Below are 53,458 nucleotides of genomic sequence, written 5' to 3'. Positions count from 1 at the left end.
ACCTGCGCTGGCGGCTGCGCAGTTGGCAGGCCGACTGCGAGGAACAGCTCGGGCACCTCCAGGAGGCCGTACACCTGTACGCGGAGGCGGCGCACCACGCGGGGGGCCTCAACCGCGCGATCATGCTTCAGGAGGGCGCGGCGATCCTGCTGCAACTCGGGCAGGCGGCGGAGGCGCACTCGGCCCTCGAACAGGCCCGATCCCTCTACACCGGGCGCGACCCGGAGGAGGGCCTGAACCTAGCCACCTGGCATTACCTCAGCGCCCAGGCCCTCCTCGCCCTCGGGAAGCCGGAGGCCGCGCTGGAGGCCATCCGCGAGGCCGACCGCCTGGAGCGCGAGCACGGCGACCCGAGTTACGGGGTGGCGCTGGTGTGGGGCCAGGTCATGACCCACCTCGGCCAGCACGAAAAGGCACTCGCCCACTTCGAGGCCGCCCTGAGCGTCGCCACCGAGGCCGACCGTCCCTACGCGCTGCATGAACTGGGCGTGGCGCTGCTCGACCTCGACCGCCCCGTCGAGGCGCGCGAGAAGTTGGAGGCGGTGCTCGCCGACCCCGACTACCCCTACCAGCCGGAGGTGCTCGCCGACCTCGCCGAGTGCGACTACCGGCTGGGACGGTTGCAGGAGGCGCAGCAGACTGCCGAGCAGGCGCTGGCGCAGGGGGCAGTGGTGCCCGCGAGCCTGGTGCTGGGGAGCGTGGCGCTCGACTACTACCATCTCGACGACGCGCTGGAGCACTACGAGCGGGTGGTGCGCGAGGCGGCGCCCGACAGCCGCGACTGGATCACCGGGCACCAGATGGCCGCCGACGTGATGGCCCAGCAGGGCTTCAAGGACCCTGCCGCCGCCTACGCCCACGCCCAGCAGGCGCTGGAGCACACGCCCGAGAGCGACGACTGGCACGGCACCCTGCAAGACCACCTGAAAAAGGCCGCCGCCCTGATGGGACAGAACGGCGGGCGGATGCTGAACTAGGGAGGGGTGGGGGAGGAAAGGAGGGTTCATCCCCTTTAGGCCGAGCTTGCAATGAGGAGTCTTTTGATCCTGCCTCTGGCGGCGGCTCTGCTTTCCGGCTGTACAGGTGTCACGCCGATAGAAGTGAGGGTGCCCACCGACCCACTGGTCCTTCGGGGGACCTACCAGGGAGTTATGCGTGAGCTTCGGAGCGATGGCTCTGGTTCCGAGGTGACGGCTCAGCTCACCTCTACCGCTGCTTACGTCTCCAAAACTCAGTGCCGGGCAAACGGCACCCTGAACGTGGCAGGCAGGACCTATACGTTCACGGGCCTGAGAACAGGTGATCTGGTGACCTTTACTGCCCAGTGGAGTCCGCGCTACTCCGGCATCGATTTTGAAGCAGACATTCTCCTGAACGGAGAGAAGGTTGGCCTGCTGATGGGTGACTTCAGTGTGCCTTCTCCACCGCAAACCCGACTGTGCGTGGCGCTGAACAATCAGGCCTATGCACTGGTAGTGGACCGCGAGGAGCAACCTTTCCTCCTCCACTGCTCCTCCTCCACTACGGCCCCACCGCCCGCATGGTCTGTCCGGTGAAAAAGACGCAGACCCATCTCGCCGCTGGCATAGGGAAGGGGAGGCAGAGCCTCACACTCTGCCTCCCCCTCTTATCTAACGGCTCAGACGAACTGCCCGCCGTGCCGCGCCGCCACCTCCGACACGATGTCGGCGGGAACGGAGTCGTCCACCGCGATGGCCCGGCCGCCCGAGGACATCCCACTGCTCAGGCGGTCGTGCTGCTCGCCGCTGATGTCGTAGCTGCTCTGGTAACCGCCGCGCGTGGTGTCCATCGCGTCGTCCGACCCCGCCGCGCCGCCGACGGCCCCGACGCCCGCGCCCACGCCCGAGCCGAGCGCTGCCATGCCGAGAATCACCGGGACCGCCGCCAGCCCGCCCGTGGCCGCCGTGGCGACCGCGCCCGCGATGGTGCCCACTGCCGCGCCCACACCCGTGCCCTTGATCGCGCCGTCTCCGGCCTCCTCGGCCACGCCACCCTCCACGTAGGGCGGCGCGCTGCCGTCACTCACCGTGGTCGTGGTGGTCTCCGTCGCGGACATGCCGCCCGTGCTGCTCATGCCGCCGCTCATCCCACCGCTCCGGTTCAGAGAGGTCTGCCCCATCTCGGGCTGGATCACGCCACGGGACTGGAGTTCCTGAACGAATGCGTCGGCCTGGGCCACCGTCGGGAAAAGGAGGTGTTTCATGAGTCACAGTCTGTGGTTGGGCAGACAGGCCGGGATGAGAGGAGCGCCAAGCCGGGTTGCGGGTCCGGCGGGAGAGACAGCCGAGCCTACCCCGGCCTGATCTCTTTCCGGCAGGCTGACCCCATGCCCACGATCACGGGTCAGGTCGAAGGCCTCGGGCGGCGCTACGCCGTGAGGTTGAGCGCAGAACCCAGCTCCCTCACGGAACGGCTCGGGGGCGGGGCGGGAAACGACCTCACGCTGAGGATGGTGGGAAAGCGGGTGACCGGGCGCGTGGGCGGGGCAGTCATCGGGAACGACGTGGAGGCCACCCTGGACGACCACACCCTCAGGGCGCGGGTCGGCGGGAAGTTCACGGGTGCGGACGTGACCCTGACCTCCCGTGAAAGCCGCATCACCGGGCGCTGGGGCGAACTCCTGGGGTTCGACGTGGCCCTCACCGTGATCGCTGGCGAGGTGTGGGGAAGGCTGGGGGGCGGCACATCGGGGCCGACAACGTTCTCGGCGGCGACGCTCCGCCCCTGCTGCTGGCCCTCGTCGCCGTGCTGACCTGCGCCGCGCTGCGGCAGGACGACTGAGCGCCGTCCTCAACCCCCCAGGCGGGAGCCGAGAAGCTGCGCGACCACCCTCGGGTCCGCCTTGCCGCCCGTCGCGCGCATGACCTGACCCGTGAAAAAGCCCATCAGCCCCGTCTTACCCCCCCGGTACGCCTCCACCTTGTCGGGGTTGGCGCGCATCACCTCGTCGATGGCGGCCTCGATGGCGCCCGTATCGGTCACCACGCGCAGCCCCTCGTGCTCCACGATGGAGGCGGGCGCCTCGCCCGACCTGGAGGCGCGGGTGAGCACGTCCCTGGCGATGCGGGAGCTGATCTGTCCCCCGGCCAGGAGTGCGGCGAGCGCGGGGAGGTCGGCGGCCTGGAGGCGGGCCTCCCCCGAGCGCAGGGCGGGGGCGAGGTCGTTGACGGTCCAGGCGGCGACCTGAGCGGCGTGTTCGCTCGCGTCCGCCCCGGCGAAGAAGGCGCCCAGCACGGGATCGCGCGCCAGCGTCCGCGCGTCGGCCTCCGCGACACCCTGGGCGGTCAGGCGGGCGACCTCCGCCTCCTGCTCGGCGGTGAGGGGCTGGGGAGCGTGGGGGGTGGGCGGCGGAACCTCGGCCTTCGGCGCCTGCCTCTCGGCCTTCTGCCTTCCGCCTTCCGCCTTCTGCTCCCGGCCCCAGGTGTCCTTGAGGGTGATGATCCGCCCGAACACCAGTGCGTCCTCCCGGCTGTCCACGGGATCGCGCCAGAAGTAGCCCTGCCGCTCGAACTGGTAGCGGGTCTCCGGCGGGTCCTTCGCCACGCCGGGCTCGACGTAGCCGCGCGTGACCCTCAGGCTGTGGGGGTTCAGGAAGCGCAGGAACCCGGCGTCCAGGGGCACCGCCTCGTTCTCGTGGCTCATGCGTTCGGGGTCGAAGTCGGGGGCGATGTCGTCCGGATTCTCGCCCTCGGGGTGGGGCACCCGGAAGAGGCGGTCGTACAGCCGGAACTCGGCGGGGAGGCCGTGCTCGGCACTGACCCAGTGGATGACGCCCGCCGCCTTCGCCTCCTCGCCGAGGAGGGTCGCCTGAACGGCCATGACCTGCCCGGCGTCGTTCGTCTCGAACGAGTCGGCCCGGATGATCCCGGCCCCGCGCAACCGCACCGTGCCGCCCACCGTGAGGCGCTTGTAGCCCTTCGGGGGATCGGGGTTGAAGTCCTCGCGCTCGATATACAGCTCGCGGGTGAGGGGCACGTCGCGCACGGCCCGCTCGGGCGGGACCCGCGCGCCGCTCGGCAGGGCGACGAGGCCGTCCGGGGAATCACGGATCACGTCGTGCGGCCAGTACGGCAGGGAGAGGGTGCGCGCCTCCCCCGCCGGGAGGTTCTGAAGCACCACCCGCACCGGGTCGGTCACCGCCATCACGCGTGGAGCGCGGTGGTTGAGGTCATCGCGCACCGCGTTCTCGTACACGGCGATGTCCACGGTGCGGTTCGTGCGGCTCACCCCAATGCTCGCGGCGAAGGCGCGGATCGCCCCAGGCGTCACGCCGAGCCGCCGCTGGGCGCGCAGGGTGGGCATCCGGGGGTCGTCCCAGCCCGTCACGTGCCCCTCCTGCACCAGCCGCCGCAGCTTGCGCTTGCTCACCACCGTGTACTCCAGGCTGCGGCGCCCGAACTCGTACTGGTGGGGGCGGGGCGAGAAGCCCAGCGTCTCCATCAGCCAGTCGTAGATCGCCCGGTTGTCCACGAACTCCAGCGAGCACATCGAGTGGGTCACGCCCTCCAGCGCGTCCTGGAGGGGATGCTGGAAGTCGTACATCGGGTAGATGCACCACTCGTCCCCGGTCCGGTAGTGGGTGGCGCGCAGGATGCGGTACAGCACCGGGTCACGCAGCTTCATGTTGGGAGAGGCGAGGTCGATCTTCGCGCGCAGCACGTGGGCCCCGTCGGGAAACTCCCCGGCGCGCATCCGGCGGAAGAGCCCCAGGTTTTCCTCCACCGTGCGGTCGCGGTAGGGGCTGGGCGTGCCCGGCTGGGTCGCGCTGCCGCGCAGGCGAGCCATCTCCTCACCGCTCACCGAGTCCACGTAGGCCTTGCCCAGCTCGATCAGCCGCTCGGCGAAGGCGTAGTACCGCTCGAAGCTGTCCGAGGCGTAGTAGAGGTGGTCGCCCCAGTCCCACCCCAGCCACGCGAGGTCGTCCTGGATGCCTTCGGCGAACTCCATGCTCTCGCCTTCCGGGTTGGTGTCGTCCATCCGCAGGTGGTAGCGGCCCCCGTACTGCACGGCGGTCTGGAAGTCGAGGAAGGACGCGAAGGTGTGCCCCAGGTGCAGGTAGCCGTTGGGCTCGGGCGGAAAGCGGGTGACGACCTGCGGGTACTTGCCCGCCTCCAGGTCGCGTTCGATGGTCTCGGTGATGAAGTTGGGGGCGACACGGGGAGCGGTGCTCGCCGCCGTGTCCTCGCCCGTGGTGGCGTCGTCGGAGCCGGTCATTGGCCCCAGGATACCGCCCGGCCCCTGTGCTCGATGATGGCGCTCCACGATGGGCCGTCACGGTTCCGCCCGCGCCCCGGAGCTACGTTGCCCGGCATGACCCCGATCACGAACCCGGCCTCGGTGACCGTCCGCCGCGTCACCACCCCCCACGATCCGGCTCTCGAAGCCTTCGGGCACATCCAGGAGGAGAGCTACTACGCGCCCGACATGCTCATTCCACCCGGGGCGTTTCCCCACCTCGTCGGGGGGAGAGGACGGGGGCCACGCCGCGACCGCATCCTGGTCGCCGAGGACGCGTCGGGCCGGGTCCTGGGCGGCACCGTCTACCACCTGCTGCCGGAGGCGGGCTTCAGCTCCTTCGTGGCCGTGGCGAGGGAGGCGCGGGGCCGGGGTATCAGCCGCGCCCTCCACGAGGCGAGGCTGGAGGACGTGCGGGCCCACGGCCTGGCGGGCCTCTTCGCCGACAGCGTGTACGCCGGGCGCCAGGACCCGGGGGACCGCGAGGCCGAGGCACGGGTCGGCACCGACCCCCTCACCCGCCGCCGGGCCCTGAACGCCCTGGGCTACCGCACCGTGGACGCGCCCTACTGGCAGCCCGTGGGCGGCCCAGATGGCGGACCGCTCACCGATCTCGACCTGATCTACAACCCGCTCGACGGCGGCAACACCGTGCCGACCGAACTGGTCACGGGGACCCTCCGCGCCTACTGGGACGGCTGGCTGGGCAAGGCCAGAGCCGAACGCGAGGCCGCCGCCCTCGCCGAACGGGCGGGCAACCCCGCCACCCTCGCCCTCCTGCCCGCCACGGAGACGCCGCACTACTGGCGAGGGCGGGGTGCGGGGGGAAGCTGAGGTCGCAGGGGCGAGGAGGCTGGATGGGGCGGGAAGGGGTGGGGGGGGCGTTTGCGGCACTCCCCCCTCCCCGCCTCTGCAAGCAGCTCTACAAGTCCCCACCAGGAGAAGAGACGAAAAGATGGGTGGTAGGCAGTGAAAGGTGTCGGCGTTGGTCACACGCCCCCCCTCCCAGCCTCCCCCACAAGGGGGGAGGAGCAAAAAGAGCGGGAGCCTTTGCGCTGTTTAAACGTCTATCCGGACCCCCTCTGAGTGGAAGGGAGCGAACAGTCCTGGCCCACGACCACGTCGGCTCGCGCAGCGAGACGGTGGGCCCGCCGACGGGAGGCGACAAGATCAGACATTGCGTTCAGAAGGACCCGACCACCCGCGCCGCCCGTGTGCCCTTGCCGAGCGCAGCGGAAAGCTCCCCCTGCCCCCTGAGGGGGTAGGGGGTTGGGGGGTGGGGGCAAACGGAGCAAGACACCCTGCCCCCAGGAAAACACGCACCCCGCCAGCTAAGGCGAGATGCGCGCAAAAACCGACCTCCTTACGCCGCAGGCTGCTCCGGCGCCCCCTCCGCCTCGGCGGCCCGGCGACCACGCGTGGGCCGCTCCGGCGCCGTGTCCACCCCCGCCCCACTCGGCACCCCGATCCGCGCCAGCGTCTCCCCGAAGGCCCGCATGGCGTCGCTCGCCTCCAGGTCCGCGACCGCCCGCGCGTTCAGCGCCTTGAGTTCCTCACGCGTGACGGCGTACTCCGGCGCGTCGTGCCCCTTGAGGGTCCGCAGCACGCTGTAGGCTGTGCCCGCCTCGACCGTCGCCCCCTTGCTCGTGGTGACGCTGGGGTCCGTCGTCATGTCGGCCCCGACGAGCGTGATCGCCTCGGGCGAGATCAGGGTCACCCGGTCGCCGCGCTCCTCCATGTGCGCCGCGAGCTGAAGCAGCCCCCGCAGGTGCAGCATGTGGTTGAACATCTCCAGGTGCGCCAGCATCGCGCCAGCCTTCTTCAACAGATTCTCCATAATTGCATTGTTCTGTTTCTGGCAGAATTGTCAAGCCCAATTCGTCTTAATGTGACCTTCCGGGGCAGGGTTTAGACTCGGTGCAAGTTGACATACCATAGCCCGTCCCGCCGGGAGGTTCCATGACCACTGCCACCCCGCCCTCCGCCGACCTCCAGACCCTGTTCGAGTTGCAGCGCGTCCACCGCTGGCAGGCCGCCCAAACGAACGCCGCCGAGCGCCAGGCGACGCTGCGGCGGCTGAGGAAGGCCATCCAGACACGCCGGGCCGACCTCGCCGCCGCGCTGAGGGCAGACCTGGGCAAGAGCCGGGCGGAGGCGGAGATCACCGAGCTTCACCCGGTCGTGGAGGAGCTGAGCCACATCCTCCACCACCTGCCGGGCTGGATGCGGCCCAGGCGGGTGCCCACCCCGTCCAGCCTGCTCGGCTCCCGCAGCGAGGTGCGGCCGGAGGCGCGCGGGGTGACCCTGATCCTGAGCCCCTGGAACTACCCGGTGAACCTCGCGCTCGTGCCACTGGCGGCGAGCCTCGCGGCGGGGAACACGGTCATCCTCAAGCCCAGCGAGAAGGCCCCCGCGACCGCCCGCGCCCTGCGCCTCCTGCTGGAGGAGGTCTTCGGGCCGCACCTCGTCGCGGTGGTCGAGGGGGACGCGGGGGTGGCCGAATCTCTCACCGCTCTCCCCTTCGACCACATCTTCTTCACGGGGAGCGGGGAGGTCGGGCGGAAGGTCCTCGCCGCCGCCGCGCCCAACCTGACGGGCGTGACGCTGGAACTGGGGGGCAAGAGCCCGGCGGTCATCGACGCGAGCGCGGACCTGGGGCTCGCCGCCGAGCGCATCGCATGGGGCAAGTTCCTGAACGCCGGGCAGACCTGCGTGGCGCCCGACTACGTGCTCGTGCCGGAGGGGTTGCGCGACGCCTTCGTGCTCCGGGTGGACGCGGTGGTCGCCCACCGCTTCGGAGACCGGGCGTGGCTGCGGGCCGGGCCGGACTACGGGCGGCTGGTGGACGGGGGGAGCGTGAAGCGGCTGGAGCGCCTGACCCGCGAGAGCGTGGCAGCGGGGGCGCACGTGGTGCTGGGCGGCGAGTTCGACCCGGCGGCGCGCTTCGTCTCCCCCACCGTGGTCGCGGACGTGACGCCGAGGATGCCCCTGATGCGGGAGGAACTCTTCGGCCCGGTGCTGCCCGTCCTGACGTACCGCACGCTGGAGGAGGCGCTGGCGCTCGTGCGCCGCCTCGACCCGCCCCTCACGCTGTACGCCTTCGCGCGGGACCGGGCCGCCGTGGAGCGCGTCACCCGCGAGACGACGAGCGGCGGGCTGGTCGTGAACGGGACGGTCATTCACCTCAGCAACCCCCACCTGCCCTTCGGGGGGGTCGGCGCGAGCGGGAGCGGGCGCTACCACAGCGAGTACGGCTTCCGCACCTTCAGCCACGAGCGGGCGGTGCTGCGCGAACCCGCCGCTAGCCCGGTGCAGTTCATGTACCCGCCCTACGGACGCCCCGCGCCCCGCCTCGTCGCCTGGGCGCTGCGCAAGCTCGAACGGTGACCGGCCCGCCCTTCGACTTCGCGGGGGCCGTCACGGCGGGCGGGCGGTCCAGCCGTTTCGGGAGTGACAAGGCCCTCGCCGCCCTGGAGGGCCGCCCCCTCCTCCACCACGTCGCCGCGAGTCTGGAGGGGTGCCCGCTGCGGCTCCTCGTCGCCCCGCCCGGGCGGTACGCGCTGCCCGGCTGGCGCCCGGTGCCCGACACCCGGCCCGGCGAGGGGCCGCTGGGGGCGCTGGAGGCGGCCCTGCAAGCCGCCGGGGCCGGTATGGGCCCGGGCTGGGTCGCCTTCGCGGGAGTGGACATGCCCCGCCTCACCCCTGCCTACTGGGCCGCGCTTGCCGCCGCGCGGACGCCAGACGCCCAGGCCGTCCTCGCGCTCGATGACGCGGGGCGGCCCCAGCCCCTCGCCGCGCTGTACCACACGTCCCTCCTGCCGCACGTCACGGCGCGGCTGGACGCGGGGGAACGCCGGTTGCGCGCCGCCTCGGACGGGGAGACGACCGTGCTCGTCCCCTTCGCGGTCGTGCGGGCCGCCGCGCCGGACGCTCTGCGGAACGTCAATACACCCGCCGATCTCGCCGCGTTGGGAGGGGGGCGGCAATAAAAAAGCCGCCTCCCGGGCGGTGATGTAAGGAATATAGCGCGGTATGCAGCCCAGGTCAAACTCATGCGGCCAGGCTCGCCGGATCGGCGCCCTGTGCGGTCCCTCACCCGTACCGCTCCCGGTGCTCCCCTTTTAGCCGCGCGTACTCAGGATTTGCCTCCGCCTCGTCCCATTTCGCCTTGAAGATGCGGGCGGACTCGGCCTTCACGGGGTCCTCCGGCGAGCGGGGCAACTCGGCGCGGCCGTGCGCCCCGCTGCGGCCCTTCTTGTCCTCGGGAACCGGGCCGTCGTACTTCTTGCCCCCCTTGTGGTTGGCGTAGCGCCGCGAGCGGGTAAAACCCATCTGGAGGAACTTGCGGGCCATATCCGCCCCCACGAAGTCTCCTTTGGCGAGGTAGTCGAGGAACATCGCGTAGATCTTCTCGCTGCTCTCCCGCGCGGCCTCGGGGGTGGCGAAGCGCCAGTGGGGCAAGATTTCCGACTTGTACGGCTGCACCAGCAAAACGCCCTGCTCGCCCACGCCCACCCGGTAGAGTTCGGGGTGGAGGCGCAGGTCGAGTTCGGCGTAGTTCAGGCTGTAGTCGAATTTCGGCATGGGAGGAGCAGAAGGCGGAAGGCGGATGGCAAAAGGCGTTTGACCTTCTGCCATCCGCCTTCTCGCGCCCTTCAGTTCATGCGGTCGTCGTCCATCATCGCCTGGAGCATCCAGCGAATCTTGTCGAGGGTGCCCGCGTAGCCGTTGTACAGGTCGGCGGTGACGGGATCATTGGCGTCGTCTACCGCCTTGGAGTCGTCGCGGTAGCCGCGCGAGACGCGCGTGAGGTCCTGCACGAGGTCGGCCACCTGCGTGCGGGCGTCGCGGACGGTCTCGGTGGGCACCTGGATCAGGCTGAAGCGTTCAATGTCGCTCGGCGCGGCGACCGGGCTGCCCCCCAGCGCGACGAGGCGCTCGGCCTGCTCGTCGATGCCGTCGAAAATCTCCTCGATGAACTCGTCATAGGCGAGGTGCAGGTCGCGGAAGAAGCGGCCCCGGATGTCCCAGTGGTACTTCTTGAACTTGAGGTAGAGGCTGATCGTCGTCGCCAGGTTGCGCTGCAACGTCTCGGCGACCGTGCCGAACTCCTCCTCCGTCAGGTAGCCGTGGTCCACCAGCCGGTTGTGCGGGGTGTTCAGATGCGCCGCGTCGGCCTTGGCCTCGCCCTGGGCCTCGGCCCCCGGTGCGCCCTCGCCCTCCGCCTGGAGGGTCCCGTCCTGCGCCGTCTGCGCCATCATCTCCGGGGTAGTCTCGTCCTGGGTCGGCATGTCCTGGACCTGCGGTTCCTGGACGGCGCTCTCCTGGTCCGCCGCCTTCTTCCGGGAGGTCCGGCCGACCCCCGTCTTGCCCGTGCCGCCCGTCTTCGTCCCCTTGCTCGCTCGCGTCATGTGTCCACGCTACCCTCCCTCCCCCACCCGGCCCCTAAGCCATTCCTTCACCCTCCGGCCACCGGGTGGAAAAGGAGCCGGTTGCCCTCCACCCCCATCTCCACCTCGCCGCGCTCCAGCAGCTCAGTCAGGTGGGCGCTCACCACAGCCCGGTTGAGCACGACGGCCCCCGCGTTCGTCATCGTCACCCCCAGTGCGCAGCACACGCGGGCCAGAAGCTCGTCCACGGGGGCGGCCCCTTCCCGCACGGCCTCCCGCACCGCCGCCGTGACCCGCCCGTACGCGGCGAGGTTGGCCGCCACCAGCCCCGCGAGGTCCTGGCTCGGCCCCCCGTGCCCCGGCAGGACGACGCGCACGCCCTCCAATTCGCCCAGCCGGGCGGCGGCCTCCTTCTGGAGGCGGGAGTCAGCGCAGAAGGTCAGCGGGTGCTTCTCCAGCGACTCCGGCCCGAAGAGCGCGTCGGCGGCGTAGAGCACCTCTCCCACCCGCACCGCGAACATCATGCTCGCGTGCCCGGCCACCTCGATGAGTTCGAGGTCCACCCCCCCGATCCGCGCCAGGCCGGGTTCGGGGGCAAGCCGGGCGGGGCTGGGGGGGGCGAGGAGGAATTTCGTCTGGAGATCGCGCGGGGGCCGCGCTCCGAAGAGGGTGAGGGGTTCGAGGATGGGCTGCCGGATGATTGCCTCCTCAAGCGGCGGGGCGAAGACCTTGAGGTCCGGGAAGCGTTTCAGGATGAAGGCGTTGCCCCCGTGGTGGTCGGCGTGGCTGTGGGTGTTCAGGATGCCGGTGGGGGTGAGGGCCAAGGCCTCCAGCGCCCGCAGCAGCCTGCGCGCGTGCGACTCGTCGAGGCCGGTGTCCACCAGCAGGGCGCCACCCCGGCGGTCTTCGAGGACGACGCTGTTCACCGCGCCGGGGAGAAAGTGAACGCCGGGGGCGAGGGTCTGGAGTTCGGGGGCCATGGGAGACAGGGTACGGTGGAAGGTCCGCTCGGCGGACGGCCTCGGCCGTGGCCGCCCGAACACCTGGAACCCGAAAACTTCTCCCGGCTCTCCCGCCGCCCTCCCCCGAATAGAGACCATAGAAGAGTCACCCCGCCGGACAGAGGAGTAAGCTGCCGCAATGTCGTCGGCAAGGTCCCGCAGCCCCTTCACCCGCTGGTTTCTGGAGACGGACCCCCCCGAGCGCGAGGGCTTCTACGAGGACGAGCGGAGCGCACGCGAGCAGAAGCACAAGCATCCCTGGTGGCAGGTCATGTGCCTCACGGGCGTGGATTACTTCTCCACCCTGGGGTACCAGCCGGGCATCGCGGCGCTCGCGGCGGGGGCGCTCTCCCCGGTGGCGACGCTCGTGCTCGTGCTCGTGACCCTCTTCGGGGCGCTGCCCATGTACCGCCGGGTCGCGCAGGAAAGCCCCCACGGGGACGGCTCGATCTCCATGCTCGAACGGCTGCTCGCGTACTGGCCGAGCAAGCTGCTCGTGCTCGCATTGATCGGCTTCGTGGCGACGGGCTTCGTGATCACCATCACCCTGTCGGCGGCGGACGCGGCGGCCCACGTCGTCGAGAACCCGATGGTCAAGCCCTACGTGGCGGGGGGGCAGATCCCCATCACGCTGGGGTTGATCGCGCTGCTGGGGGCGGTGTTCCTCAAGGGCTTCAAGGAGGCCATCGGGATCGCGGTCGGGCTGGTGGTGCTCTACATCGGCCTGAGCGCGGTCGTGATCGGGCGGGGGGCGCAGGGCGTGTTCGCCCATCCCGGCGTGGTGGGCGACTGGTGGGCGGGGCTCTCGCAGGCCTACCTCTCGCCGCTGGCCCTGATCGGGGCGGCGCTCCTGGTCTTTCCCCGGCTGGCGCTGGGCCTGAGCGGCTTCGAGACGGGCGTGGTCGTCATGCCGCTGATCCGGGGCGGGCAGGGCTCTCCCCAGGAGCGGCTCGCCGGGCGCATCCGCAACGCGCAGAAGCTCCTCACGACCGCCGCCCTCCTGATGAGCGTGATGCTGCTGGGCTCGGCGCTCGTGACGACGCTGCTGATCCCCCGCGCGCAGTTCTGGCCGGGGGTCACCTCCACGCGCAACGTGAACGCCGCCGACCTCAACGCGGGCCGCGCCGTGGTCAACGTGCCGCTCGACGACGCCGGTGACCCCCAGGAGCTGTACACCCTCCGCCTGCCCGCCGGGCGCACGGGCACCTTCACGGTGAATGCGCAGACGACCGGCGGAACGGTGCCCCTCACCGTGACGGTCACGCCCACCCCGGCCACCGGGTCGGACGCGGTGACGGTGGTCAAACCGGCGGGCGAGGCGAACGGGCGTGCCCTGGCCTACCTCGCGCACGAGCGGCTGGGCGAGGGCTTCGGGACCCTGTACGACCTCTCCACCGTCCTGATCCTGTGGTTCGCGGGGGCGAGCGCGATGGCGGGGCTGCTGAACATCGTGCCCCGTTACCTGCCGCGTTACGGCATGGCCCCCGACTGGGCCCGCGCCACCCGGCCCCTCGTCGTGATCTTCACCCTGGTCAGCTTCCTCGTGACCCTGCTGTTCCGCGCCAACGTGGACGCGCAGGCGGGCGCCTACGCGACGGGCGTGCTCGCCCTGATGACCTCGGCGGCGGTCGCGGTGTTCCTGACCGAGTGGCGCCGCCGACACCGGGGGTGGGCGCTCGCCTTCGCCGTGATCAGCGCGCTCTTCATCTACACGAGCGTGGTGACCGTGACGGGCCGTCCCGAGGGCCTGTACATCGCGGGGCTCTTTATCGCGGCCATCCTGGTCTTCAGCGTCGCCTCGCGCGTGAGCCGCTCCACCGAGTTGCGGGTGCAGCAGGTCAACCTCGACCCCGAGGCCGAGCGGCTGCTGCGCGAGACGGCGGGGCGGGGCCTCCCGGTGCGCTTCATCGCCAACCGCCTGAACGCCGGGGACACCACCGAGTACCGCCTCAAGGAGCTGGAGGTGCGGCTCGACACCCACCTGCCGCAGCGTGAGGCCGCCCTCTTCCTGGAGGTCGAGGTCACCGACCCCAGCAACTTCAGCGACGCCGTGACCATCTGCGGCGTGCGGGTGGGCCGCCACGCCATTCTGCGTGCCCGGGGCAACTCGGTGCCCAACACCATCGCCGCCGTGCTGCTGCATGTCCGCGACCTGACCGGCGTGCCCCCCCATGTCTACTTCGAGTGGAGCGAGAAGGGCCCTGCCGGAAACGCCCTGCGCTTCCTCCTGGCGGGCGAGGGCGACATCCCGCCCCTCACCCACGAGGTCCTGCGCCGCGCCGAGGAGGACGCCGCCCGTCGTCCCGTGGTTCACGTGGGCGGGTAAGGCTGGGAAGAAGAGGGGGCCAGCGCGACCGGCTGGCCCCCTTTGCTCCAGCTACCACAAAATAAGAACCCCCACCTCGCGGCGGGGCGCCCAGCGCGTCACTGTGTCCGACCGGACGCCCCCGCCGCGAGGTTCAGGTCAGGGCAGGAGCGTTCCCAACAAGTGGATCGGCTCTACAAGGGCAGGGACCAAGCCCGCCAATCCAGGCAGGAACGGCCTCCATGCTTCCCCGAGATTTGTCCGGCACCGGAGCCCTGATGCCACCCTTGCTCACCCCAACCACCCGCTCCCCGCGAGGCGTACACTCCCCCCCGTGACCGCCCTCCCCGCCCCCGCGCCGTTTCGTCCGGCGCCCGCGCAACTCGGATTGATCGCCGTCACCTTCCTGATGTGGGGCGGCTTCTTTCTCGTCATCCCCCTTATCACCGTGCATTTCGTGGGAGAACTGGGGTGGGCGGCGGCGAGCGTGGGGCTGGTGCTGGGGGTGCGCCAGCTCGTGCAGCAGGGCCTGACAGTGTTCGGGGGCGCGTGGGCGGACCGGGTGGGCCCCAAGCCCCTGATTTTGAGCGGGTGCCTGATCCGCACGCTGGGCTTCGCGGGGATGGCCTTCGCGGATTCGTTCGCCGGGCTCCTCGCCGCCTCGCTGCTCGCGGGAGTGGGCGGGGGGTTCTTCGACGCCCCCAAGAGCGCGGCGATCACGGCGGTCACCCGGCCCGAGCACCGGACGCGGATGTTCAGCCTGGTGAGCGTGGCGGGAAACCTGGGGATGGTGACGGGGCCGTTGATCGGCGCCGCGCTCGTGACCGTGGGCTTTCGCACGGCGGCCCTGGCGAGCGCGAGCACGTACGTGGTGGCCTTCGCCCTGCTCGCGGCGACCCTGCCCCACACCCGGCCCGGGGTGGCCTCCGGGCGCGGCCTCGCCGGGCTGTGGGCAGCGGCGCGTGACCGGCGCTTCCGGCGCTTCACCCTCGTGTTGATCGGTTACTTCCTGCTCAGCACCCAGATCAACGTGGCGGTGACCCTCAAGGCGATCTCGCTGGCGGGGCCGGGCGCGACGGGGCCGCTGTACGGGCTGTCGGCGGGGTTGGCCGTCTTGCTGCAATACCCGCTGCTGCGTTTCACCGAGCGGCGCGTGCGGACGCGGGTGGCGCTCGTCGCGGCGGTGCTCACGGTCGGGCTCAGCCTGGGGCTGATGGGCCTCGCCGTGACCTTCGGGCAACTGCTCGCCTGCGTGGCGCTCTACAGCCTGGGCACCATGATCGTCTACCCCACCCAACAGACCCTCACGGCGCGGCTGGCCCCGCCCGGGGTCACGGGCAGCTACTTCGGCTTCTCCGCGATCAGCCTGGGGGTGGGCGGTGCGCTCGGCAACGTGCTCGGCGGTTCTCTTACGGACATGGGCACGCGCCTGGGCCTGCCCCTGCTGCCCTGGCTCACCCTGATGGCAGTGGGCGGAGTCACGGCGCTCGGCCTGCGCTGGGCGCTGCAGGAGGTGCCGGGCCGGGAGGTGGCCGAGGGGGCGAGGACGTAGGGCACCGGTCATACGAATTCCGGTTGAACAGTTCTGTAAGAACTGTGAAATCCGACCGGAGGGAGAAGGAAAAGATACGGATTTCAGACTGGAGTTATCCTTCGGCGCTTTCCCGAAGGATAACGAAATGGCCGGAATCCGTATCACCCGTCAAAAGAGAGCCCCCACCCCCGTCTCCTCGGCGGTGGGGTGAGGGATTCGAGAAGGGGTTACTGCCCGGCAGGCGAGGTCGAGCCGCCCAGCGCCACGGCCTCCTGGAGGTGACGCTGGATCAGCGGCAGGTTCTGGTTGGCGAAGGCGACCACCTGGGCGTCCTTGCCGCCCGTCAGCTCGTTCTGGAAGATGGTGACCGTGAACAGGTGGCTCACCGCCTGCTCGCGCAGGTAAGCCGCGTCGAAGGCCGCACCGCTCAGCCCGCTGAGGGTGTTGACCTTGAGTTGCAGTTCCGGGGGCAGCGCCGGAGGCAGGGGCACGCGCCGGGCCGCCGCGAGCGCCGCGACCTGGTTCTGGGCGACCGTGTGCTCGTTGATCATCTGCTGGGCGTAGGCGCGCACGGCGGGCGTGTTCGACTTCTGCAGAGCCACCTGCGACGACTGGATCTCGAAGAGGTTGCTGCCCGTCACGGCCTGGAGGTACAGGCCGTCGACATTGCTGGCGTTCGGCGCCATCATGGACGGCGCGCACGCGGCGAGGGCGAAGGGCAGGAGCAGGGCGGCGGAACGTTTGAGCATGTGGAGCCTCCGGAAGGTCAGATAACGAACGTCACGCGTGGAGAGTGGTGCGGACCCCGTCTCACCCGTCAGTCTGAGCAGTCCGCGCCCCGGACTCATGGCAATGCTCTAAAGGCAGAGTCAGTGCTCGCTCACCGGGTCTCAAGAGTATGAAGCGCCCTACAATCCGCGTTCCCTCCCGGGGTGCCTTACACTCGCCGCATGGCCTGGGTCAACGTGTTCATGCTGCTGGTCGTGGCGCTGCTGGTGGGCTGGATTCCGGTGCTGGGGCCGCTCGCCCTGGGCTTCCTGGCGGGCCGCGCCGAGCCCGGCGTGCGCGCCCTGGCCGTGCTGCTCCCTGCGCTGATCCTGCAAACCCTGGGTCTCCTGGGGGCGCGCTGGTTGGAGAACGCGGTGGAGTCACGCGGCCTCGACGGCTGGCTGTGGACGGTCCTCGCCTGGATCGGCAGCCCGGTCAGCGCCGCGCTGGGCCGCCCCCTCGGCAACATGGTCGGGGACAGCAACCTGCTCGGCTTCCTGCTGCTGTTCACTCTGCCCGTGCTGGTCGGCCTGGGCCTGGGCTGGCTGACGGGACGGCGGCCTCGCCGGTTGTAGGCCCGCTCAGTGTCCGGTCGGACGCGGCCCCGCCCAGCACCCGGCCTCCTCCTGTCCCCGGATCAGGCCCAGGGCCGCGAGTTCGGCCAGGACCTCACGGGCGAAGTCCCGCAGCGTCTGGGGCTCGGCCTCCTCCACGTTCAGGGCGTCTAAATCGAGGGCCCGGGCCCGCCGGGCGAGGTGGGCGGCAAGGTCGTCGTTCACTGGCCCAGCATAGAAAAACCGCCCCGGCGGGTGGCCAGGGCGGTGAGGTGAGGGCGGGGGCTCAGTCGTCGGCAGCCTGGAAGGCGGTGCGGTCGCGCGCGTCGGACTCACGCAGGGTGCGGATGCCGCGCACGATGGCCTGCACCGCGAAGTACGACAGGGCGGGCACCAGGAAGCACGCGATCCACAAGACGGCGTTGGCGTTCGTGTTGCTCAGGATTCCGGCGCTGATCAACTCCGGCTTGTACCCGGCGACCGACAGCACGACGAGCAGCATCATAAAGGCCACGCCCGTTCCCAGCCGCACCGGGTAGTTGGTGGGGTTTTCCGCGTAGTAGAGGTTTTCCTTGCTGCGGTCGAGCATGGGCACCGCGAACATGGCGGCCAGCACGATGGTCGGCAGCACGATGGCCCCCACGAACTCCGAGCCGATCTCCCCGCCCAGGATCTCGATGCTGAAGCTGGGGATGATCGCCAGGGCACCGAAGACCCACAGCAGGTACCAGTCGGGCTTGATGTTGTTGATCGGCGTGGTGGTGGGCGGCCCGAAGAACTCGACCGGGTGCACTGGGATAAAGGCGCTGAACAGCACGATGATCCCCGCGAACACCAGCGTCAGCATCAGCATGATGGGCGTCTGCTGGGTCATCAGCGGCACGCCGACGATCTTCTTGTAGGCGATGCGCTTGGCGTACTGCGGCTGGGTGTGCTTCTGCTTGACCATGATCAGCATGTGCGCGGCGGTCAGCGCCAGCAGGATGCCCGGCAGCAGCATGATGTGGTAGCCGTAGATGCGCGGAATCACGCCGTCACCCGGGAACTTGCCCGCGAAGGCGGCCTGCGCCACCCACTCGCCCACCCAGGGGATCGAGGCGGCGATGCCGTAGATCACCTTGAGGGTGTTGTAGGCGTAGTTGTCGTAGGGGAGCACGTAGCCCGTCACGGCGGTCAGCGCCGCGAAGATCAGGAGCAGCATCCCGATCCACCAGTTGATCTCGCGCGGCTTCTTGAAGGCCCCCGTGAAGTAGATGCGCATCATGTGGATTACCGAGGCAGCGATCATGATGTTTGCCGTCCAGTGGTGGATGCGCCGCAGCATGTCGCCGAAGGGCATCGCGTTGATCTTGAGGGCCGAGTGGAAGGCCGCCGGGATCAGGTTGGGCTTGTCCGCCGTGCCCGGGTCGAAGGAGTTCACCACCAGACTGTTGCTCGGCTCGTAGGAGAGCGCGAGCAGGATGCCCGTCAGGATCAGGATGATCAGGCTGAACAGCGTGATCTCCCCCAGGAAGAAGGAGTGGTGAACGGGAAAGGCCTTGCGCAGGAACTTGTCGTTCAGGCGCGAGATATGCAGACGCTCATCAAGCCACTGGTTCATGCGAGTTGTTCCTCCACTTCCTGCTTGAAGCTGGCCCACTCGGACGCGTTGGTGTACGGATACGGGAACGTCAGGAAGAAGTCGGTCACCACGATGTTCTCACCCTGCAGGGCGATGGGAAGCTGCGCGAGCCCACGGGGAGGCGGCCCGCCGATCACCACGGCCCCGCGCTTGGGGTCGTACTGCCCCGAGTGGCAGGGGCACTTCATCTGCCCGGCGTTGATGTCGCTGTCGGCCACCGAGCAGCCCGCGTGCGTGCACACGTCGCTGTAGGCGACCGTCTCGCCGTCGATGGTCGCGTCCAGATTGGTCGGCCGGACGATCTGGCCCTTCGGGAAGCGGTACAACGCGAGGATGTTGTTGGGATCGCCCTTGCGAATCACGTTCTCGCCGTTCTCGTCCTTACCCATCGGCCACGCGCGCACGAGCTGCGTGCTCAGCTCGCTGATCCGGACGGGCTGCCCCTCCTTGTTGTTGGAGGCGTGCACGAGGATGTCCCCCTTCAGGGGCGGCATCTTGTCGCGCGTGAGGCGGAAGACCGGGTTGGCGGTGCCCAGCGCGCTGATCAGGCTCACGCCCCCCACGGCGGCGGTCGTGCCCATCGCCAGGTTGATGAAGCGGCGACGGCTCATTTCGGGGTCTTGTCTCTTGTACCGGGTCATCGTTCGGTCCTCCTCTGTGCCCTGAATGCCTGGGCCCTTACCACGGGAACTCGCCGCTGGCGTCCTCGACGAGCACCTCGCCGTCCATGAAGAACTTCTTGTACAGGCCGATGGCGAGGCCGAGGGTCAGCAGGATCATCGCCGCGTAGAAACCCTCCATCGCCGCGTTCACCTGTTCCTGGTTCGCCCAGGCCGCGTAGTCGGCGACCATCTGCCGCACGAACAGCACGCTGAACAGCAGGCTCAGGCCGAGCGTGACCACCATCCCCAGCATCGCCACCGGGGTCGAGCGCACCTTGTGGATGCCGGGGTGCAGCTCCTGGCCTTCGGTCCACACGCTGTACAGGCCGATGACGCCGTAGGTCAGCAGCACCATCACGAAGGTCGCCAGGAAGATCTCGGGCAGCTTGATGTCCTCGGGCACGAAGCGGCTGCGGTTTTTCAGCACCGCCGGGTCGACCTTGGTCTGGCCCTCGGCGACGAGCGCGGGAGTCAGCGGCTCCTCGATGTTGTTGCCGAAGGAGTGCAGCACGTAGTTGGCGACCGCGTACACCTCGCGCTCGGAGAGCTGCGGGAAGGCGGGCATCTGCCCCTTGCCCTGCGTGACGATGGTGTGGACGTACACCGGGTCCTTGACGATCTTCTCGTCGCCCGCGAGGCGGGGGCCCGCGCCGCCCTGCCCCTGGGCCCCGTGGCAGCCCACGCAGCCCGCCGAGGTGAACACCTGCTTGCCCAGTGTCGGCCAGTCCTTCTGGATGTTGGCGACCACCGCCGGGTCCACCACCACGGGTTCGGGTGCCGTCTCCTTGTTGAACAGGAACAGCAAAATGATCCACATGATCGCCGCGCACACGATGGCGACCCAGGGCATGACAGCGTCGTTTCTCTCCACGTTCCTTCTCCTCGCGCGTAAGTGCCTTTGCCTTGGGCCTCTTGCCCTGAGGCCTGCTCCCTCGGGGACTGCTCGGCGCCGCCTGGTGCCGTTCAGCATAGCACGCGCCTAAACCGCGTCCCGGCGTGCTGTACGGCAAAAAGCAGTAGACTCCTGCACCGTCATCATGCCCCTGACCGAGCGGTTAAATGTCCCCTGCCTGGGTCCCCCGTCAGGAGGTCAGAATACGCCGCCCAGCGCCCCCAGCAGCGGCCAGAGTGTGCCCGCGAGCACAGCCACGTCGCGGTTGTCGGGGTGCTCGCGCGGGTCCCGCCCCCCCTCCGAGAGCAGGGCGACCACCAACGGGCGCGGGGTGAAGAGCACTCCCACGTCGTGCCGGACTCCGGTGAGTTCGCCGCTCTTGCTCGCCACCCGGTAGAGGGGCTCGCCGTCCTCGCCGCGCGGGACGTGGCGGGCGAGCAGGTCCCGGAAGTGCTGGCGCGACAGGATGGAGAGGGCGAGGCTGGTGTGAGCCGGGTCGAGCAGTTCGCCCCGGACGAGCCGCCCCAGCACCGTGACCTGATCGCGGGCGGTCGTGCGGTTGCGCTCCCCCCGGCGCTGGGCCTCGTTCCGCCGCCCGGGGGGAAGCTGGAGCCCGCCGACAAGGTGGGTGCCTCCCATCCCCTGCCGCGCTATCCACCCGTTCACCCGGTCCACCCCCAGCCGGTCGATGACGAGGTTCGTCGCGGTGTTGTCGCTCATGACGATCATCAGCGTGAGCACGTCCTCCCAGGTGGGATTCAGGCCCGGGCCGAGTTCGTGCAGGATGCCCGAGCCGGGCACCCGGTCCTCCGCCTTCACCGTCACCCGCTCCCGCAGGTCGAGGCGGCCCGATTGCGCCTCCTGGAGCGCCTGCACGAGCAGGGGCACCTTGATCGTGCTCGCGGCGGGAAAGACGCAGCCCGAGTTCAACGCGTACAGCTCGCTCCCCGTGAGGTCAGTGACGAGCAGCCCCACCTCCCCCACGTACCCGCGCGACCGCAGCTCAGTTTGAAAGTCGAACGTCACTCGGGAAGGTCCAGGCCCGCCAGGGCGGCGAAGGGGTGGGCCGACCCCGCCGGGCGCAGGGTGCAAAACGGTGGCCCGCCCTCCGGCTCGACCCGGTGGGGGCACGCCGGGCACTCGGGAAAGGCCTGCTCGGTGTAGGCGAGGTCGGGCTCGGACGACGCGACGACCCACTCCCGCGCGCACCCCGCGCGGAAGGTGACGGGCGAGGCGGCGGGGCGGGCGATGGTCTGCGATTTCGGGGGTCTGGGTCTGGGCATGGAGGGGTGGGCGTTTGCTACTCCAGGTTGGCGATCCCCTCGCGGATGGCGTAGAGGGCGGCCTGGGTGCGGTTGTTGAGTTGCAGCTTGGTGAAGATCTCGGATAAGCGGTTGCGCACCGTCTTCTCGCTGATGTCGAGCCGCAGGGCGATGTCCTGGTTGGAAAAGCCCTGGGCGAGGAGCTTGAGGATCATCGTCTCGCGCTCGTTGAGGTCGGCGTGCTTCTCGCTGGGCAGCTCCTCGCGCTTGTCCCGGAAGTCGTCGAGGACGTTCTGCGCCATGTCGGCGTCGAGCAGGGCTTCGCCTGCGGCCACCCGGCGGATCGCGTCGATCAGGGTGGCCGCGTCGGCGTCCTTGAGGACGTAGCCGCGCGCCCCGGCCTTGACCGCCTCGAAGACGTAGCGGTCCTGGCGGTACATCGTGATCATGATGACCCTGGCCCCCGGGTCGATCTCCAGGATGCTCTGGGTGGCCTTGACTCCGTCGAGTTCGGGCATCTGGATGTCCATCAGGATTACGTCGGGGTGGGTGTCGGCGGCGTAGCGGATCGCCTCGCGCCCGTTGGCGGCCTCGCCGATGACGCGCATGCCCTCGGACTCCAGCAGGCTGCGCAGGCCCTGCCGGAACAGCGCGTGGTCGTCGACGAGCAGCACCCGGATCATGGGCGCAGTCTAGACCTGTGGGCGCCCAAGACGGCACCCTACCCCACCATCTGCCCCCGCCCGACTGCGAAAGGAAAAGTTTTGTAAGGGTCCAGTCGTTACACTGCCCCCTGTGATCACCTGGTTCGACGCGCTGCTCGTGACCCTCTGGGCGGCGATGACGGCGCTGGGGGCGCGACGCGGCCTGGCGGGCCTGGTCTGGGGCCTGGGCGGCGTCGCCGTGTGCTTCCTCGCCAACATGCTGGGAAGGGGCACCGTGGCCGCCACCCTGCTCGCGCTGGGGCTGGGGGTGGGGTTGGCGCTCGCCGCCCGGCGGCTGGTGCCCGAACCGGTCAGCCGCCCCTGGCACTCCCTCGCCGGGGCGCTGGGGGGCGGGGTGTTCGGCGCGGTGCTCGTGGCGACGCTGGCGCTGGGCTTTCCCCTGGAGGTGCGCGTGGGGCCGCAGGGGCGCGAGGGTGTGTACCCGGCCCCCCATCTCCCCCCCTCGCTGTACGCGGCGGTGCGGGGGTCCACCCTCAAGGAGGGCCTGATGGACGTGTGGCACTCGGGGGCCGCCCTGCGCACCCTGCTCATGCCCGATCAGGTCCACGGCCCGCGCTGAGCGCCTGTTCAGGAAGCCGGGCGGCACGACGGGGTGCAACACCTTCCGGGTAACCTACACGCCGGAAGGCGACACGCTCCGCTTCTCCCCCCTGGCGACGACCCGCCGCGCCTGCCCCTCGCCCGAGGTGCAACGGCAGGAGACGGAGTACCTGCGCCTGCTGGAGGGGGTGCGTCGTTACCGGGTCAGCGGCAGCCTGCTCACCCTGATCCTGGAGGACGGCACCGAGCGGACGTTCCAGCGGCCGGTGAACGGGGGCTGAGCCACCTCACCCCTCCGCCTGGGGTGCGGGCGTCTCGATGTGGGGTTCCCCGCCCGCCCGCTGGCTGAGCACGGTCGCCCCCACGACGAGCAGACCGCCCAGCGCACCCCGCAGGCCCACCCGCTCGCCGATGAGGAAGAAGCTGAAGAGGGCGGCGGTCACGGGCTCCAGCGCGTAGATCAGGCTGGCCTCGGCCGCACTCACCCGGCGCTGCCCGACCGTCTGGAGCAGGGTGGTGAGGGCGGTGGCGGCAACCCCCAGGTAGAGCAGCGGGAGCCACGCAGCGGGGGGCGGCCACAACCTCCCCGGGTCGGCGAGGAGGGCCCAGACCCAGGCCAGCCCGGTCACGGCCAGCAGTTGCGCCAGCGTGAAACGCAGCGCCTGATGGCGGGTGGCCGTCCGTTCCAGCACGACGATGAAGCCCGCGTAGGTGACGGCGCAGGCAAGCGCCCACACGTCCCCCACGACGAGCGCCCCGCCCTCCCACGAGAGCAGCGCGAGGCCCGCCACCGCGAGGGGCAGCGCCAGCCACAGGGCGAGCGGCAGGGAACGTCGCCCGGCGAAGGTGAGCCACACCGGCACGAGCACCACGCTGAGGGCGGTGAAGAAGGCCGCCCGGTTCGCGCTCGTCGTTTGCAGGGCCACCGTCTGCGTCCCGTACCCGGCGATCAGCCACACGCCCAGAAGCAACCCGTCGCGCCAGAGGGGGCGGGCGGAGGGGGCGGACCCTGGGGAAGCAACCCGTCGCGCCAGCGACAGGGCAGGCAGCAGCGCGACCGACGCGATCAGGAAGCGCCAGGCGATGAGGACACTCGCGGGCAGCAGTTCCCCAAGTTCTTTCACGACGGCGAAGGTGCTGCCCCACAGCGCCGTGACGAGGACCAGGAGGAGGAGGCCGCGTGCGTGAGGAGACACGGGGGGATTGTAGGGGGTGGGCGGCGAAGCGGAGGCTGGCTGAGCCGCGACTTGTGACGAGATGGAGTGGATGGCCGTCTGGCAATTCACCTTCAAGCCGATTCCACGTCCCGCCCCCGGCGCCTCTCCTGAAGACCTGTGGGCCAGATTCGGGTGGGAGGTGCAGCCCATTCCCGAATCATTGTTGTCGCGCTTGTGTGATTTACTGCCGTTGAAAGAGACATACGGCACAGGGGACGACGTGACTCTGGTTTACGGCGAACAAAGTCAGAACGACATTCATGTGTTCTACGAGGACGGGCGGGCCGTGAGCTTCCGCCTTGATCTCAGAAATCCGGACGTTCCCCTCCTACGGGCTATCGTCGAGGCAACGGCGGCGGTGGATGCCGTCTTCGTCTCCAGCGACGAACGGGTGTGTTCAAGGCCGAGTGGGATGTGGTAGTGGCCGAACTTCTGGCGTCACGGGCAGCCCAGTTCGTTCAGGACCCGGTGGGCTACTTGAAACGTGTCACCGACTCCGCAACCCGGCAGGACTCCTCCAACTGAGGCGAATGATCCGCTCTGAGCCGTGACCGTCACAAACGCGGTCTTCGGAAAGCGCCATGCTGGTCCCTACGGAGGTTCCCGACATGGCGCGCATCACCCGGTACAGCAAATTCGAGGGCGAACTCGACCAGCTCGAATCCAGCGAGCTGATGCAGATGATTCAGGAGGCGCTGCTCGGGCAGGGGATGAACGACCCCTACGACCCCGACCCCGACGCGCGCCCCAGCATGGACGACCTCTTCGACGCCATCCTCGAAGCCCTCGCCGAGCGCAACATGATCCCCGAGGACATGCTGATGGAGGCGATGCAGTCCCAGGACGTGCGCGAGACCCGGCTGGGCCAGCAGATCGAGCGCCTGATGGACAAGCTCCAGCAGGACGGCTTCATCCGCAAGGAGTTCGACGACCCTGAAGGGCAGGGCGGTCAGGGGCAGACGGGCGAGTCGAAGTTCCAGCTCACCGACAAGAGCATCGACTTCCTGGGGTACAAGAGCCTGCGCGACCTGATGGGCGGCCTGGGCAGAAGCAGCGCGGGCGCCCATGACACCCGCGAGTACGCCTCGGGCGTCGAGATGACGGGTGAACTCAAGAACTACGAGTTCGGTGACACCCTCAACCTCGACACGACCGCCACCCTGGGCAACGTGATGGGCAAGGGCTTCGAGAACCTCGAAGAATCCGACCTCGTGATCCGGCAGGCGGAGTACAACTCGTCGGCGGCGACCATCGTCTTGCTCGACTGCTCGCACTCGATGATCCTGTACGGCGAGGACCGCTTCACGCCCGCCAAGCAGGTCGCCCTCGCCCTCGCGCACCTGATCCGCACCCAGTACCCGGGGGACACGCTCAAGTTCGTGCTGTTTCACGACTCCGCCGAGGAGGTGCCCGTCGCCAAGCTCGCGCAGGCACAGATCGGGCCGTACCACACGAACACGGCGGGCGGCCTGCGGCTGGCGCAGCAGCTCCTGAAGCGCGAGAACAAGGACATGAAGCAGATCGTGATGATCACCGACGGCAAGCCCTCGGCCCTCACGCTGCCCGACGGCCGCATCTACAAGAACGCCTACGGCCTCGACCCCTACGTGCTGGGCGCCACCCTGCGCGAGGTCGCCAACTGCCGCCGCAGCGGCATCCAGGTCAACACCTTCATGCTCGCCCGCGACCCCGAACTCGTGGGCTTCGTCCGCCGCGTGACCGAGATGACGAAGGGCAAGGCGTACTTCACGACGCCGCACAATATCGGGCAGTACGTGCTGATGGACTTCATGACGAACAAGACGAAGATGGTGAATTAGCGATCAGCCGTCAGCTTTCAGCTAAAAAGGAGGGAGGCACCCCGCGCGGTGGGTCCTCCCTCCCTTCTTTTGCTGACCGCCTAAAGCTGATGGCTGCCAGCCCCCTACCCCATCTTCACGAACATCGGCGGCTTCACCCCCACCATCCGCGCCATCATCCACACCTGCCCCTTGTGGTGCGCCTCGTGGGCGATCAGGGCGTCGAGCAGGGCCGAGACGGGCATCTCCCGGCCGCCGAACGCGGGGACTCGGCGGGACAGGTCGGCCTCACTGAGGCTGTGCATAGCCTGCGCTGCCTGACCGGTCGTGGAGGCGAGCCGGTCGCGGGCCTCCTGCAATGTGGCGCTCGCCGGGCCGGGCTGGGGGGGCATGGCGGGCATCTGGCCCGTCATCATGCCGAGGAGACGTTCGCTGCTGCCCGCCAGGTGGTCGGCGAGGCCGAGGAAGCTCATGCCGCCCTCCCAGGCCGAGAAGTTCGCCTGCTCGTCGGGAAGTTGGGCGTAAAGGTCCAGCAGGGCGCCACGGTGTGACTCGAAGGTGCGGGCGTAAATCTCGGAGGCAGAGAGAGGCATGACGGCAGGATAGTGCCTGCGCCAGAACCGGGGGCCGTCCTCAGTCGGCGATGCCGGGCCGTTCGACGGGGCGGCGGCGCAGCTCGTCCCGAATCTCGGCGAGCAGCTTCTCCTCGTTGCTGGGCTCGGCGACGGCGGGCTTTTCCTCCCGCTTGAACCGCTCGGTGACGCGGTTGATGGGGTTCACCACCAGAAAGTACAGGATCGCCGCCACGATCAGGAAATTGAGGATCGCGGTGATAAAAGCGCCGTAGTCGAAGGCGGCCCCGTTGATGCTGAAAGTTCCCCCGACCCTCGGCCCGCCTCCCGTGATCGCCTTGATCAGCGGATTGATGAACCCGTTGGAAAAGGCATTCACGACGGTGGTGAAGGCCGCCCCAATCACCACACCCACAGCCAGGTCCACAACGTTGCCACGCAGGACGAAGTCCCGGAACCCTTTCAACATGGCTCAGCTTGACACTTCGTCTGCCGAATGACAATTGGGCTTCAGCAGGCCTGACGACACGTTGCGTGCCAGCGTCTCACGCCTGCCCGCGCGCCCCGCCGTCCTTGACCGCGTGGGCGCTCATGCCCCACTGGTGGCCGCTCGACGCCACGTTCTCGAAGATCACGCGGGCGAGTTCGCCGAGAGTCGCGCCGCCCGCCCGCACGTCCATCCGCAGCTCGGCTCGCAGGTCCGAGAGGCTGGTGTCGTCGAGCATCAGCTCGGTGCCGTAGCGCAGGGTGGTCGGCGGGACGATCAACAGGTCGGCCTCGCCGGGCCTCACCGCGTGGCGGAAGCAGCGGCCCGTCAGCAACCCGGCGACCGTCGTCACCTTGCCGAAGGTCTTGTTCTCGACGGCGCGCACCTCGATCTCCAGGCCCTCGATGGCCCTCAGGGGCTCGACGGCGCGGTCAAGAGACTCCGCGAAGAGGCTCCCCGTCCCGAGGATGATCTTGCGGGGAGCGGGCAGCGCGCTCGGCAGGTCGTCCGGCAGTCCCTCCGTCAGGAAGTCGCGGATCATGCCGACGCCGTTTTCGAGCATCGGGAAGCCCTCGTACTCCTCCTCGGTGGGCAGCGGTTCGCCCGCGAGGAGGTACAGCTCGTCGCTGGGGAAGACGAAGCGGGTGCCGCGCTCCCCCAGGAACTGCCTGCGCCAGCGGTTCAGCCGCGCGAGGGTGTCCTGCGCCTCCTCGCGGGTGAAGGTCCGCACGTCGGGGAGGTTGGTGCGGTGTGCAGTCAAACCGATGGGCACCACCGCCGCCGAGATGACGTTGGGGCGGCTCGACAGATATTCAACCGTGTCGTCCAGATGCTCGCGGTCGTTGCGGCCCGGCACGAGGACGATCTGGGTGTAGAGGTCGATGCTCTCCAGCCGCTCGATCATGGACCTGATCTGCACGGCCTGGGGGTCCTTGACCTTGAGCTTCCACCACTTCATCAGGTCCTGGCGCAACTCCTGATTCGCCGTGTGGACCGAGACATAGAGCGGCGAAAGGTTCTCGTCGAGGATGCGGTTGATGTCGCTCTCGGTGAGGTTCGTCAGCGTCACGAAGGAGCCGTACAGGAACGACAGGCGGTAGTCGTCGTCCATGATGTACAGGCTCTTGCGGAAACCGCGCGGCATCTGGTGGACGTAGCAGAAGTCGCACTTGTTCGCGCACTTCTTGATGCCGTCGAAGAGCACCTCCTCGAACTCCAGCCCCGGGTCCTCCCACTCGACCTCGAAGGTGAAGGTGGGGGCGGCGGGATCGTAGGCGAGGGTGTGGTGGTCCTGTGCGGTGCCCAGCACGCCGGAAAGCACCGTGGGCCGCGCGACGGGACGGCTCATCTCAAGCACCGCCCGCCCCTGCGAGAGGCGCCAGCGGTAGGCGAGCACGTCGGTGACCGCCTCGCCGTTCACGCGCAGGAGGAGGTCACCGGGGCGCACGCCCGCGCGGTCGGCGGGACTGCCCGGCTCGACCGTCTTCACGGGGGCGGGGTAGACCTGTTCCTGGTTGGGTTGGATCGCTTCGGTTGCCGTCAAGTCACTCACCCCAAGGGTTCAAACACAATCGGGACACGTGGGCGGCCCCGTTCAAACAAGAAAGCTTAGCAGAGGGGCGGGGAATCTGGCTGTGACGAGTGTCCCGCTGGGGGTGGCCTGTTTCGGCACTTGACTCTCACGCCGCGTCAGGGCTCATGGTGGGAGAGGTCCGCGCGGACCAGGACCCATGTTCAGGATTGGAGAATTTGCCCGCCTCGGTGGCGTCAGCGTCCGGGCGCTGCACCACTACGACGACCTCGGCCTGCTGCGGCCCGCTGCGCTCAGCGAGGGCGGATACCGGCTCTACGCCCCTGCCCAGCTCGCCACCCTGCGGCGCAGCACCGCCCTGGGGGGGCTGGGGTACAGCCTGGAAGAGATCGCGGCTCTGCTGAGGGGCACCCTGCCCGAGCCTTATCCGGACTTTCTGGCCCGCAAGCGTTCTGAACTGCTCGCGCAGCGGGAGGTGCTCGACACGCGCCTCGCCCGGCTGGAGGCCGAGATCGACAAGGAGGCACGCATGACCCGGTACACCGTGCAGCTCAAACTCACGCCCACCGTCCGCGCCCTGCTGGCGCGCGGTCCGGCCCCCGACTACCGCCACGTCACCGCCCCGATGGAAAGGCTGTACGAGCAGGTCTGCGCCGCGATGGGGGACCACGCCCTGCCCGACCCCGGCTGGAGCGTGGTGACCTGGCGCGGCGGCGGCTACCAGAGCGAGGAGGAGATCGAACTGGAGGTTGCCGTGCCCGTCTTCGAGGACGTTCCCGGTCCCCTGCGTCCCGGCGTCACGTTCGGCGAGTTGCCCGGGCAGACCGTGGCGGCCACGTTGCACCTCGGCTCCTACGAACGCTTCGGCGACGCCTACGCGGCCCTGCTCGGCTGGATGGACCGCGAGGGGTACGCGTGGACCGCGAGGGGTACGCGCCCGCCGGTCCCGTCCGCGAGGTCTACCTGCGCTTTTCTCAACGCGAGGAGGAACAGATCAGCGAGTTGCAGGTGCCGGTGCGGCGGGCCTGACAGGAGGGCCCCAGGGTGAGGCGCGTCGCCCCGGGGCCCCGCCGTGTTCTTCGGACTTCCCACGAATGTCGCGGAAGGCAGAGAGCAGAAGGCCAAAACAACGAGTGCCTTTGCCTTCTGCCTTCGACCTTCCGCGCCCCTCTCACAGAATCCGCTGCCCCAGCAGGCTCGCCGCCATGCCCACCATCAGCTCCGCCGTCTGATTGCGGGTGTCAAGCACCGGGTTGACCTCCACGATGTCGAGGCTGGTGACGCGGCCCGACTCGCTGAGGAGTTCCATCAGGAGGTGACCCTCGCGGTAGGTCAGGCCGCCAGGAACGGGGGTGCCGACGCCGGGGGCCACGCCGGGGTCGAGGGCGTCGGCGTCGAAGGAGACGTGGAGGCGGGAAACGCCGGAGAGGCGTTCGAGGGTTTCCTCGGTGACGCGGGTGATACCGAGCTGGTCCACGTCCTTCATCGTGTAGGCCTTGATGCCCGCCCCCCGCAATAACTCGCGCTCGCGGGCGTCCACACTGCGGATACCGATCATCACGATGTCCTGCGGGCAGACGTGCCAGCCGCCGCCCAGCCCGGCGAGTCGGGGATCACCCAGGCCCGTGAGGTGCGCGAGGGGCATCCCGTGGATGTTGCCGCTGGGGCTCGTCTGCGGCGTGTTGTAGTCGGTGTGGGCGTCCACCCAGATCACGCCGGTGCGCTGGCCCGTTCCCCCGCCGCGCAGCGCGTTGCCCGTCACCGTGCCCATGCTGATCGAGTGGTCGCCGCCCAGGGTAATCGGAAAGGCGTCCTCCGGCAGTTCTGCGATCCTTTCCACCGTGGCGCGGCAGGCGTCCAGGATCGGCTCCAGGAAGACGAGCCCGGCGTTCGTGTGTTTGTCGAGGGTTTCGGGCAGGGCCACGGGCACGTCCCCGAGGTCGGTGACGGTGTGCCCGAGCCCCCGCAGCCTCCCCGCCAGGTGCGCGTTGCGCAGCGCCGAGGCGCCCATGTCCACCCCGCGCCGCCCGGCGCCCAGGTCCATCGGAATTCCCAGAATCGAGACGTTCATGGGGTCAGGGTAAAGCCCGACCGTACGTATGCCTCAGCGCTGCAACATTATTTTTGCGCCCTCGGACGGGAAGCGGCCCGCCTCGTCCTCGGCTGCATATTCATGAGGCGGGGGCCACTCAGCCCACACAGGTCCAGACCGTGAGCGGCCCGTCCTCCACGCTCCACCCTTCTCCCGTGCGAGCGAAGCCGAGCCCTTCGAGGACCCGTTCGCTCGCACGGTTGCCCCGGGCGGTCTGGGCGGTGACCCCGCGCACGTCGGGCCGGGCGAGGAGCCACGGCAGGAAGGTCCGCCCCGCCTCGGTCATGAGGCCCCTGCCCCGCGCCTCCGGGGTCAGGCCGTAGCCGATCTCGACCAGACCTGCCGCGTCCGGGTCGCCCTTGGTGCCGACCGTGCCCACGGCGATGTGGGACGTGCGCTCCACGATGATCCACGAGCCGGGCAACTCGTCCGTTCCCCCGAAGTGGAAGTCGGCCAGGAACAGCGGGAAGACGGGCAGCAGGTCGCCGGGCCACGCGGGCGCGAAGTGGACCGGGACCGGGTGACCGCCCAGGTCGAAGGGAAGCTGGAAGGTTTCACGCCTCAGCCGCGTCTCCACCACCGCGCGGGTGAGGGGCAGGAGCCACAGGCGGGGGGTGGGGAGCGGCGCGGTCGGCATGGAGGCAGGGTAAGCTCCCCGGGCAGCACAGTCCTTCGTGACGAATTTCCCGGCACAGTTCGCGGCGGGAAAGGCGGTAGACTCGCCTCTCCCAGCCCCGCCTGGCCCTGGTCTGCGGTCCTCCGCCGGACGCGGACCACCTTCCTATGACCGACCCTGCCGCCTTCCCCCTCCCAGATCGGCCCACGCGGCTGCTGCTCGTCGCCGACCACACCCATCCCTTCATCTACCGGGAGGGCTTTCCGAGGGGGGCGCCCGAGGTCGATCTGGTCCTCGCGGCGGGGGACCTGCCGGGCTCCTACCTGGAGTTCCTGGCGAGCAAACTCCCGGTGCCCATCGTGTACGTGCACGGCAACCACGCCAACGAGTACGTGACCGAGGGGGAGGGGCGGGTGCCCCCGCGCGGGGTCATCTCGGCCCACGGGCGGGTCGTGCGGGCGGCGGGCCTCAGGATCGCGGGCTGGGGCGGCGTGCCGCGCTACCGCAGGGACGGCGAGGGGCAGTACACCCCCCTCCAGGCGCGCTGGGGGCTGGCGCGGGTGGGCTGGCAGGCCCGGGGGGGGGTAGACGTGCTGCTCACCCACGCCCCGCCCCTCGGGCCGCACGCGGGGAGCGACTACGCGCACCGGGGCTGCCCCGAGATCTCGGAGTTCATCGCCCGGCACCACCCCCGCCTCGTCGTCCACGGGCACATCCACGAGTACGAGGGCCGCCGCGAGGAGTACACCGACCCCGGGACCGGGGCGCGGGTCGTGAACGCCTACGGCTACCGGGTGCTGGAACTTCCGCCGCGTGCCCGGGGAACCACAGATGCCGCCGAAGCCAGGGCCGTGTCTAAAGGCTGACCTTAACGCGGGCGCATCAATCCCTGACACGTCCGGGGGATACTTCGCTCGGCCAAGAAAAACTCACCGCCCGGCGGGTGTGAGGGGCCGGAGGGAGACGCCCACCTCCATTCAAACGGGCGCGCGAGCGGGCAGACAGCAGGCCACGGGTGGGTTCGAGTCCCATCACCCGCACCGGACAGAAACGAGTGAGCCGTTTGACTGGCTCACTCGTTCTCGTTTCCCCGGGAGGCCGCTCGCGGATAGCATCCTTCCCATGACGCCCACGTCCAACGCCGCCCGCCTGCGCGAGTTCCACCGCGCCCTGGGCTTCGTCTCCCCCGAGCGGCCCAGCGTGCCGAATGCGGACCTGCTCGCCCTGCGCCGCACCCTGATCCGCGAGGAGGTGGCGGAGGTCGAGGAGGAGTTCCGCGTGCTGGAGGCTCGTCTGCGTGAGGGCGAGACCGTCCCGCCCGCCGACCTCGCGCCGCTCGCGCACGAACTCGCCGACCTGCTGTACGTCACCTACGGGGCGCTGGACGCCCTGGGCATCGACGCCGACCCCGTCTTCGCCGAGGTCCACCGCGCCAACCTGAGCAAGGCGGGCGGTCCCAGACGAGCCGACGGCAAGCAGCTCAAGCCTGAGGGCTGGCGGCCCGCCGACGTGCGGGGGGTACTTGAAGGGCAGGAAGTGGGAAGTGGTGAGTGGTCAGTAGGAAAGACCCCCGACCACTCACCACTTCCCACTGACCACTAACCCTTCAGAACGGCGTCTCCTCGTCCTCCACGCGCGGCACCGTCGCCGTACGGGTGGGCGCCGCCTGAGGACGGGCCGGGGCCGGGCGGGAGGCGTTCGCGGCAGGGGCACGACCTGCGCCCGCGCCGCCGGGGATGGCGTAGCGTTCCTGACGGCGGCCGCCCCGGAAGATCGCCAGGGTGACGTACTCGAACTCGCCGTCGGCCTTCTCGCGGACGTGGTCGGGGTCGGTGTTCTTGGCGCCCCGGCTGTACTTCACGGCGGCGGGGAGCTTCAGCTTGCGGCTGTCCACGGCCTCCAGCTCACGGCGGCGGTAGGCATGCCCCTTGTGCAGGATCATCTCCTCGCCCTCGGGGTTCGTCCACTTGCGGGCGCCGATCAGCGACCAGTCGAAGTCCGGCTCGTTCTCCAGCGGGAACTGGTAGCCCCCGGTCGGCACGTCGCCGCTCGTCCAACCCAGCCTCCCGTACTGGCGTTGCACGTCCAGCAGCTTTCCTTCGCTCTCCACGTCCACGGTCACCCGCGCGCCCAGGTCGGTGATGAATTCGATATGCAGCATCCTGCCTCCTTACGTAAATAACATAACATAAAAAGGAAGGGTGTGGTCGGGGTTATTCCGAAGGACGCGAAGGCTCTCGCCGAGCGACCGTGCCCAGGAAGAGCGCCAGCACCTCTCCTTCCCCGCCGCGCCGGACCTCGACCCGGTAGGTGGCGAGGGTGCGGCCCACCCGCTCGGGGGTGGCGACCGCAATGAGTTCGTCTCCCTCACGGGCCGGGCGGAAGAAGCTGAGGTGGGTCTCGACGGCGACGGCCCGCGCCTCCAGGTTGCTGATGACGGCGAAGGCCTCGTCGGCGAGGCTGAAGAGCAGGCCGCCGTGCGCGGTGCCGTGCATGTTCAGGCCGTCTGGCGTGATCCTCAAGGAGACGACCGTGCGCCCAGGGGTCGCCTCGCGCACGGTCATGCCCAGGAAGTCGGCGTAGCTCATGTCCCCAGGGTAGGGGTTTCACTCAGGCTGTCGGCCAGGGGCATCTCGATCACGCGCAGCGGGGCGATGAGGCGGGCCGTCTCCACCTGCTCGGGGGTGTAATGGCGGTAGCCGCTGGCCTCCTCGACCCTCTACCCGAGTTCGTCGTCCAGCCGCAGCGCCCCCCGGCTGAGGTGTGAGGCGCGCGAGAACGCGCCGGTGGTGAGAAAGTGCGTTTTCGTGTCCGTCATGCAGCCTCCGGAGGTACGGCCAGTCCAGGGGCTGCCCCAGGGGCAGGGTCAAGGGGTTCCTTCTCCCGCGCAGACGCGCCAGGCCACCGCACCCATGTCGGGGAGGTCACGCCGACCGACAATGGCCGCATGAACGACGAGCAAGTCTCCCGCCGCCTCTCCTACCTGTTGCGGCACGCACCCGGGGACCTGGGCGTCACGCTCGAACCCGGCGGCTGGGCTCCCGTTCAGGCCGTGCTGCGTCACCTGCGCGTCCCCCGCGAGCAACTGGAGCGGGTGGTGGCGACGAACAACAAGCGGCGCTTCACCCTGGAGGGGGGGCGCATCCGGGCGAACCAGGGTCACAGCGTCCCGGTGGACCTGGACCTCTCCCCCGCCGTTCCGCCCGCCCTCCTGTACCACGGCACCCACCCGGGGGCCCTGCCCGCCATCCGCCGCGAGGGATTGCGGCGGATGTCCCGCCACCACGTCCACCTCTCGCCCGACCCGGAGACGGCGCGGCGGGTGGGGGCGCGGCGCGGAAAGCCGGTCGTGCTCACCACGCGGGCCGGAGACATGCACGCGGCTGGACACGTCTTCTACCTCTCCGAGAACGGGGTGTGGCTGGTGGAGGTGGTGCCGCCGGAGTACCTGGAGTTCCCGGGCTGACGTGCAGCCCCGAACGACACGCCGGGGTGACACGCGGTTGGGGGCGAGCGGCAGGTGCTGCCCGGCGGTCTCCCCGATTTGCGCGTTTTTTGAGGGGCGGCGCGTACGGTGTGGGCAAGCCACTTTCACGCCACGCCACCTGCCAGGAGGTCCGCCCATGCCCAAAGCCCTGCTCGTTTCCGCCCTCACGCTGTGTGCCCTGAGTGCCTGTGGCACCGTCCCCACGCCCCAGGCCGCCGGTCCTGCCGTGTCCGCGCAGGCCGCCCTGACGCCCCGTCCCCAGGGGAGCCCCGACGTCGCCATCTTCGTGGTGTCCGGCCGTTGCGGGGCGACGTGCGACGACGCGCCGAACGACAATTGGAACTACCTGGAGCCGCAGGGCACCGTCGCCGCCCTCGGCAAGATGTTCGCGGGGCTGGGCAGGAGCGTCAAAACCTACGCCTACTCGGCGCACCTGCGCACCCACTTCTCCAACCTGTCGGGCAAGCAGGAGGCGGGCTTCCTCGACATGGAGGCGCAGCTACGCTCCGTCCTGGCGAACTGGGTGCAGGGCCGCAAGAATCCCACCCGCCTGGTGCTCGTGGGGCACTCGCACGGCACCAACTGGACCCACAACCTCGCGCGGGTGTACCAGGGCGTCACCTTCGACTACCTGATCGACCTCGACGGCATCTGCCTCGCCTGGGAGGACGACCACCGGCCCTTCATCCAGGCGTACTACGCCGAGCGCGGCGGCAACCCCTGGCCCGAGGACATCTCCAAATCCTGCGCCCAGGTGGACGCGGGCGGGCTGACCCGCTACGACCACAAGGACGTGGCCCTCAGGAACGTGCGCTACAACCTCGAAATCCAGAGCCAGCGCGCGGTGGACCAGCCCGCGAGCACCGACGGCAGCACCAACCTGTTGTTCGACACGGTGAACAACGTGCGCCCGGACGGGAGCCGGGCGGGTATCAGCACCTTCCTCTCCTACGACGAGGGGCACAACGAGATTCAACTGCCCGGCAGCGAAGCCATGAGCTGGCTGGGGGGCAAGGTGCAGGAACTCGGCCTGCCGTAGGGGTCCCGGCGCTTCCTGGAGGGCGTGTTTCCCAGGGTCGAAGCGACTGGACGACGGCCGAGCAGGCAAGCGTGAGGGAGGCAGCAAAACCTCTTGGGCCGGTGCCTCCCCTCGCCGAGGTACAGCTCCGGCTCCTTCAGGTCGGTGTCAGAACCCGCAGCCCCGGGAAGCGAGCGAAGCCCGCGTCCGCCGTGACCAGCGTCAGCCGGTGCTCCAGGGCCAGCGCGGCGAGGTAGGCGTCGTTCAGGTCGTTGCCACGCAGATTCAGGCTGAGTGTGAGTTCACGCCAGCGGTTCAGGCCCGCCTTGCCCAGTTCGAGGTGGCGGTAGTTGGGCTGGGCGTGCAGGGCGGCGAGGAACTCGAAGACACGCTCCGGTGAGGCCGCCAGGGGGCCCAGGGCGGGGAGGGTGGCGATCCGCAGGAGGGCAAGCTCGTTGACGCTGGTCGTCCATACGGGCTCGCCCTCCTGAAGGGTGCGCGTAAGCCACCCGTAACTCGCCACGTGGGCCGGGGTGTCCTGTCGAAAGGCGTTGAGCAGCAGGTTGGCGTCGAGCAAATAGCTCATTTCCTGGGGTTCGCCGCTTCGGGAGTCAAACCGAGCCTGGCGAGCTGTTCGCTGTCGTCGTTCATCATCGCCTTGATCTCCTCCGGCGTGAAGTTGAAGGAGAGACCCGAATCGAAAGTGGGCAGAACGACGGGTGGGCGGGACGCCGCCGCGCCCGCCTCAAGCTGTGCCCGCAGCCCCTCCTCTACAAGCTGCGTGAGGGTAATTCCCCGCCTGGCAGCCTCCATCTTGGCGCGGCGGTGCAGATCGTCATTCAGCCGGAGGGTCGTTTGCACAGGAATAGTGTAGAACAGAAAGACAGCAATCTTTCTCCAGCCTTACCTCCTGGGAGGACGCTGTTTTTCCGACGAGACCACACGTTACCCTTTCCCTTATGAATCTCGCCGAGGCCCGCGCCGCCCTCCGCTCCGCCCGCCGGGTGGCCGTGCTGACCGGCGCGGGCGTGAGCGCCGAGAGCGGAATCCCCACCTTCCGCGACGCGCAGACGGGTCACTGGGCGCGCTTCCGCCCGGAAGACCTCGCCAGCCCGGGGGCCTACCGCCGCGACCCGGAGACGGTGTGGCAGTGGTACGCGGGCCGCTACGCCGACGTGACGCGCGCCCGGCCCAACCCGGCGCACCTCCTGCTGGCCGACTTGGAGAGGCAGAAGGGCGGGGGCTTCTTCCTGGCGACGCAGAACGTGGACGGCCTGCACGCCCGGGCGGGAAGCGGGTCGGGCGGTGGGCGGCTCGTCGAACTCCACGGCAACCTCACCACCGCCCGCTGCGAGGTGTGCGGCACGGTGGCGCCCCTGCCCGCCCCCGAGGACTTCACCCCGCCGCCGAGCTGCCCCGTCTGCCGCTCGCGGATGCGGCCCAACATCGTGTGGTTCGGCGAGTACCTGCCCGAGGACGCGCTGGAGGCGGCCACCAACGCCTTCCGGGAGGCCGAGGTCGCCCTGATCGTGGGCACGAGCGGCGTGGTGTACCCGGCGGCGGGTCTGGCGTTGGAGGCGCGGGGCGCGGGCGCGGTGGTGATCGAGGTGAACCCCGAGGCGACCGAACTCACCTCCTCCCTGAGTTACAGCGTGCGGGACGTGGCCTCATGGGGGCTGGCGGCGCTGCTAGAAGCCGGTCAGTCCAGATAGGGCCGCGCCGCCTCGAAGCCGTCGAGGGTACCCGGGACGAGCGTCCAGTCGTCTCCCTGCTTCTGCGCCTGCCCTTCCCGCACCATGCGGTTGAGTTCGGCCTCGACACGCTGGCCGACCCGGCGCAGGGGCATCTCGGCGGTGCCCTCCACCCCGCGCCAGGCGAGGAAGGTGCGGTGGAAGGCCGGGAGGGCGTCGAGGCCGACGCGGGTTTCGATCTCGCGCCAGGAGGGGGGAGTGGCGGGGGTCATGTCCCCCGTTGTACCGCGTTTGTGGGACGCGGGGCCGCACGTACAATGCGCCCATGAGCGATCCGACCCGCCCCGACCCTCCCGCCCCGGAGGAGACCCGGCCCGAGTTGCCCGCCGAACTCGCCCGGCAACTGGAGACGCTGGGGGCCCAGCTCGTGTGGCGGGTCGGCAAGGACGAACTCAGCGACGACGTGGTCGTGCGGCTGGGCTTCGCCTCGGCCACCCCCCGCTTCGCGCACCTGCCCAGGCTGCGCAGCGTGGCGGACACCGAGTTGCAGGCCGCCGTTCAGGAAAACCGCGTGGTGATCGAGTGGGTGGATTGATCCGCCGGTGCTGATCGAGGCCGAGCAACGGTTCACCCTCCCCCACCCGGGGGGGCGGGAGGCGGCCCTCGCCTTCGTGCGCGACGCGGGGGTGGCCCTGTCAAAGGTGCGCTTCCTGCGCGGCCTGGTGGGAAGCGCGCAGTGGGTCACGGGCGAACTCGTCGTCCCCGTGCCCGTCCTCGGGGAGGTGGACCTGCCCTTTCGCAGCCTCCTGAGCGTTACCCCCGACGGCGCGGCCCTCGTGCCGCAGCCCCTCGGCGGGGAGCGGGCGTGGGTCGAGGTCGCCGGGCAGGCCAGCGTGGACGGCGCGGGCGTGGTCGCCTTCCAGTTTCACTTCCGCGCGCACCTCCACACCCCGCAGGCGGAGGGCTGGGGCGGCGCCGCCTTCGAGAAGATGGCCCGTGCCGCCGCCGCCCGGACGCTGGAAAGGGTGTCGGGGGAACTCCCGGCGGGAATCGGGGAGGCGATGGGCGCCCAGGAAGCGCGCGAACCGTGAGGGCGGAGGGGATGATCTCAGGAGCCGCACCCGAATAAGGAGCGGAACCGCGCTTCCAGACGCCAGGAAGAGGGGATGTCGAACCTCAAGCTGCGCGGGGAGCGCGCCTCCCTTCTGGCAGACCCGTTTCCCGCCGTCCCCGGCACGCTGTACCGACAGCGCAGCCTTGAAGCCGCTCTCGGCCTGTTCCTCGACCTCGGGACCAGGACGACTGGGGCAGCGACCGGTGCGGGCGGCTCCTCGAAGGTGCCCGGTGGGACACGCCGCTTCCGAAAGCGCGCCGCCACCACCCACGCCTGCGGCTCTGCCTCGACCTCTCCCAGCGTCCCGAAAACCGCAAGGAACCTGCCGTATGTGCGGGTGAACGACGAGGTGTAGGGCCTCTCCCTGGTCGTGCGGTCCTGAGGAGCAGAGGACCAGGAGTTCACATCTCCGGGCGCGCCAGGAAGACCCCTTCCCAGAGGGAAGTTCTCTTTGTTGACCTGCCTGTGGACAAGCGGTGCGTGCCCTGGTGGAGGGGGACGGGAAGCTGTTCGGAGACCCCCGAGCAACGTCTGGCCGGGCGTCCCCGGGGACGCCTCCCGGGGCACGGGCCGTGCGGGCCTTTGCGGGGCGCCGACCGGTCAGTTGAGGGGCCGGGTGCCCTCGGGCAGCGTTCCCCCCGCGAGGAGGGCGGCGGCGGCGTCCTGAAGGGCGGTGAGGGCCACACGCTGGGTGAAGGGACCCGTGGAGACGCGCGCGACCCCGAGGTCCTGCAATTCCCGGGCGGGCAGGCTCGCGCCGGGCACGCTGATCACCGTGAGCTTGCGCGGCCCCAGCGCCTCCACGACCGCCTGAATCTCGTCGCGGGCGACGAGCCGGGGCACGAAGACCACCGGCGCCCCGGCGTCGAGGAAGGCCCGCCCCCGGCGGATCGCCTCGTCGATCACCCGCGAGCGTGGCGCCTCCGGGTCCGCGCGCACGAGAGCGTCCGTGCGGGCGTTGAGGACGAACTCGATGCCCGCCTCGCGCCCGGCGGCCATGACCGCCTCCACCGCCGTGACCGCCTCGTCCAGCGGCCTCATCTGGTCTTCGAGGTTGCCGCCGACCACGCCGATCTCGATGGCGCGCCGTGTCGTCTCGCCGGGGTTGCCGTAACCCGCCTCAAAATCCATGGAGACGGGCAGGTCCACCGCCTGCACGATGCGGCGCACCATGTCGAGGTGCAATTCCAGCGGGATGTTCTCCCCGTCCGGGTAGCCGAAGGTGGAGGCGATGGAGTGGCTGGCCGTGGCGAGGGCCCGCGCGCCCGTCGCCGCGACGACCTGGGCGGACACCACGTCCCACACGTTGGCGAGCGTGAGGATGTCCGGGGCCGTGTGCAGGTCGAGCAGGGTGCGGGCCCTGCGGGCGAGGTCGGTGGGGGGGGTCTGCGTCATGTCGGGCTCCTTGGCGGGGGGTCAGGCGGCGCGCAGGGCGGCCACGCTGCGGCGGCAGATGTGCTCGAAGCGGCCGGGGTCACGCGACGAGCGGGCGAGCAGCATGGCGCCCTCCAGGGTGGCGAGGAAGGTGGAGCCGGTCTCGCGGGGGTCGCCGGGAAAGTGCAGCTCCCCTTGCCCGCGCCCCTCCTCAAGCACGCGGGAGAGCCAGTCCTCGTTGAGGTCGGAAAATATGCTCACCTCGCCGCGAATAGCCTCGGGAAGGCTGCGGTCCTCGGCGGCCAGGACGGTACACAGGCGGATACGTCCGTCCTCGTGGACGACCTCGCGGGAGGCCGCGACGTAGCGGTCGAGGCGCCGGGCGGAAGGGTGGGCGGCGAGGCTCTCCAGCAGGCGCTCCCGGCGCTCCCGGTACCGCCGGACGAGGGAGGCCCCGAGGCCGGTCTTGCCTGGAAAGTGGTGGTGGATGCTGGCATTGCACAGCCCCAGCCACTCGCCGATATCCTTGTACCTGACGGCGTGGTCCCCGCGCTCCTGAACGAGCCCCTGCGCCACATCCAGAATCCGGGTTCGCGTGTCTGGCTTCCCGGACATGCTGGAAGTGTCTTCCTCCACGTAGGGAGGCGTCAAGCAGGGTGCGTCCTCGGTCGGCTTGTCTCTCCACGGAGGACGGGGCGTTCCTTGACCCTGGGGGAGCGGCCGGGCTGGTCACACGCCCCCTCCCCCGTTGCTTCGCAACGCCCTCTCTGCTTCGCAGCTTTGCAAGTCCCACGGGGGGAGAGGGTCAACGGAGCGAGAACGCCGGATCACCAGCACATCTGCTCTGATTATCGCTGTCGTGGACATCCTGAACCCGGTTGAGAGAGAAGCCTCCAACTCCAGAAGCCGGACCACGAGGCGGGGCAGTCTTTCAAAATCCAGAACGTCCTGCTCCACCGCGAGGGGACCCCTCAGGTCGGCCCCGGGAGTGCCCCGACGTACTTCGCCCTGGGACGAATCAAGCGGCCCTGGGCCGCCGACTCGATGCCGTGCGCGAGCCAGCCCACCGTGCGGCCCAGCGCGAACAGGGCCACTCCCCGCTCCGCCGGGCCCCCCAGCACCTGAACCACCAACGCCAGGGCGAGGTCGACATTGGGGCGTTCTCCCAGTTCGCGCCGCACCTCCTCGCACAGGGTCTGCGCGACGTGGAGGGCGGGCAGATCGGGAGCGGTCAGGGCCAGGTGGTCGAGCAGGGCCCGGCCGCGAGGATCGCCCCCCGGGTAGAGCAGGTGCCCGAACCCCGGCGGACGGTGGAAGCGGCGCATCACGCCGGAGAGCGCACGCCGCGCCCCCTGCCGCCCGGCGAGGTCCAGCAGTTCGGAGCACACCTCGACACTCAGCCCGTGCCGGACCCCTTGCAGAGCGCACAGGGCCCCCAGCGCCGCGTGGTGGAGGCTCGCGCCGCTCGACGCCACACAGCGGGCCGTGAAGCTGGAGAGGTTGAGTTCGTGGTCGGCCGTCAGGATCAGGGCGCGCCGCAGCAGGTCGGCGTGGCCGTTCCCGACCCCCCAGGCACGGGCGAGGCGTTCGTGCAGGGCGAGGTCCGGCGCGGCCGGAATTCCGCAGGCGCGCTCCGTGACCGCGAAGAGCAGGGACAGCACCCGCGCCGCGTTGCCGGGCAGCGCTTCGGGCCGGGCGTCGCTGGCGTGGAGGTCGCGCGCCCCGGCGTGGGTCAGCGCGTGGGCGAACGACTCCAGCAGGCCCGCCTCCGGGACCAGGGGCAGGTGGGCGAACTGGGCGCGCAGGGGCAGGGTGACGGCCCGCAACTCTCCGGTCCAGAGCAGGCCCGCGACCTCCTCCAGCGTTCGGTCCTCTGCCAGGCGCACCGCGTCGTGCCCCCGGTAATACAGCCGCCCCCCGGAGATCAGGGTGAGTTCGGACTCCAGGACGGGGGCCCCCCAGTTCAGCGCCCCCTGTGCCGTCTTCCCGGGGTCGCGGCGCTCTTCTTTGCGCCGCACCAGCGCGTCCACGTCCTCCGCCCGGTAGCGGCGCTCACGGGTCTTGCCTCCGGCGGGCTCCGAACGGATCAGGCCACGGCTGACGTAGGCGTATAGGGTCGCGCGGCTCACGCCCAGGCGTTCGGTCGCCTCGGCGGCGGAGAGGGACGGGGACATGCCCCAATCTTAATCTTGATTCTTCAATCAAGATTGACGCCTCCTGTCAAGTCGAGCAGCATGACCCCAGGAGGCCAAGCCCATGACCCAGGTTCAGGATGTGCCGACGCCCGAGTTGTTCCCCGACGCCTTTCCCGCAGGGGGCTTTCCGCAGTTCGTGTGGACCCGGCGGCCCGACACGTTGCCCGCCCAGGCGTGGACGACGGAGACGACCCACCGCGACGGCCAGCAGGGGGGGCTGCCCCTCACCACCGAGCAGGGCGTGCGGCTCTACGACCTGATGTGCGCCTTTACCGGGGACAGCGGGGCCATCCGGCAGGCGGAGTTCTTCGTGTACCGGGCCCCCGACCGCGAGATGCTGGAGGCGGCGCTGGAACGCTTTCACGGGGGGGCGCCGGTCGAGCCCACGACCTGGATTCGCGCGAGCCGCAAGGACGCCGGTCTCGTGGGGGCGCTGGGGGTGCGCGAGACGGGGATGCTGGCGAGCGCCAGCGACTACCACACCTTCCACAAGTTCACCCCGGGCGGCCGGGCCCAGGCGGCGCAGACCTACCTCGACGCCGTGCGGGCCGTCCTCGACGCGGGGCTGAGGCCCCGGCTCCACCTGGAGGACGCGACCCGGGCGCCGCGCGAATTCCTGCTGCCCTTCGTGGAGGCCGTTCTGGAGGTGGCGGCGCCGTACGGGGAGGCGGGGCGGCCCAAGTTCCGCCTCTGCGACACGATGGGGCTGGGGCTGCCCTACGAGTTCGTCGCGTGGCCGCGCAGCGTGCCCGGCATGGTCCGTGAACTGCTCGCCCTGGGCGTGCGGGGGGAGGACCTGGAGTTCCACCCGCACAACGACACCCACCTCGTCGTGGCGAACTGCCTCGCCGCCGTCCTGGCGGGATGTGCGGCCATCAACGGTACCCTCCTCGGCAAGGGGGAGCGGACGGGCAACGCGCCGCTGGAGGGGGTGCTGCTCCACCTGCTGGGCATGGGGTATTTCGCCGACGCGGCGCCCGACTTCACCCGGCTGGGCGAGCTGGCCGAGGTGTACGAGGTGCTGGGACAGGGCGTGCCCGCCAAGTACCCGCTGTACGGCAAGGACGCCCACCGCACCCGGGCGGGCATCCACGCGGACGGGCTGAACAAGTTCTGGCCGATGTACGCGCCCTTCGACGTGCCCCGGCTGCTGGGGCGGCCCCTGGAACTCAGCCTGACCAAGGACAGCGGGCTGGCGGGATTGATCTTCCTGATCAAGGGGCACACGGGGGTCGAACTCCGCAAGGACGACCCCCGGTTGCAGGCGCTGCACGCGGGGCTGAACCGGGAGTTCGACGCGGGGCGGCAGACGGCGGTGGAGTGGGAGGAGATCGCCCCCCGCGTCGAGGCCCTGCTCCGCGAGGACCAGCCTGCCCCCCCGGCTTGAAGCCCCTGATGCACAGTAGGGAAACGCCGTCTCAGCCGTGGGCCTTCTTACTCCTCCCCCCCTGTGGGGAGGTTGGGAGGGGGGTGACGAGCGCAGCTCGTCCTTCTCCGACATGGCAAAAACACCGTGACCGCCCGTTGTGCATTTCGCAGCAAGAAAGCGCAGGCATTCAGCTCCCGTGCGTCACCCTCCCACCACCCTTACCGCGCCGTGGTTTTCCCGGCCTCCGCCGTGTAGCCGCGAGCCTGGAGGGCGTACAGGGCGGCGTACTGGCCGCCCCGGGCGATCAGTTCGGCGTGGCTGCCCGCCTCACTCACCACACCGCCCTCCAGCAGGACGATCTGGTCGGCGAGCCGGACGGTGGAGAAGCGGTGCGAGATCAGGACGGTGATCCGCTCCCCGGCCTGCGCCCGCAACGCCTCGATGGTCTCGAACTCGGCCCGGGCGTCGAGGGCGGCGGTGGGCTCGTCGAACACCAGGACCGAGGCGTCCCGGAAGTACAGCCGCGCCAGGGCCAGGCGCTGCCACTGCCCGCCCGAGAGCTGCCGCCCCCCCTGGAAGAGCCGCCCCAGCGGCGTGTCGATCCCCTGCGGCAGCGTGTCCACGAAGGCGGCCCCGGCCTGCCGCACCGCGCCCTCGACGCCGGGGTCGTCCTCCAGGCGGCCCACCTCTGCAATCGCCACGTTCTCGCGGGCACTCATCTGGTACTGGCCGAAGTCCTGGAAGATGATGCTCATCTGCCGCTGCACGCTGCGGGGCGAGAAGCGCGAGGCGTCCAAGCCGTTGAGCAGGATGCGCCCGCCCGTGGGCTCGAACAGCCGCGTGAGGAGCTTGACCACGGTGGTCTTCCCCGCCCCGTTCTCGCCGACGAGGGCCAGCGCCTCGCCCCGGCGCACGGTGAAGCTCACCCCCCGCAGCACGTCGCGCTCGGTGAGGGGGTAGCGGAAGGCGACGTCCTGAAACTCGACCGTCTCGATGCTTCCCCGCCACTCCTCGCCCGCGTCGAGGTCGCGCCCGGGCTTCTCCAGAAAGTCGAAGAGGTTGCGCATGTAGAGCAGGTTCTGGTAGATGCCGCTGACTCCGTTCAGGAGCCCCGCCACCGTCCCCTGCACCTGCGCGATCCCCAGGACGAAGATGCTGAAGTCGCCCACCGTGATCTGCCCGTTGGCGGCGCGGCGCAGGATCAGGGCGCTCGCCAGCCCGGTCAGGAGGGCCGAGGCCAGGGCCGCCCCGAAGCCCCAGCGGGAGCGGCGGCGGATGATGTCCTCCAGTTGCCGCCGGAAGCCCAGGTAATAGTCGCGCCAGCGCCGCAGCAGGTAGGGCTCGAAGCCGAAGAGCCGCACCTCCTTCACGAGCTGATCGGAGGTCAGCAGCCCGCCGAGGTAGTTCTGCACCCGCGCGTCGTGGGTCTGCCACCGGAGCATCCGGTAGTTCTCCACCCCGAACTTGTTGCTGACCCACACCCCCGGCAGGCTCGCCAGCAGCACGAGCGGCAGCACCCACACCCCCAGCCGCGCCATCAGGGCGCCGACCGACACCAGCGTGACGACGGCGCCCGCCAGCCCGACAAGCTGGGTCGCCACGCCCAGGGGCCGGGAGCCCACCTCGCGGTACGCCTGCTGCAACTGGTCGTAGGTCTCGGCGTGCTCGAAGGCCTCCACGCTCATCCCCGACGCCTTGTCGAGGATGCGGCGGCTGACCCCGTGCTGGAGGCTGTCGCCGAGGAGCTGCTGCGCGGCCCCCTGCACGGTGGAGAGCAGGCTCCCCAGCACCCCCAGCGCGACCTGCACCCCCAGCAGGACGAGGAGTGCGCGGTACGTCACACCCCCCTGCGCGGCGCGGGCCACCTCGTCGAGCAGCAGCTTGCCCACGTACAGGTTCGCGGCGGGCAGGGCGCTCCCGGCGAGGGTGGTGGCCGCGTAGGTCAGGCTGTGCCGGGGACTGGCGAGCCACACCAGCCGCAACGTCTGGAGCAGGTCGGCCGCCCGCTGCCGGGGGGTGAGGGGATCAGGGGGTGCTGGCGGGGCGGCGGGGGGAGACCGGCGGCTCATCTGCATGGCGAGGAGTCTGGCGTGCGAGGCCGGGCAGGAAGGTGGCTCAGCTTGGGGTGAGTCCGTCAGGACGAGGACGGACCCCCTGGAACTGTGCCTGGAAAGCGTCGCACCTCCTCCCCGGACCGACCTCCCCCGCCCGCGACCACGGGGCCGGGAGTTCGGAGGACGTGAGGGCCGACGTTCCTGCCTTTGTCGACCTGGATACCGTATGTGACGTGACCAGCCTCGCGTCCACCCGCGTGGGCGAGAACAGCGCCGGGACGTTGACCCTCTCGGCGGAGTGGAGCCGCCCGGCCCGGCGTGGACGCTCAGCCTCGGGTTCCGACGTTTCTCCCTGTGAACGGGAGGGGCTGTCCGTGGTGGGCGGTCGGTCCACGCGGTCACTGACGCAGCAGAACGGCCACGACGCTGCGGTCGGCGTTGCCCCCGCCTCACGTCAGCGGACGGCGCCCAGGACCCCCTCGGCGATGACGTGGCGGTGATTCGGGTGGTCCTCCACCCGCCCCGTCATCACGGCCACCAGCTCCAGCGCCGGGAACACCGCCACGTACTGCCCGCCGTAGCCCGTCGCGTACCAGCCCTCGGTTCCCCCTTCGCGCGTCACCCACCACAGCAGCCCGTACCCGGGCAGGCCCTCCATCCACCCGTACCCCTGGACGTGAACCCGCGTCGCCTCCTCCACCCACCCCGGGGGCACGAGTTGCCGTCCCTCCCAGCGGCCCCGTCCCAGGACGAGCCCACCGAGGCGCAGCATCTCGCGCGGGGTGAGGTGGGCGCTCCCGCAGGCGAGGGGCCGCCCCAGCGGGTCGCGCGGCCAGGGGGGCGGGGCGATGCCCAGCGGCGTGAACAGCGCCTCCTGCGCGAAGTCGGCCAGGTTCTGCCCCGCCGCCTGCGCCAGCACCGCGCCGAGGAGATGGACGCCCGCGTTGGAGTAGTGGAAGGCTGTACCGGGATCAGCCACCAGGGGCCGCGCGAGGGCGAAGCGCACAGGGTCCTCGCTCGCCATCCAGGCCTCGTCGTACGCGGCGTCGGTGAGTTCGGAGGGCAGGCCGGAGGTCATGGTCAGGAGGTGGCGCACGGTCACGTCCCGCCAGCGCGCGTCCGTCAGGGCGTCCGCGTCACTCCCAAGCAGCGGGAGGACGGGCTGGTCGAGCCCGGCGAGCAGGCCCCGGTCGAGCGCGACCCCCACCAGGAGGGAGACCAGGCTCTTGGTAACGGACTGGGTGTCCTGCGGAGAGGTTGGATAGATGCCGAAGTACCGCTCGAAGGCGAGGTGGCCGTGGCGGGCGACGAGCAGGCTGGTGACGTGGGGCAGAGCCCGCTCGATCCGGGCGTGGAGGGCGTCCAGGCGGTTGGGATCGAGCCCGGCGTCCTCGGGCCGGGTGGTAGGGAGGTCGGAGGGCACGCACATCATCTTGCCGGAAAAGTGGCGCGTGGACGTGGTGTCCGCCGTAAGCCATGACCGGTGAGACGGTCCCGGAAGATGGTCCCGAACGAGAGTCCCGGCCTCGGACCCGAGCCTTCCGCCACACCTGGCAGCTCACCCGACGCACCTTCACCTTGCGGGATAACCAGGACCCCCGTGGCTTCCGGCCTGGGAGTGCGGCAGACTGTTCGGTGGCCGACTCCTTGCCGGAGGCTTCCCGGCTCGCGGCCGTCCCTACTTCGCGGGGCGGGCAACGTAGAGGAACGCCCGGCCGATGCCGTTCACCCGGCCGTACCCGGCACCGCAGTACGACGTGTTCGACTCGAACTCCAGGGCCATTCGGGGCGACGGCTTGTCCGCACCCATGAGCAGGGGAACGCGAGTCCCGTCCTTGCGGAGTTCCACCGCCGTCGCCATGTAGCGGCCCAGCGGGATGTCGTACAGGAAGGAGTCGCCGGGCCGGGTCGTCTTCACCAGCGTCTTGCCCTTCGAGCCGTCCACCAGGGGCCCGTCGGGCACGAGGGTCACCTCCACCCGCGACTCGTCCCAGTTCACCACGCCCTCGTCGTCCCAGCCCGGGTGCAGCAGCCGCACCTCTCCCCCGAAGAAGGCATTCTCGCCGCCGTCGGGGATGGGACCGCTGAGTTTGAACTTGAAGTTGCGGATGACGCCTGCGCGCGGCGAAAAGGGCTCGTAGCCTTCCTCGTTGACGGAATCGACGCGCATACAGAACTTCTGCCCCCCGTAGGGCATCAGGACCCAGGCGGAGGCGTAGTACGGCATGTCGATGAGGGACGGAACCGTGTACTGCCCCTGGGCACCCGTCTTGACAGTGACCATCCCCCCGGTCACCCCCGGCTCGATGCGGACGATGGCCCCCTTGATCGGTCTGCCCAGTGCGTCCAGCACGACGCCCTTCACGGTCCCCGGTTCGGGCTTCGGCGGGGGAGCGGCCAGAGCGGCGGTGAGGGCGAGGAGGGACATCAGGGCGGGCAGGCGTCGGTTCATCGTTCGGGGTCCTTTCCGGGAGGAGGAGCAGGGTGGGCGGATCGTCCGGTGCTCCCCCGGCTGGCGGCGGCTCACCTGACTGGGCGCACGGTAGGGCCGGGACGATGATTGCGACGTGATCGGGAAGAAACAGGCGGTGGGTGCGAGGATCGGCCTGCGAGCGTTCAGGAGGGCGAGGAGGCCAGGCGCCGGGTTCCCGGCCGGTGGCCCGCTTCCACTGGCAACCCGCACCAACGAAAGCGCCCCTCCGGGTCAGGAGGGGCGGTGATCGGTCGAGTCGGGGGTGATCATGTGAGGCGGGGCTGACGGGCCAGGACCAGAATCTTAATGAGCTGGAGCAGGGTGGGCCGCTTGCTCTGATTACGGGCAGCGCGGGCTTCGCGGGCGCGTCCCGCTTCGGCCCGGAGTTCCTGGGCGCGGTCCTGAGCGGCGTAAAGGTATGCGTTCATCTTCGTCTCCTTGCGCCGGTCGGCTTCCCTTCTCGGCTGCCCCTATAGTGCCCGGAGTGGCCCCGACCCACATCGGCCGAGTGCACACCCCCACCTACGCCAAACGGCCGGGAAGCAGAGCCGCTCTCTTCCGGTCCCGGTGTCGGGGGAGGCCCAGGGGTCCTGACCGCGTGTTCTCTCCACCGCGCTCGGCACGAGCGGCCTTCGCCGTTTGCGGCCCGGCGGCTATCCTGGTGACCCGCGCCGCGTGGGCGGCGCCCCTGTCCTGCCCGAGGTCCCCAGTATGTTCTCCCTGCTCCGCGACCGCCGCATCCTGATCCTGTGGATCGGCGAAAGCATCAACACGTTCGGCAACGGCCTCACCTTCATCGCGCTCGCCTGGTTCCTGTACCGTCTCTACCCGAACTCGCCGGGGCTCTCGGGCACCGTCATCGGCGCGTGGACCGCCGCGATGCTGCTCGGCACGCTGGGCCTGGCGAGCTTCACCGACGTGTGGGACCGCCGCACGACCTTGCGCGTCGCCAACGGCCTGAGCGCCGTGTGGATCAGCCTGATGCCGCTGCTGTACGCCCTGAACCTGCTCTCCTTCCCGGTCCTCGTCGCCGTCGCGGCCCTGACCGGGTTCACGGGCAGCGTGATCTTTCCGGCCCAGCAGGCCTCGTTGCCGACCTTCGTGCCCCCGGAGCGGGTGCAGGGCATTCAGGCGCTGTTCAACCTCACCTGGACCACGAGCGGCCTGCTCGCGCCCATCAGCGCGGGCTTCCTGGTCGCGAGCATCGGGGCCCCGGGGGTGATGTGGGTGAACGCGGCCAGCTTCGTCGTGGCGCTGATCGCCTACTCGCTCGTGCGCTTTCCGCCCGTGCCCCGCGCTTCCGGTGAGGGGCACGGCCTGGCGGGCTGGTGGGAGCGGACCCGCTTCGGCTTCTCCTTCGTCCTCGCGCGGCCCGCGCTCTGGGCCACGCTGCTGGGCCTCGCCAGCGTGAACTTCGCCATGGAGCCCTACACCGCCGTCTTCCTGCCGCGCATCGCCGACCGCCTGATGACGGGGGTGGACCTCCCGGCGGCCCTGTCGTGGGTGAGCGCCGAGAACCGGGGTGCCCTCGGAGTCGGCCTGCTGGGCTCGGTCCTGGCGGTCGCCGAACTGGGCATGGTGATCTGGATGGGGCGGCGCACCAGCCACCACCCCCTGAACTGGATCGCGCTGGGCTGCGTCGGGCCCGCGCTGTGCATCGTCGGCGTGGCCCTGGCGCCCTCGCTGGGGGTGGCGCTCGTCCTCGCCCTCCTGATGGGCCTGTGCTTCGGGCCGCTCAACGTGATGGTGGGAACCCTCTTCGCCCGGCTCACGCCCGAGGCGGTGCGCGGGCGGGTTTACAGCGCCCGCATCCTGGTGGGCCAGGGGCTCAGGCCGGTCGGCGTGGGCCTCGCGGGCGTGCTCCTGGGTGCCCTGGGCCTCGCCCCGGCGGTGGCCGTGTTGGGCGTGTTCGCCGCCCTGCTCACGCTGGCGGGCTACCTGCGGGCGCGCGGCGAGGGCGCCGGGGGCGAGGTGACGGCCCCCTCACCCAGCGACTGACCCGCCGAGGCGCCTCGCGCTCAGGCCCCGGTGAGGTCGAGCCGCCGGACGGAGGCGAGGTGGTCGGGCGGGATCAGGGCTCCTCGCAGCGCGCCCCGCAGGCCGAGCCGCGCGAGCAGGGGGTAGAGCGGCAGCAGCCCCCGCAGCCACGGGCGCCCCGGCAGGCCGAGCAGCGTGCGGACCCGCTCCGGGGCGAGCACGCCCTGCACCTGCCGGAGCAGGTGGTACCGCCACGGCCCGAGGTGGTGACGGTAGGCGGCGTACAGGGCGCGGGTGTGCTCCCCGGATGCCAGGTCCCGCCCCAGGTGACGCTCGCGGTCCTCCTGCCACTCGCCGTAGCCCACGGGGAGTTCGGGAATGCCCAGGCCCGTCCCCACCCGCCGGAACACCTCCCACAGGTCCTCCCGCTCAGGCCCGGTGAGCGGGCGGTGGAGGGCCGTGTACGCCCGCTCGGAATAGTCCACGAGCAGGTACAGCACGTCGCGGTGCGCCCAGTCGGGAATACACGCGTCGCGGGCCCGCTCGACCGCCCCGTGCGCGGCGCGGATGCGTGCGAAGGTGCGCTCGGCCCCGGCCTCGTCGGCAAGAACGATCCCTTGGGCGTAGGCGGCGGTGGAGAAGAGGCGCCCCAGGGGGTCGCGCGGGATGCGGCCCGTGAAGAACAGCCAGTCCACCGCCCGGTTGAGCGCGAACTCGGCGGCGGCCCCCGCGAAGACGAGCAGCACCAGGTCCCCGTCCCCCCAGATGCGCCGCACGATGGAGTCGGGGTGGACGAAGGGTGGGGACGGGTCACTCTGAGGTTTATTGCCTGGGACTTCGGTCACGTCCCGATCATCCTAGGGACTTCCCCGGAGCCCGACCGGGCGCGTCCGAACAAAGCGGGGGGGAGGGTGACCCGGCGGGGATGGCTCGGCCGTACAGGTAGCCCTGCAACAGGTCGCCGCCCGCCTGACCCAGTGCCCCACGCCATGCCGCACGAAGGTCGCGGTCGAGCTTGAGGGCGTCCACGGGAAGTTGGCGCAGGAACGCCAGGCTGGAATAGCCCGTGCCGAAGTCGTCGAGCGCGATCCGCACGCCCAGCTCACGGATGCGCGCGAGCTGCCGGGCGGAGTCCCCGAGGTTGACGAGCAGGCTGCTCCCGGTGACTTCGAGTTCGAGCGCACGTCTCCCGGCACGTCCGCCTCGCGCAGGGCCGCCTCACCCACGAAGGGCAGCGCCAGCCAGGGCTGCGTCGTCTGAACCGGCGGGCGGGGCGTGGAGTGACTCAGGGCGTGCGGCGCTGCCTGGCCCAGCATACGGGCCCCGCCTCACACGGCTCTTACCACCCCACGCGTGAAGGGCGGTCCCACCCCGGGCGCACTCCCCGCCCGGTTCCGGGGCACTTTCCTCCTGTTCGGCGCGGCCTTCGGTGTTCCCGCCTGCGGAGAATTCGGGCGTGGTGACCACCCGCACCCCCGTTACGGGCGCGAGGGGGCGTTCCTCGCGGCCTTCGGCGGGCCATGGGCTCCATGACCTTCATGTTCCTGCCCCACCCCGCCCGGTCGCCGGGCCTGACAGGAACGCGCAAGACGTGCCGCGCCATCATGGCCGCGTTTGCTCATGAAACCGTCCATGTCTGCCCCTGCCCCCCGGACCTCCTCCCGCCGCGCTGGAGGAGCCCGTCTGTCCCTGGGGGCGCTGCTGGCCGCCACGGCCTTGCACTTCTCCTGGCTGGCAACCAGGTGGGGCGGTGCGGCGGGGCGGGAGGTGCTCGCCGACCTGCTCCCCATGCCCGTCTTCGTGCTCGCCGCGCTGTACGCCTGGGGGGTGGCGGCGCGGCACCGGGGAGGCGAGCGGCGCGGGTGGTGGGGCCTGGGGGCGGCCCTGCTCGCCTTCGCCGCCGGGAACGGCCTGTGGGCCTACCTGGAACTTGTGGCGCACGTTCAGCCGTTCCCGTCGGTTGCCGACGCCGCCTTTCTCCTCGTCACGCCCCTGCTCGCCGCCGCCTTCGTGAGGCTCTGGCCCTGCCGCGCCTCGGGCACTGCCGCCGTGCAGCTCGGCCTGGACGTGCTGACCTTCACGCTCGCGGCGGGTGTCTGGCTCTGGAACTTCCTGATCGCTCCCGCCGCCCTGGCGAACGGGGCGCAGCCGCTGGCGTTCGCCCTGAGCGTGCTCTACCCGCTGTACGACCTGCTGCTGCTCAGCCTGGTGCTCGTCGCGGCGCTGCGGCGCGCGGCCTCGCCCGCCCTGCTCCTCTTCGCGCTCGGCCTCCTGTGTTTCGCCTCCGGGGACGTCGCCTTCGCGTACCTGGGGCTCGTCGGGCAGTACCGCAGCGGGCACCCCGTGGACGCCAGTTGGGTCGCGGGGTCCGTACTCTTCGCCCTCGCCGCGCGGGCGAGCCTGCGCCCGGGGAGCTTTCCGGCGGCTACGGTCGCTCGCACGGCGGCGCGGCTGCCCGACCTCGCCTTCATGCTGCCCCACGCGGCGGTGATTCTCACCTCCCTGCTGCTCGTCCTGACCCACCACCGGCAGGACCCGGGCGCCCGGGGCGTGCTGCTGGGGGCCGTGCTCGTCACCGGGCTCGTCACCCTGCGCCAGACGCTCGCCTGGCGCGAGGCCCGCGCCCTGCAGGGCGAGTTGCGCGCCCTCAACCTCGACCTGGAGGCCCGCGTGCGCGAGCGGACCCTCGACGTGCGCCGCACCTTCGAGGGCGGGCTCCTCGCGCTGGGCACCGCCCTGGAGGCGCGCGACTTCGAGACGGCCGGGCACACCGAGCGGGTGGTCAAGCTCGCGCGCGGGCTGGGGCAGGTGCTCGGCCTCCCGCCGGGCGAGCTGGAAGCACTCACGGAAGGCGCGTACCTGCACGACCTCGGCAAGCTGGCAGTGCCCGACCACATCCTGCTCAAGCCCGGCAGGCTCACCCCGGAAGAGTGGACGGTCATGCAGTCGCACGCCACGCGCGGGCACGCCCTGGCGCTGCGACTTCCACACCTCAGCCCCGGCGCGCTCGACGTGATCCACCACCACCACGAGCGGTGGGACGGGTCGGGCTACCCGCACGGGCTCGCGGGGCAGGCGATCCCCCTCGCCGCGCGGGTGTTCGCGGTGTGCGACGTGTACGACGCCCTCACCAGCGAGCGCCCCTACAAGGGCGCCTGGACCCCCGCGCGGGCCCGCGACGAGATCGGCGCGCAGTCGGGGCGGCACTTCGACCCCCGGGTGGCGGCGGCCTTCCTGGCGCTGGACCTGGAGGCGGTGCTCGCCACGGCCCCGGCGGCACCCGTCTTGCAGCAGGCCGAGCAGGCGTTCGGGGCGCGGGTCAGCGAGCACACCCCCGTCCCGCAGGGCGCCCTCGCCGAGACGGGAGCGCTGCTGGCCCTGGCCGACGAGCGGACGTACGCCCGCAAGGGCGGCCGGGAGCCGTGCCCCGTGGCGGCAGAGCGGGGCGCCGCCGAGCACCCCGGGGGGCGGCAGACCAGCTCCCGGTGACCGCCCGCCCGGGCTGCTGGACACCCGCTCACCGGACGGGCCAAGATGGGGAATGGCCGGACCGGACGGGATGCGCGTCGTGATCACGGGGGCGTCGAGCGGGATCGGGCGGGCCACGGCGCGGGCGTTCGCCGGGCGTGGCGCATCGGCGGCCTCGCGCCCGTCCCGTTCGCCTCGGGCTACACGGCGAGCAAGTTCGGCCTGCGGGGCTTTCACGCCAGTCTGCGGCAGGAACTCGCGGACCATCCCGGTATTCGCGTCTGCGCCGTCTTCCCCGCCTCCATCGACACGCCCGCGTACGGGCGCGGCGCGAACGTCTCGGGGCGGGCCCTGAAGCCGGGGCCGCCCGTCTACCCGCCGAAACGGGTGGTGCAGGCCCTGCTCTTCCTCGCG

Annotated in this window: 59 protein-coding genes, 1 tRNA gene and 1 pseudogene (2 of these 61 running past the window's edge); 27 read left to right on the top strand and 34 right to left on the bottom strand. The window is 70.4% G+C overall.

Going from position 1 to position 53,458, the window contains the following annotated elements:
- Together DAETH_RS02700 and DAETH_RS02695 are read left to right on the top strand one after the other, a co-directional pair.
- On the top strand, positions 1-977 hold the 3' portion of the coding sequence (locus tag DAETH_RS02700) for a tetratricopeptide repeat protein (RefSeq protein ID WP_264776401.1). The gene continues 424 nt to the left of window position 1, outside the view; only the last 977 of its 1,401 coding nucleotides appear in the window; its start codon lies off the left edge, out of view; the stop codon is at positions 975-977.
- A gap of 63 nt (positions 978-1,040) precedes the next feature.
- Positions 1,041-1,556, top strand: a complete 516-nt coding sequence (locus tag DAETH_RS02695; RefSeq protein WP_264776400.1) for a hypothetical protein — start codon at positions 1,041-1,043, stop codon at positions 1,554-1,556.
- Between the two features lie 83 nt (positions 1,557-1,639).
- On the opposite strand, the gene DAETH_RS02690 is transcribed toward DAETH_RS02695, so the two are convergent.
- Positions 1,640-2,224, bottom strand: coding sequence for a hypothetical protein (locus tag DAETH_RS02690; RefSeq protein WP_264776399.1), 585 nt, complete (start codon positions 2,222-2,224; stop codon positions 1,640-1,642).
- Between the two features lie 123 nt (positions 2,225-2,347).
- Between DAETH_RS02690 and DAETH_RS02685 the strand changes: the two genes are divergently transcribed.
- Complete coding sequence (locus DAETH_RS02685) at positions 2,348-2,773, top strand: hypothetical protein (protein WP_264776398.1); 426 nt, start codon at positions 2,348-2,350, stop codon at positions 2,771-2,773.
- A gap of 38 nt (positions 2,774-2,811) precedes the next feature.
- Here DAETH_RS02685 and DAETH_RS02680 read toward each other — a convergent pair whose 3' ends face one another.
- Positions 2,812-5,235: a glutamine--tRNA ligase/YqeY domain fusion protein gene (locus tag DAETH_RS02680; RefSeq protein WP_264776397.1), complete on the bottom strand. Its 2,424-nt coding sequence runs from the start codon at positions 5,233-5,235 to the stop codon at positions 2,812-2,814.
- A 96-nt stretch (positions 5,236-5,331) separates the two neighbouring features.
- Here DAETH_RS02680 and DAETH_RS02675 point away from each other — a divergent pair, with 96 nt between their 5' ends.
- On the top strand, positions 5,332-6,090 hold the full coding sequence (locus DAETH_RS02675; RefSeq protein ID WP_264776396.1) for a GNAT family N-acetyltransferase: 759 nt from the start codon (positions 5,332-5,334) through the stop codon (positions 6,088-6,090).
- A gap of 529 nt (positions 6,091-6,619) precedes the next feature.
- Here DAETH_RS02675 and DAETH_RS02670 read toward each other — a convergent pair.
- Positions 6,620-7,093 carry a multidrug DMT transporter gene (locus DAETH_RS02670; protein WP_264776395.1) on the bottom strand — a complete coding sequence of 158 codons (474 nt, stop codon included), beginning with the start codon at positions 7,091-7,093 and terminating at the stop codon, positions 6,620-6,622.
- Positions 7,094-7,215: 122 nt separating this feature from the next.
- On the opposite strand from DAETH_RS02670, the gene DAETH_RS02665 reads away from it, so the two are divergent.
- Positions 7,216-8,643: an aldehyde dehydrogenase family protein gene (locus DAETH_RS02665; RefSeq protein WP_264776394.1), complete on the top strand. Its 1,428-nt coding sequence runs from the start codon at positions 7,216-7,218 to the stop codon at positions 8,641-8,643.
- Positions 8,640-9,245, top strand: coding sequence for a molybdenum cofactor guanylyltransferase (locus tag DAETH_RS02660; protein WP_264776393.1), 606 nt, complete (start codon positions 8,640-8,642; stop codon positions 9,243-9,245). The genes DAETH_RS02665 and DAETH_RS02660 overlap by 4 nt, the downstream gene beginning before the upstream one ends.
- A 103-nt stretch (positions 9,246-9,348) precedes the next feature.
- Here the strand turns inward: DAETH_RS02660 and DAETH_RS02655 are convergent, their stop codons facing one another.
- The 3 genes from DAETH_RS02655 to DAETH_RS02645 form a co-directional block, all read right to left on the bottom strand.
- Complete coding sequence (locus tag DAETH_RS02655) at positions 9,349-9,840, bottom strand: DUF4385 domain-containing protein (RefSeq protein ID WP_264776392.1); 492 nt, start codon at positions 9,838-9,840, stop codon at positions 9,349-9,351.
- A gap of 71 nt (positions 9,841-9,911) precedes the next feature.
- Positions 9,912-10,514, bottom strand: a complete 603-nt coding sequence (locus DAETH_RS02650) for a Dps family protein (RefSeq protein WP_406585100.1) — start codon at positions 10,512-10,514, stop codon at positions 9,912-9,914.
- 200 nt (positions 10,515-10,714) lie between these two features.
- A complete protein-coding gene (locus tag DAETH_RS02645; RefSeq protein ID WP_264776391.1) occupies positions 10,715-11,626 on the bottom strand; it encodes an MBL fold metallo-hydrolase in 912 nt (303 codons plus the stop codon).
- A gap of 160 nt (positions 11,627-11,786) precedes the next feature.
- Here DAETH_RS02645 and DAETH_RS02640 point away from each other — a divergent pair, with 160 nt between their 5' ends.
- Both DAETH_RS02640 and DAETH_RS02635 read left to right on the top strand, forming a co-directional pair.
- Positions 11,787-13,973 (top strand): phosphoethanolamine transferase CptA, encoded by a 2,187-nt coding sequence (locus DAETH_RS02640; RefSeq protein ID WP_264776390.1) that lies wholly within the window; start codon positions 11,787-11,789, stop codon positions 13,971-13,973.
- A 313-nt stretch (positions 13,974-14,286) separates the two neighbouring features.
- On the top strand, positions 14,287-15,504 hold the full coding sequence (locus tag DAETH_RS02635) for an MFS transporter (RefSeq protein WP_264776389.1): 1,218 nt from the start codon (positions 14,287-14,289) through the stop codon (positions 15,502-15,504).
- Between the two features lie 209 nt (positions 15,505-15,713).
- On the opposite strand, the gene DAETH_RS02630 is transcribed toward DAETH_RS02635, so the two are convergent.
- The gene (locus DAETH_RS02630; protein WP_264776388.1) at positions 15,714-16,235 is read right to left on the bottom strand and encodes a DUF4142 domain-containing protein; all 522 of its coding nucleotides are present in this window, start codon (positions 16,233-16,235) and stop codon (positions 15,714-15,716) included.
- Positions 16,236-16,436: 201 nt separating this feature from the next.
- Here DAETH_RS02630 and DAETH_RS02625 point away from each other — a divergent pair, with 201 nt between their 5' ends.
- The gene (locus DAETH_RS02625; protein ID WP_264776387.1) at positions 16,437-16,829 is read left to right on the top strand and encodes a hypothetical protein; all 393 of its coding nucleotides are present in this window, start codon (positions 16,437-16,439) and stop codon (positions 16,827-16,829) included.
- A gap of 6 nt (positions 16,830-16,835) precedes the next feature.
- Here DAETH_RS02625 and DAETH_RS02620 read toward each other — a convergent pair whose 3' ends face one another.
- The 7 genes from DAETH_RS02620 to DAETH_RS02590 form a co-directional block, all read right to left on the bottom strand.
- Positions 16,836-17,033, bottom strand: a complete 198-nt coding sequence (locus DAETH_RS02620; RefSeq protein ID WP_264776386.1) for a hypothetical protein — start codon at positions 17,031-17,033, stop codon at positions 16,836-16,838.
- 61 nt (positions 17,034-17,094) lie between these two features.
- Complete coding sequence (locus tag DAETH_RS02615; protein WP_264776385.1) at positions 17,095-18,408, bottom strand: cytochrome b; 1,314 nt, start codon at positions 18,406-18,408, stop codon at positions 17,095-17,097.
- The gene (locus DAETH_RS02610) at positions 18,405-19,070 is read right to left on the bottom strand and encodes a ubiquinol-cytochrome c reductase iron-sulfur subunit (RefSeq protein ID WP_264776384.1); all 666 of its coding nucleotides are present in this window, start codon (positions 19,068-19,070) and stop codon (positions 18,405-18,407) included. Before DAETH_RS02610 ends, DAETH_RS02615 begins: the two co-directional genes overlap by 4 nt.
- Before the next feature lie 37 nt (positions 19,071-19,107).
- Entirely contained in the window at positions 19,108-19,962 is an 855-nt protein-coding gene (locus tag DAETH_RS02605; RefSeq protein ID WP_264776383.1) for a c-type cytochrome, read from the bottom strand.
- Between the two features lie 219 nt (positions 19,963-20,181).
- Positions 20,182-21,009 carry a serine hydrolase gene (locus tag DAETH_RS02600; RefSeq protein WP_264776382.1) on the bottom strand — a complete coding sequence of 276 codons (828 nt, stop codon included), beginning with the start codon at positions 21,007-21,009 and terminating at the stop codon, positions 20,182-20,184.
- A complete protein-coding gene (locus DAETH_RS02595) occupies positions 21,006-21,266 on the bottom strand; it encodes a hypothetical protein (RefSeq protein ID WP_264776381.1) in 261 nt (86 codons plus the stop codon). The genes DAETH_RS02600 and DAETH_RS02595 overlap by 4 nt, the downstream gene beginning before the upstream one ends.
- Positions 21,267-21,283: 17 nt before the next feature.
- Positions 21,284-21,928, bottom strand: a complete 645-nt coding sequence (locus DAETH_RS02590) for a response regulator transcription factor (protein WP_264776380.1) — start codon at positions 21,926-21,928, stop codon at positions 21,284-21,286.
- A 112-nt stretch (positions 21,929-22,040) separates the two neighbouring features.
- Between DAETH_RS02590 and DAETH_RS02585 the strand changes: the two genes are divergently transcribed.
- On the top strand, positions 22,041-22,529 hold the full coding sequence (locus DAETH_RS02585; RefSeq protein ID WP_264776379.1) for a hypothetical protein: 489 nt from the start codon (positions 22,041-22,043) through the stop codon (positions 22,527-22,529).
- Positions 22,507-22,791, top strand: coding sequence for an META domain-containing protein (locus tag DAETH_RS02580; RefSeq protein ID WP_319993743.1), 285 nt, complete (start codon positions 22,507-22,509; stop codon positions 22,789-22,791). Before DAETH_RS02585 ends, DAETH_RS02580 begins: the two co-directional genes overlap by 23 nt.
- 6 nt (positions 22,792-22,797) lie before the next feature.
- Here the strand turns inward: DAETH_RS02580 and DAETH_RS02575 are convergent, their stop codons facing one another.
- Complete coding sequence (locus DAETH_RS02575) at positions 22,798-23,706, bottom strand: DMT family transporter (protein WP_264776378.1); 909 nt, start codon at positions 23,704-23,706, stop codon at positions 22,798-22,800.
- 70 nt (positions 23,707-23,776) lie between these two features.
- On the opposite strand from DAETH_RS02575, the gene DAETH_RS02570 reads away from it, so the two are divergent.
- The gene (locus tag DAETH_RS02570) at positions 23,777-24,148 is read left to right on the top strand and encodes a hypothetical protein (RefSeq protein WP_264776377.1); all 372 of its coding nucleotides are present in this window, start codon (positions 23,777-23,779) and stop codon (positions 24,146-24,148) included.
- A gap of 187 nt (positions 24,149-24,335) precedes the next feature.
- On the top strand, positions 24,336-25,547 hold the full coding sequence (locus DAETH_RS02565) for a vWA domain-containing protein (protein WP_264777372.1): 1,212 nt from the start codon (positions 24,336-24,338) through the stop codon (positions 25,545-25,547).
- Positions 25,548-25,651: 104 nt separating this feature from the next.
- Here the strand turns inward: DAETH_RS02565 and DAETH_RS02560 are convergent, their stop codons facing one another.
- The 3 genes from DAETH_RS02560 to DAETH_RS02550 form a co-directional block, all read right to left on the bottom strand.
- Positions 25,652-26,119 carry a DinB family protein gene (locus DAETH_RS02560; protein ID WP_264776376.1) on the bottom strand — a complete coding sequence of 156 codons (468 nt, stop codon included), beginning with the start codon at positions 26,117-26,119 and terminating at the stop codon, positions 25,652-25,654.
- 40 nt (positions 26,120-26,159) lie between these two features.
- On the bottom strand, positions 26,160-26,567 hold the full coding sequence (mscL, locus tag DAETH_RS02555; protein WP_264776375.1) for a large conductance mechanosensitive channel protein MscL: 408 nt from the start codon (positions 26,565-26,567) through the stop codon (positions 26,160-26,162).
- A 76-nt stretch (positions 26,568-26,643) separates the two neighbouring features.
- Positions 26,644-28,128: a DUF512 domain-containing protein gene (locus DAETH_RS02550; protein ID WP_264776374.1), complete on the bottom strand. Its 1,485-nt coding sequence runs from the start codon at positions 28,126-28,128 to the stop codon at positions 26,644-26,646.
- A gap of 187 nt (positions 28,129-28,315) precedes the next feature.
- On the opposite strand from DAETH_RS02550, the gene DAETH_RS02545 reads away from it, so the two are divergent.
- Positions 28,316-29,164 carry a MerR family transcriptional regulator gene (locus tag DAETH_RS02545; RefSeq protein WP_264776373.1) on the top strand — a complete coding sequence of 283 codons (849 nt, stop codon included), beginning with the start codon at positions 28,316-28,318 and terminating at the stop codon, positions 29,162-29,164.
- Positions 29,165-29,287: 123 nt separating this feature from the next.
- Here DAETH_RS02545 and rocF read toward each other — a convergent pair whose 3' ends face one another.
- Complete coding sequence (rocF, locus tag DAETH_RS02540; protein ID WP_264776372.1) at positions 29,288-30,187, bottom strand: arginase; 900 nt, start codon at positions 30,185-30,187, stop codon at positions 29,288-29,290.
- Positions 30,188-30,305: 118 nt separating this feature from the next.
- The gene (locus DAETH_RS02535; protein WP_264776371.1) at positions 30,306-30,845 is read right to left on the bottom strand and encodes a GNAT family N-acetyltransferase; all 540 of its coding nucleotides are present in this window, start codon (positions 30,843-30,845) and stop codon (positions 30,306-30,308) included.
- A 146-nt stretch (positions 30,846-30,991) separates the two neighbouring features.
- On the opposite strand from DAETH_RS02535, the gene DAETH_RS02530 reads away from it, so the two are divergent.
- The 3 genes from DAETH_RS02530 (at position 30,992) to DAETH_RS02520 (ending at position 32,426) form a co-directional block, all read left to right on the top strand.
- On the top strand, positions 30,992-31,690 hold the full coding sequence (locus DAETH_RS02530; RefSeq protein ID WP_264776370.1) for a metallophosphoesterase family protein: 699 nt from the start codon (positions 30,992-30,994) through the stop codon (positions 31,688-31,690).
- Positions 31,691-31,763: 73 nt separating this feature from the next.
- Positions 31,764-31,864, top strand: a tRNA-OTHER gene (locus DAETH_RS02525).
- Positions 31,865-31,946: 82 nt separating this feature from the next.
- On the top strand, positions 31,947-32,426 hold the full coding sequence (locus tag DAETH_RS02520) for a pyrophosphohydrolase domain-containing protein (RefSeq protein WP_264776369.1): 480 nt from the start codon (positions 31,947-31,949) through the stop codon (positions 32,424-32,426).
- A 4-nt stretch (positions 32,427-32,430) separates the two neighbouring features.
- Here the strand turns inward: DAETH_RS02520 and DAETH_RS02515 are convergent, their stop codons facing one another.
- The gene (locus DAETH_RS02515; RefSeq protein WP_264776368.1) at positions 32,431-32,985 is read right to left on the bottom strand and encodes a single-stranded DNA-binding protein; all 555 of its coding nucleotides are present in this window, start codon (positions 32,983-32,985) and stop codon (positions 32,431-32,433) included.
- 52 nt (positions 32,986-33,037) lie between these two features.
- A complete protein-coding gene (paaI, locus tag DAETH_RS02510; RefSeq protein WP_264776367.1) occupies positions 33,038-33,412 on the bottom strand; it encodes a hydroxyphenylacetyl-CoA thioesterase PaaI in 375 nt (124 codons plus the stop codon).
- 359 nt (positions 33,413-33,771) lie between these two features.
- Here paaI and DAETH_RS02505 point away from each other — a divergent pair, with 359 nt between their 5' ends.
- Positions 33,772-34,290: an RNA 2'-phosphotransferase gene (locus DAETH_RS02505; RefSeq protein WP_264776366.1), complete on the top strand. Its 519-nt coding sequence runs from the start codon at positions 33,772-33,774 to the stop codon at positions 34,288-34,290.
- 157 nt (positions 34,291-34,447) lie between these two features.
- Positions 34,448-35,350: a hypothetical protein gene (locus DAETH_RS02500; protein ID WP_264776365.1), complete on the top strand. Its 903-nt coding sequence runs from the start codon at positions 34,448-34,450 to the stop codon at positions 35,348-35,350.
- 136 nt (positions 35,351-35,486) lie between these two features.
- On the opposite strand, the gene DAETH_RS02495 is transcribed toward DAETH_RS02500, so the two are convergent.
- Together DAETH_RS02495 and DAETH_RS02490 are read right to left on the bottom strand one after the other, a co-directional pair.
- On the bottom strand, positions 35,487-35,915 hold the full coding sequence (locus DAETH_RS02495) for a TA system VapC family ribonuclease toxin (protein WP_264776364.1): 429 nt from the start codon (positions 35,913-35,915) through the stop codon (positions 35,487-35,489).
- On the bottom strand, positions 35,912-36,190 hold the full coding sequence (locus DAETH_RS02490; protein WP_264776363.1) for a type II toxin-antitoxin system HicB family antitoxin: 279 nt from the start codon (positions 36,188-36,190) through the stop codon (positions 35,912-35,914). The genes DAETH_RS02495 and DAETH_RS02490 overlap by 4 nt, the downstream gene beginning before the upstream one ends.
- 98 nt (positions 36,191-36,288) lie before the next feature.
- Here DAETH_RS02490 and DAETH_RS02485 point away from each other — a divergent pair, with 98 nt between their 5' ends.
- Positions 36,289-37,041 (top strand): SIR2 family NAD-dependent protein deacylase, encoded by a 753-nt coding sequence (locus tag DAETH_RS02485; RefSeq protein WP_264776362.1) that lies wholly within the window; start codon positions 36,289-36,291, stop codon positions 37,039-37,041.
- On the opposite strand, the gene DAETH_RS02480 is transcribed toward DAETH_RS02485, so the two are convergent.
- Complete coding sequence (locus DAETH_RS02480) at positions 37,029-37,292, bottom strand: hypothetical protein (protein WP_264776361.1); 264 nt, start codon at positions 37,290-37,292, stop codon at positions 37,029-37,031. The genes DAETH_RS02485 and DAETH_RS02480 overlap by 13 nt on opposite strands.
- Before the next feature lie 53 nt (positions 37,293-37,345).
- On the opposite strand from DAETH_RS02480, the gene DAETH_RS02475 reads away from it, so the two are divergent.
- From DAETH_RS02475 to DAETH_RS02465, 3 genes and pseudogenes are all read left to right on the top strand, one after another.
- Positions 37,346-37,615, top strand: a complete 270-nt coding sequence (locus DAETH_RS02475) for a DUF3248 domain-containing protein (RefSeq protein WP_264776360.1) — start codon at positions 37,346-37,348, stop codon at positions 37,613-37,615.
- Positions 37,616-37,622: 7 nt separating this feature from the next.
- A complete protein-coding gene (locus DAETH_RS02470; RefSeq protein ID WP_264776359.1) occupies positions 37,623-38,111 on the top strand; it encodes a DUF3809 domain-containing protein in 489 nt (162 codons plus the stop codon).
- A gap of 75 nt (positions 38,112-38,186) precedes the next feature.
- Positions 38,187-38,486: pseudogene (locus tag DAETH_RS02465) on the top strand (IS701 family transposase); the annotation flags it as partial.
- Between the two features lie 248 nt (positions 38,487-38,734).
- Here DAETH_RS02465 and DAETH_RS02460 read toward each other — a convergent pair.
- The 3 genes from DAETH_RS02460 to DAETH_RS02450 form a co-directional block, all read right to left on the bottom strand.
- Positions 38,735-39,529 carry an isocitrate lyase/PEP mutase family protein gene (locus tag DAETH_RS02460; RefSeq protein ID WP_264776358.1) on the bottom strand — a complete coding sequence of 265 codons (795 nt, stop codon included), beginning with the start codon at positions 39,527-39,529 and terminating at the stop codon, positions 38,735-38,737.
- A 21-nt stretch (positions 39,530-39,550) separates the two neighbouring features.
- On the bottom strand, positions 39,551-40,123 hold the full coding sequence (locus DAETH_RS02455; RefSeq protein WP_264776357.1) for a TetR/AcrR family transcriptional regulator: 573 nt from the start codon (positions 40,121-40,123) through the stop codon (positions 39,551-39,553).
- 356 nt (positions 40,124-40,479) lie between these two features.
- Complete coding sequence (locus DAETH_RS02450) at positions 40,480-41,682, bottom strand: citrate synthase family protein (RefSeq protein WP_264776356.1); 1,203 nt, start codon at positions 41,680-41,682, stop codon at positions 40,480-40,482.
- A gap of 82 nt (positions 41,683-41,764) precedes the next feature.
- Between DAETH_RS02450 and DAETH_RS02445 the strand changes: the two genes are divergently transcribed.
- Positions 41,765-43,090, top strand: a complete 1,326-nt coding sequence (locus DAETH_RS02445) for a beta/alpha barrel domain-containing protein (protein ID WP_264776355.1) — start codon at positions 41,765-41,767, stop codon at positions 43,088-43,090.
- Between the two features lie 200 nt (positions 43,091-43,290).
- Here the strand turns inward: DAETH_RS02445 and DAETH_RS02440 are convergent, their stop codons facing one another.
- The 4 genes from DAETH_RS02440 to DAETH_RS02425 form a co-directional block, all read right to left on the bottom strand.
- The gene (locus tag DAETH_RS02440) at positions 43,291-45,147 is read right to left on the bottom strand and encodes an ABC transporter ATP-binding protein (RefSeq protein WP_264776354.1); all 1,857 of its coding nucleotides are present in this window, start codon (positions 45,145-45,147) and stop codon (positions 43,291-43,293) included.
- Between the two features lie 433 nt (positions 45,148-45,580).
- Positions 45,581-46,549, bottom strand: coding sequence for a serine hydrolase domain-containing protein (locus tag DAETH_RS02435; RefSeq protein WP_406585094.1), 969 nt, complete (start codon positions 46,547-46,549; stop codon positions 45,581-45,583).
- Between the two features lie 255 nt (positions 46,550-46,804).
- Positions 46,805-47,578: a carboxypeptidase-like regulatory domain-containing protein gene (locus tag DAETH_RS02430; RefSeq protein WP_264776353.1), complete on the bottom strand. Its 774-nt coding sequence runs from the start codon at positions 47,576-47,578 to the stop codon at positions 46,805-46,807.
- Positions 47,579-47,865: 287 nt separating this feature from the next.
- Entirely contained in the window at positions 47,866-48,027 is a 162-nt protein-coding gene (locus DAETH_RS02425) for a hypothetical protein (protein WP_264776352.1), read from the bottom strand.
- 283 nt (positions 48,028-48,310) lie between these two features.
- Here DAETH_RS02425 and DAETH_RS02420 point away from each other — a divergent pair, with 283 nt between their 5' ends.
- Positions 48,311-49,597 (top strand): MFS transporter, encoded by a 1,287-nt coding sequence (locus DAETH_RS02420; protein ID WP_264776351.1) that lies wholly within the window; start codon positions 48,311-48,313, stop codon positions 49,595-49,597.
- Positions 49,598-49,617: 20 nt separating this feature from the next.
- On the opposite strand, the gene DAETH_RS02415 is transcribed toward DAETH_RS02420, so the two are convergent.
- On the bottom strand, positions 49,618-50,421 hold the full coding sequence (locus tag DAETH_RS02415) for an oxygenase MpaB family protein (RefSeq protein ID WP_264776350.1): 804 nt from the start codon (positions 50,419-50,421) through the stop codon (positions 49,618-49,620).
- A 7-nt stretch (positions 50,422-50,428) separates the two neighbouring features.
- Positions 50,429-50,728: an EAL domain-containing protein gene (locus tag DAETH_RS24530; protein WP_319993742.1), complete on the bottom strand. Its 300-nt coding sequence runs from the start codon at positions 50,726-50,728 to the stop codon at positions 50,429-50,431.
- 480 nt (positions 50,729-51,208) lie between these two features.
- Between DAETH_RS24530 and DAETH_RS02405 the strand changes: the two genes are divergently transcribed.
- Positions 51,209-53,065 carry an HD-GYP domain-containing protein gene (locus DAETH_RS02405; protein WP_264776349.1) on the top strand — a complete coding sequence of 619 codons (1,857 nt, stop codon included), beginning with the start codon at positions 51,209-51,211 and terminating at the stop codon, positions 53,063-53,065.
- A 45-nt stretch (positions 53,066-53,110) separates the two neighbouring features.
- Positions 53,111-53,458, top strand: partial view of an SDR family NAD(P)-dependent oxidoreductase gene (locus tag DAETH_RS02400; protein ID WP_264776348.1) — the 5' portion only. 78 nt of this gene lie beyond the right edge of the window; 348 of the gene's 426 nt are visible here — the first part of the coding sequence; its start codon is at positions 53,111-53,113; the stop codon falls past the right edge of the window.

It is taken from the genome of Deinococcus aetherius (assembly GCF_025997855.1).
Taxonomy (GTDB): Bacteria; Deinococcota; Deinococci; order Deinococcales; family Deinococcaceae; genus Deinococcus; species Deinococcus aetherius.
Note: the sequence above shows the minus strand (reverse complement) of the source record. Positions and strands in the feature narration are given on the sequence as shown.

Bases quoted from the DNA above. Each gene is read 5' to 3' on its own strand.
- DAETH_RS02690 (WP_264776399.1), bottom strand. From the start codon at position 2,224: ATGAAACACCTCCTTTTCCCGACGGTGGCCCAGGCCGACGCATTCGTT.
- DAETH_RS02685 (WP_264776398.1), top strand. From the start codon at position 2,348: ATGCCCACGATCACGGGTCAGGTCGAAGGCCTCGGGCGGCGCTACGCC.
- DAETH_RS02680 (WP_264776397.1), bottom strand. From the start codon at position 5,235: ATGACCGGCTCCGACGACGCCACCACGGGCGAGGACACGGCGGCGAGC.
- DAETH_RS02675 (WP_264776396.1), top strand. From the start codon at position 5,332: ATGACCCCGATCACGAACCCGGCCTCGGTGACCGTCCGCCGCGTCACC.
- DAETH_RS02670 (WP_264776395.1), bottom strand. From the start codon at position 7,093: ATGGAGAATCTGTTGAAGAAGGCTGGCGCGATGCTGGCGCACCTGGAG.
- DAETH_RS02665 (WP_264776394.1), top strand. From the start codon at position 7,216: ATGACCACTGCCACCCCGCCCTCCGCCGACCTCCAGACCCTGTTCGAG.
- DAETH_RS02655 (WP_264776392.1), bottom strand. From the start codon at position 9,840: ATGCCGAAATTCGACTACAGCCTGAACTACGCCGAACTCGACCTGCGC.
- DAETH_RS02650 (WP_406585100.1), bottom strand. From the start codon at position 10,514: ATGGCGCAGACGGCGCAGGACGGGACCCTCCAGGCGGAGGGCGAGGGC.
- DAETH_RS02645 (WP_264776391.1), bottom strand. From the start codon at position 11,626: ATGGCCCCCGAACTCCAGACCCTCGCCCCCGGCGTTCACTTTCTCCCC.
- DAETH_RS02640 (WP_264776390.1), top strand. From the start codon at position 11,787: ATGTCGTCGGCAAGGTCCCGCAGCCCCTTCACCCGCTGGTTTCTGGAG.
- DAETH_RS02630 (WP_264776388.1), bottom strand. From the start codon at position 16,235: ATGCTCAAACGTTCCGCCGCCCTGCTCCTGCCCTTCGCCCTCGCCGCG.
- DAETH_RS02625 (WP_264776387.1), top strand. From the start codon at position 16,437: ATGGCCTGGGTCAACGTGTTCATGCTGCTGGTCGTGGCGCTGCTGGTG.
- DAETH_RS02615 (WP_264776385.1), bottom strand. From the start codon at position 18,408: ATGAACCAGTGGCTTGATGAGCGTCTGCATATCTCGCGCCTGAACGAC.
- DAETH_RS02610 (WP_264776384.1), bottom strand. From the start codon at position 19,070: ATGACCCGGTACAAGAGACAAGACCCCGAAATGAGCCGTCGCCGCTTC.
- DAETH_RS02595 (WP_264776381.1), bottom strand. From the start codon at position 21,266: ATGCCCAGACCCAGACCCCCGAAATCGCAGACCATCGCCCGCCCCGCC.
- DAETH_RS02590 (WP_264776380.1), bottom strand. From the start codon at position 21,928: ATGATCCGGGTGCTGCTCGTCGACGACCACGCGCTGTTCCGGCAGGGC.
- DAETH_RS02570 (WP_264776377.1), top strand. From the start codon at position 23,777: ATGGCCGTCTGGCAATTCACCTTCAAGCCGATTCCACGTCCCGCCCCC.
- DAETH_RS02565 (WP_264777372.1), top strand. From the start codon at position 24,336: ATGGCGCGCATCACCCGGTACAGCAAATTCGAGGGCGAACTCGACCAG.
- DAETH_RS02560 (WP_264776376.1), bottom strand. From the start codon at position 26,119: ATGCCTCTCTCTGCCTCCGAGATTTACGCCCGCACCTTCGAGTCACAC.
- mscL (WP_264776375.1), bottom strand. From the start codon at position 26,567: ATGTTGAAAGGGTTCCGGGACTTCGTCCTGCGTGGCAACGTTGTGGAC.
- DAETH_RS02545 (WP_264776373.1), top strand. From the start codon at position 28,316: ATGTTCAGGATTGGAGAATTTGCCCGCCTCGGTGGCGTCAGCGTCCGG.
- rocF (WP_264776372.1), bottom strand. From the start codon at position 30,187: ATGAACGTCTCGATTCTGGGAATTCCGATGGACCTGGGCGCCGGGCGG.
- DAETH_RS02535 (WP_264776371.1), bottom strand. From the start codon at position 30,845: ATGCCGACCGCGCCGCTCCCCACCCCCCGCCTGTGGCTCCTGCCCCTC.
- DAETH_RS02530 (WP_264776370.1), top strand. From the start codon at position 30,992: ATGACCGACCCTGCCGCCTTCCCCCTCCCAGATCGGCCCACGCGGCTG.
- DAETH_RS02520 (WP_264776369.1), top strand. From the start codon at position 31,947: ATGACGCCCACGTCCAACGCCGCCCGCCTGCGCGAGTTCCACCGCGCC.
- DAETH_RS02515 (WP_264776368.1), bottom strand. From the start codon at position 32,985: ATGCTGCATATCGAATTCATCACCGACCTGGGCGCGCGGGTGACCGTG.
- paaI (WP_264776367.1), bottom strand. From the start codon at position 33,412: ATGAGCTACGCCGACTTCCTGGGCATGACCGTGCGCGAGGCGACCCCT.
- DAETH_RS02505 (WP_264776366.1), top strand. From the start codon at position 33,772: ATGAACGACGAGCAAGTCTCCCGCCGCCTCTCCTACCTGTTGCGGCAC.
- DAETH_RS02500 (WP_264776365.1), top strand. From the start codon at position 34,448: ATGCCCAAAGCCCTGCTCGTTTCCGCCCTCACGCTGTGTGCCCTGAGT.
- DAETH_RS02495 (WP_264776364.1), bottom strand. From the start codon at position 35,915: ATGAGCTATTTGCTCGACGCCAACCTGCTGCTCAACGCCTTTCGACAG.
- DAETH_RS02485 (WP_264776362.1), top strand. From the start codon at position 36,289: ATGAATCTCGCCGAGGCCCGCGCCGCCCTCCGCTCCGCCCGCCGGGTG.
- DAETH_RS02480 (WP_264776361.1), bottom strand. From the start codon at position 37,292: ATGACCCCCGCCACTCCCCCCTCCTGGCGCGAGATCGAAACCCGCGTC.
- DAETH_RS02475 (WP_264776360.1), top strand. From the start codon at position 37,346: ATGAGCGATCCGACCCGCCCCGACCCTCCCGCCCCGGAGGAGACCCGG.
- DAETH_RS02460 (WP_264776358.1), bottom strand. From the start codon at position 39,529: ATGACGCAGACCCCCCCCACCGACCTCGCCCGCAGGGCCCGCACCCTG.
- DAETH_RS02455 (WP_264776357.1), bottom strand. From the start codon at position 40,123: ATGTCCGGGAAGCCAGACACGCGAACCCGGATTCTGGATGTGGCGCAG.
- DAETH_RS02450 (WP_264776356.1), bottom strand. From the start codon at position 41,682: ATGTCCCCGTCCCTCTCCGCCGCCGAGGCGACCGAACGCCTGGGCGTG.
- DAETH_RS02445 (WP_264776355.1), top strand. From the start codon at position 41,765: ATGACCCAGGTTCAGGATGTGCCGACGCCCGAGTTGTTCCCCGACGCC.
- DAETH_RS02440 (WP_264776354.1), bottom strand. From the start codon at position 45,147: ATGCAGATGAGCCGCCGGTCTCCCCCCGCCGCCCCGCCAGCACCCCCT.
- DAETH_RS02430 (WP_264776353.1), bottom strand. From the start codon at position 47,578: ATGAACCGACGCCTGCCCGCCCTGATGTCCCTCCTCGCCCTCACCGCC.
- DAETH_RS02425 (WP_264776352.1), bottom strand. From the start codon at position 48,027: ATGAACGCATACCTTTACGCCGCTCAGGACCGCGCCCAGGAACTCCGG.
- DAETH_RS02420 (WP_264776351.1), top strand. From the start codon at position 48,311: ATGTTCTCCCTGCTCCGCGACCGCCGCATCCTGATCCTGTGGATCGGC.
- DAETH_RS02405 (WP_264776349.1), top strand. From the start codon at position 51,209: ATGTCTGCCCCTGCCCCCCGGACCTCCTCCCGCCGCGCTGGAGGAGCC.